The 56359-nt window shown below is 70.8% G+C and carries 59 protein-coding genes (1 of these 59 cut by a window edge); 36 read left to right on the top strand and 23 right to left on the bottom strand.

Translation table 11 applies throughout. The features are described from left to right. Positions 1–605: the end of a glycoside hydrolase family 9 protein gene (locus tag B1L11_RS22480; RefSeq protein WP_079316304.1), read on the top strand. Its footprint begins 1993 nt before the window's first position; only the last 605 of its 2598 coding nucleotides appear in the window; its start codon lies beyond the left edge, outside the window; its stop codon occupies positions 603–605. A gap of 80 nt (positions 606–685) precedes the next feature. Here B1L11_RS22480 and B1L11_RS22475 read toward each other — a convergent pair whose 3' ends face one another. Next, the gene (locus B1L11_RS22475; RefSeq protein WP_079316303.1) at positions 686–1444 is read right to left on the bottom strand and encodes an SDR family NAD(P)-dependent oxidoreductase; all 759 of its coding nucleotides are present in this window, start codon (positions 1442–1444) and stop codon (positions 686–688) included. Positions 1445–1515: 71 nt separating this feature from the next. On the opposite strand from B1L11_RS22475, the gene B1L11_RS22470 reads away from it, so the two are divergent. The 6 genes from B1L11_RS22470 (at position 1516) to B1L11_RS22450 (ending at position 8790) form a co-directional block, all read left to right on the top strand. Further along, the gene (locus tag B1L11_RS22470) at positions 1516–2091 is read left to right on the top strand and encodes a TetR/AcrR family transcriptional regulator (RefSeq protein WP_079316302.1); all 576 of its coding nucleotides are present in this window, start codon (positions 1516–1518) and stop codon (positions 2089–2091) included. 72 nt (positions 2092–2163) lie between these two features. After that, on the top strand, positions 2164–2742 hold the full coding sequence (locus B1L11_RS22465) for a B3/4 domain-containing protein (protein WP_256862791.1): 579 nt from the start codon (positions 2164–2166) through the stop codon (positions 2740–2742). Positions 2743–2938: 196 nt separating this feature from the next. After that, positions 2939–6622, top strand: a complete 3684-nt coding sequence (locus tag B1L11_RS22460; protein WP_079316301.1) for a multifunctional oxoglutarate decarboxylase/oxoglutarate dehydrogenase thiamine pyrophosphate-binding subunit/dihydrolipoyllysine-residue succinyltransferase subunit — start codon at positions 2939–2941, stop codon at positions 6620–6622. An 83-nt stretch (positions 6623–6705) separates the two neighbouring features. Continuing rightward, positions 6706–6879 (top strand): DUF6104 family protein, encoded by a 174-nt coding sequence (locus B1L11_RS47025; protein ID WP_167530605.1) that lies wholly within the window; start codon positions 6706–6708, stop codon positions 6877–6879. A 175-nt stretch (positions 6880–7054) separates the two neighbouring features. After that, complete coding sequence (locus B1L11_RS22455; RefSeq protein WP_079316300.1) at positions 7055–7873, top strand: DUF4097 family beta strand repeat-containing protein; 819 nt, start codon at positions 7055–7057, stop codon at positions 7871–7873. 176 nt (positions 7874–8049) lie between these two features. Further along, a complete protein-coding gene (locus tag B1L11_RS22450) occupies positions 8050–8790 on the top strand; it encodes a helix-turn-helix transcriptional regulator (protein WP_079316299.1) in 741 nt (246 codons plus the stop codon). A 153-nt stretch (positions 8791–8943) separates the two neighbouring features. Here B1L11_RS22450 and B1L11_RS22445 read toward each other — a convergent pair whose 3' ends face one another. Continuing rightward, entirely contained in the window at positions 8944–9906 is a 963-nt protein-coding gene (locus B1L11_RS22445; protein ID WP_079316298.1) for a zinc-binding dehydrogenase, read from the bottom strand. Positions 9907–10252: 346 nt separating this feature from the next. Here B1L11_RS22445 and B1L11_RS22440 point away from each other — a divergent pair, with 346 nt between their 5' ends. Beyond that, positions 10253–11431 carry a serine protease gene (locus B1L11_RS22440; RefSeq protein WP_079316297.1) on the top strand — a complete coding sequence of 393 codons (1179 nt, stop codon included), beginning with the start codon at positions 10253–10255 and terminating at the stop codon, positions 11429–11431. 139 nt (positions 11432–11570) lie between these two features. Here B1L11_RS22440 and B1L11_RS22435 read toward each other — a convergent pair whose 3' ends face one another. After that, positions 11571–12062 carry an SSI family serine proteinase inhibitor gene (locus B1L11_RS22435; protein WP_079316296.1) on the bottom strand — a complete coding sequence of 164 codons (492 nt, stop codon included), beginning with the start codon at positions 12060–12062 and terminating at the stop codon, positions 11571–11573. A gap of 211 nt (positions 12063–12273) precedes the next feature. Here B1L11_RS22435 and B1L11_RS22430 point away from each other — a divergent pair, with 211 nt between their 5' ends. From B1L11_RS22430 to B1L11_RS22415, 4 genes are all read left to right on the top strand, one after another. Continuing rightward, positions 12274–13401 (top strand): serine protease, encoded by a 1128-nt coding sequence (locus tag B1L11_RS22430; protein ID WP_079316295.1) that lies wholly within the window; start codon positions 12274–12276, stop codon positions 13399–13401. 287 nt (positions 13402–13688) lie between these two features. Beyond that, positions 13689–14870: a serine protease gene (locus B1L11_RS22425; RefSeq protein WP_079316294.1), complete on the top strand. Its 1182-nt coding sequence runs from the start codon at positions 13689–13691 to the stop codon at positions 14868–14870. A 65-nt stretch (positions 14871–14935) separates the two neighbouring features. Beyond that, on the top strand, positions 14936–15220 hold the full coding sequence (locus B1L11_RS22420) for a hypothetical protein (protein ID WP_079316293.1): 285 nt from the start codon (positions 14936–14938) through the stop codon (positions 15218–15220). Between the two features lie 167 nt (positions 15221–15387). Continuing rightward, complete coding sequence (locus B1L11_RS22415) at positions 15388–16500, top strand: serine protease (RefSeq protein WP_079316292.1); 1113 nt, start codon at positions 15388–15390, stop codon at positions 16498–16500. 22 nt (positions 16501–16522) lie between these two features. Here the strand turns inward: B1L11_RS22415 and B1L11_RS22410 are convergent, their stop codons facing one another. Next, positions 16523–17929, bottom strand: coding sequence for a hypothetical protein (locus B1L11_RS22410; RefSeq protein ID WP_079316291.1), 1407 nt, complete (start codon positions 17927–17929; stop codon positions 16523–16525). Positions 17930–18157: 228 nt separating this feature from the next. After that, on the bottom strand, positions 18158–19321 hold the full coding sequence (locus B1L11_RS22405) for an NADP-dependent malic enzyme (RefSeq protein ID WP_256862790.1): 1164 nt from the start codon (positions 19319–19321) through the stop codon (positions 18158–18160). Positions 19322–19615: 294 nt separating this feature from the next. Here B1L11_RS22405 and B1L11_RS22400 point away from each other — a divergent pair, with 294 nt between their 5' ends. Beyond that, positions 19616–20143 (top strand): CGNR zinc finger domain-containing protein, encoded by a 528-nt coding sequence (locus B1L11_RS22400; protein WP_079316289.1) that lies wholly within the window; start codon positions 19616–19618, stop codon positions 20141–20143. Positions 20144–20166: 23 nt separating this feature from the next. Here B1L11_RS22400 and B1L11_RS22395 read toward each other — a convergent pair whose 3' ends face one another. Beyond that, positions 20167–20481: a S24 family peptidase gene (locus tag B1L11_RS22395; protein ID WP_256862789.1), complete on the bottom strand. Its 315-nt coding sequence runs from the start codon at positions 20479–20481 to the stop codon at positions 20167–20169. A gap of 84 nt (positions 20482–20565) precedes the next feature. Here B1L11_RS22395 and sodN point away from each other — a divergent pair, with 84 nt between their 5' ends. The 3 genes from sodN (at position 20566) to B1L11_RS22380 (ending at position 22406) form a co-directional block, all read left to right on the top strand. Continuing rightward, positions 20566–20967: a superoxide dismutase, Ni gene (sodN, locus tag B1L11_RS22390; protein ID WP_079316288.1), complete on the top strand. Its 402-nt coding sequence runs from the start codon at positions 20566–20568 to the stop codon at positions 20965–20967. 213 nt (positions 20968–21180) lie between these two features. Continuing rightward, positions 21181–21606, top strand: a complete 426-nt coding sequence (locus B1L11_RS22385) for an ATP-binding protein (RefSeq protein WP_079316287.1) — start codon at positions 21181–21183, stop codon at positions 21604–21606. Continuing rightward, positions 21606–22406 (top strand): RNA polymerase sigma factor SigF, encoded by an 801-nt coding sequence (locus tag B1L11_RS22380; RefSeq protein ID WP_030511447.1) that lies wholly within the window; start codon positions 21606–21608, stop codon positions 22404–22406. The genes B1L11_RS22385 and B1L11_RS22380 overlap by 1 nt, the downstream gene beginning before the upstream one ends. A gap of 148 nt (positions 22407–22554) precedes the next feature. On the opposite strand, the gene B1L11_RS22375 is transcribed toward B1L11_RS22380, so the two are convergent. Continuing rightward, positions 22555–22956, bottom strand: coding sequence for a hypothetical protein (locus tag B1L11_RS22375; RefSeq protein ID WP_256862788.1), 402 nt, complete (start codon positions 22954–22956; stop codon positions 22555–22557). Between the two features lie 87 nt (positions 22957–23043). Between B1L11_RS22375 and B1L11_RS54115 the strand changes: the two genes are divergently transcribed. The 3 genes from B1L11_RS54115 to B1L11_RS22365 all read left to right on the top strand — a co-directional run bounded on the left by B1L11_RS54115 (position 23044) and on the right by B1L11_RS22365 (position 24576). Then, positions 23044–23673 (top strand): diacylglycerol kinase family protein, encoded by a 630-nt coding sequence (locus B1L11_RS54115; RefSeq protein ID WP_306291691.1) that lies wholly within the window; start codon positions 23044–23046, stop codon positions 23671–23673. Between the two features lie 35 nt (positions 23674–23708). Next, positions 23709–24035 (top strand): hypothetical protein, encoded by a 327-nt coding sequence (locus tag B1L11_RS54110; protein ID WP_306291690.1) that lies wholly within the window; start codon positions 23709–23711, stop codon positions 24033–24035. 286 nt (positions 24036–24321) lie between these two features. Beyond that, positions 24322–24576 (top strand): WhiB family transcriptional regulator, encoded by a 255-nt coding sequence (locus B1L11_RS22365; RefSeq protein WP_030511444.1) that lies wholly within the window; start codon positions 24322–24324, stop codon positions 24574–24576. 215 nt (positions 24577–24791) lie between these two features. Here the strand turns inward: B1L11_RS22365 and B1L11_RS22360 are convergent, their stop codons facing one another. Next, positions 24792–26255 (bottom strand): PAS domain-containing sensor histidine kinase, encoded by a 1464-nt coding sequence (locus B1L11_RS22360; RefSeq protein WP_079316317.1) that lies wholly within the window; start codon positions 26253–26255, stop codon positions 24792–24794. A 68-nt stretch (positions 26256–26323) separates the two neighbouring features. On the opposite strand from B1L11_RS22360, the gene B1L11_RS22355 reads away from it, so the two are divergent. From B1L11_RS22355 to B1L11_RS22335, 5 genes are all read left to right on the top strand, one after another. Beyond that, positions 26324–27511 (top strand): 8-amino-7-oxononanoate synthase, encoded by a 1188-nt coding sequence (locus B1L11_RS22355; RefSeq protein ID WP_079316316.1) that lies wholly within the window; start codon positions 26324–26326, stop codon positions 27509–27511. Beyond that, the gene (locus B1L11_RS22350; RefSeq protein ID WP_079316286.1) at positions 27508–28236 is read left to right on the top strand and encodes a GntR family transcriptional regulator; all 729 of its coding nucleotides are present in this window, start codon (positions 27508–27510) and stop codon (positions 28234–28236) included. The genes B1L11_RS22355 and B1L11_RS22350 overlap by 4 nt, the downstream gene beginning before the upstream one ends. A gap of 111 nt (positions 28237–28347) precedes the next feature. Further along, entirely contained in the window at positions 28348–29043 is a 696-nt protein-coding gene (gene bioD / locus B1L11_RS22345) for a dethiobiotin synthase (RefSeq protein WP_256862787.1), read from the top strand. A 47-nt stretch (positions 29044–29090) separates the two neighbouring features. Then, positions 29091–30089: a biotin synthase BioB gene (bioB, locus tag B1L11_RS22340; RefSeq protein ID WP_079316285.1), complete on the top strand. Its 999-nt coding sequence runs from the start codon at positions 29091–29093 to the stop codon at positions 30087–30089. A 158-nt stretch (positions 30090–30247) separates the two neighbouring features. Further along, positions 30248–31894, top strand: a complete 1647-nt coding sequence (locus B1L11_RS22335; protein WP_079316284.1) for an acetolactate synthase — start codon at positions 30248–30250, stop codon at positions 31892–31894. A 54-nt stretch (positions 31895–31948) separates the two neighbouring features. On the opposite strand, the gene B1L11_RS45475 is transcribed toward B1L11_RS22335, so the two are convergent. Next, positions 31949–33691 (bottom strand): serine/threonine protein kinase, encoded by a 1743-nt coding sequence (locus B1L11_RS45475; RefSeq protein ID WP_256862786.1) that lies wholly within the window; start codon positions 33689–33691, stop codon positions 31949–31951. Positions 33692–34180: 489 nt separating this feature from the next. Here B1L11_RS45475 and B1L11_RS22320 point away from each other — a divergent pair, with 489 nt between their 5' ends. Then, on the top strand, positions 34181–34558 hold the full coding sequence (locus tag B1L11_RS22320; protein WP_079316282.1) for a thioesterase family protein: 378 nt from the start codon (positions 34181–34183) through the stop codon (positions 34556–34558). A 21-nt stretch (positions 34559–34579) separates the two neighbouring features. On the opposite strand, the gene B1L11_RS22315 is transcribed toward B1L11_RS22320, so the two are convergent. The 7 genes from B1L11_RS22315 to B1L11_RS22285 form a co-directional block, all read right to left on the bottom strand. Beyond that, a complete protein-coding gene (locus tag B1L11_RS22315) occupies positions 34580–34792 on the bottom strand; it encodes a biotin/lipoyl-binding carrier protein (RefSeq protein ID WP_143737451.1) in 213 nt (70 codons plus the stop codon). A 30-nt stretch (positions 34793–34822) separates the two neighbouring features. Continuing rightward, a complete protein-coding gene (locus B1L11_RS22310) occupies positions 34823–36157 on the bottom strand; it encodes an acetyl/propionyl/methylcrotonyl-CoA carboxylase subunit alpha (RefSeq protein WP_079316281.1) in 1335 nt (444 codons plus the stop codon). A gap of 133 nt (positions 36158–36290) precedes the next feature. After that, entirely contained in the window at positions 36291–37580 is a 1290-nt protein-coding gene (locus B1L11_RS22305) for an HD-GYP domain-containing protein (protein ID WP_239108954.1), read from the bottom strand. Then, entirely contained in the window at positions 37577–38932 is a 1356-nt protein-coding gene (locus B1L11_RS22300; protein ID WP_079316313.1) for an HD-GYP domain-containing protein, read from the bottom strand. The genes B1L11_RS22305 and B1L11_RS22300 overlap by 4 nt, the downstream gene beginning before the upstream one ends. 348 nt (positions 38933–39280) lie before the next feature. Continuing rightward, positions 39281–40198: an NAD-dependent epimerase/dehydratase family protein gene (locus B1L11_RS22295; RefSeq protein WP_079316280.1), complete on the bottom strand. Its 918-nt coding sequence runs from the start codon at positions 40196–40198 to the stop codon at positions 39281–39283. An 85-nt stretch (positions 40199–40283) separates the two neighbouring features. Then, positions 40284–40550, bottom strand: coding sequence for a mycothiol system anti-sigma-R factor (gene rsrA, locus B1L11_RS22290; protein WP_079316279.1), 267 nt, complete (start codon positions 40548–40550; stop codon positions 40284–40286). Then, positions 40547–41188, bottom strand: a complete 642-nt coding sequence (locus B1L11_RS22285) for a sigma-70 family RNA polymerase sigma factor (RefSeq protein ID WP_079316278.1) — start codon at positions 41186–41188, stop codon at positions 40547–40549. The genes rsrA and B1L11_RS22285 overlap by 4 nt, the downstream gene beginning before the upstream one ends. Before the next feature lie 250 nt (positions 41189–41438). Between B1L11_RS22285 and B1L11_RS22280 the strand changes: the two genes are divergently transcribed. Then, entirely contained in the window at positions 41439–42179 is a 741-nt protein-coding gene (locus B1L11_RS22280) for a class I SAM-dependent methyltransferase (RefSeq protein ID WP_079316277.1), read from the top strand. 56 nt (positions 42180–42235) lie between these two features. Here B1L11_RS22280 and B1L11_RS22275 read toward each other — a convergent pair whose 3' ends face one another. Together B1L11_RS22275 and B1L11_RS22270 are read right to left on the bottom strand one after the other, a co-directional pair. Continuing rightward, the gene (locus tag B1L11_RS22275) at positions 42236–42568 is read right to left on the bottom strand and encodes a TraR/DksA family transcriptional regulator (protein WP_079316276.1); all 333 of its coding nucleotides are present in this window, start codon (positions 42566–42568) and stop codon (positions 42236–42238) included. 142 nt (positions 42569–42710) lie between these two features. Next, positions 42711–43472, bottom strand: coding sequence for an SOS response-associated peptidase (locus B1L11_RS22270; protein ID WP_079316275.1), 762 nt, complete (start codon positions 43470–43472; stop codon positions 42711–42713). A gap of 80 nt (positions 43473–43552) precedes the next feature. On the opposite strand from B1L11_RS22270, the gene aroA reads away from it, so the two are divergent. Together aroA and rsgA are read left to right on the top strand one after the other, a co-directional pair. After that, positions 43553–44902, top strand: coding sequence for a 3-phosphoshikimate 1-carboxyvinyltransferase (gene aroA / locus B1L11_RS22265; RefSeq protein ID WP_079316274.1), 1350 nt, complete (start codon positions 43553–43555; stop codon positions 44900–44902). A gap of 40 nt (positions 44903–44942) precedes the next feature. Continuing rightward, on the top strand, positions 44943–45971 hold the full coding sequence (rsgA, locus tag B1L11_RS22260) for a ribosome small subunit-dependent GTPase A (protein ID WP_079316273.1): 1029 nt from the start codon (positions 44943–44945) through the stop codon (positions 45969–45971). 26 nt (positions 45972–45997) lie between these two features. Here the strand turns inward: rsgA and B1L11_RS22255 are convergent, their stop codons facing one another. Further along, positions 45998–46636 carry a LysE family translocator gene (locus tag B1L11_RS22255; RefSeq protein WP_079316272.1) on the bottom strand — a complete coding sequence of 213 codons (639 nt, stop codon included), beginning with the start codon at positions 46634–46636 and terminating at the stop codon, positions 45998–46000. Between the two features lie 149 nt (positions 46637–46785). On the opposite strand from B1L11_RS22255, the gene B1L11_RS51610 reads away from it, so the two are divergent. Then, positions 46786–47334, top strand: coding sequence for a GntR family transcriptional regulator (locus B1L11_RS51610; protein WP_256862785.1), 549 nt, complete (start codon positions 46786–46788; stop codon positions 47332–47334). Next, positions 47229–48122: a PLP-dependent aminotransferase family protein gene (locus B1L11_RS22250; protein WP_256862784.1), complete on the top strand. Its 894-nt coding sequence runs from the start codon at positions 47229–47231 to the stop codon at positions 48120–48122. The genes B1L11_RS51610 and B1L11_RS22250 overlap by 106 nt, the downstream gene beginning before the upstream one ends. A gap of 4 nt (positions 48123–48126) precedes the next feature. On the opposite strand, the gene B1L11_RS22245 is transcribed toward B1L11_RS22250, so the two are convergent. After that, entirely contained in the window at positions 48127–48570 is a 444-nt protein-coding gene (locus B1L11_RS22245; protein ID WP_079316271.1) for a DUF4442 domain-containing protein, read from the bottom strand. An 81-nt stretch (positions 48571–48651) separates the two neighbouring features. Here B1L11_RS22245 and hisN point away from each other — a divergent pair, with 81 nt between their 5' ends. Then, on the top strand, positions 48652–49437 hold the full coding sequence (gene hisN, locus B1L11_RS22240) for a histidinol-phosphatase (protein WP_079316270.1): 786 nt from the start codon (positions 48652–48654) through the stop codon (positions 49435–49437). Positions 49438–49440: 3 nt separating this feature from the next. Here hisN and B1L11_RS22235 read toward each other — a convergent pair whose 3' ends face one another. Together B1L11_RS22235 and B1L11_RS22230 are read right to left on the bottom strand one after the other, a co-directional pair. Further along, positions 49441–50247 carry a fructosamine kinase family protein gene (locus B1L11_RS22235; RefSeq protein ID WP_079316269.1) on the bottom strand — a complete coding sequence of 269 codons (807 nt, stop codon included), beginning with the start codon at positions 50245–50247 and terminating at the stop codon, positions 49441–49443. Further along, positions 50234–50692: a low molecular weight protein-tyrosine-phosphatase gene (locus B1L11_RS22230; RefSeq protein ID WP_079316268.1), complete on the bottom strand. Its 459-nt coding sequence runs from the start codon at positions 50690–50692 to the stop codon at positions 50234–50236. Before B1L11_RS22230 ends, B1L11_RS22235 begins: the two co-directional genes overlap by 14 nt. Before the next feature lie 163 nt (positions 50693–50855). Here B1L11_RS22230 and pstS point away from each other — a divergent pair, with 163 nt between their 5' ends. Genes pstS through B1L11_RS22205 form a run of 5 tightly spaced genes read left to right on the top strand, consistent with a single transcriptional unit; the run spans position 50856 to position 55352 of the window. Beyond that, positions 50856–51965 (top strand): phosphate ABC transporter substrate-binding protein PstS, encoded by a 1110-nt coding sequence (gene pstS, locus B1L11_RS22225; protein WP_079316267.1) that lies wholly within the window; start codon positions 50856–50858, stop codon positions 51963–51965. Positions 51966–51969: 4 nt separating this feature from the next. Continuing rightward, on the top strand, positions 51970–52950 hold the full coding sequence (pstC, locus tag B1L11_RS22220; protein WP_079316266.1) for a phosphate ABC transporter permease subunit PstC: 981 nt from the start codon (positions 51970–51972) through the stop codon (positions 52948–52950). Next, positions 52947–53831, top strand: a complete 885-nt coding sequence (gene pstA / locus B1L11_RS22215) for a phosphate ABC transporter permease PstA (protein ID WP_079316265.1) — start codon at positions 52947–52949, stop codon at positions 53829–53831. Before pstC ends, pstA begins: the two co-directional genes overlap by 4 nt. A gap of 3 nt (positions 53832–53834) precedes the next feature. Further along, positions 53835–54611: a phosphate ABC transporter ATP-binding protein PstB gene (pstB, locus tag B1L11_RS22210; protein ID WP_079316264.1), complete on the top strand. Its 777-nt coding sequence runs from the start codon at positions 53835–53837 to the stop codon at positions 54609–54611. Between the two features lie 36 nt (positions 54612–54647). Further along, entirely contained in the window at positions 54648–55352 is a 705-nt protein-coding gene (locus tag B1L11_RS22205; RefSeq protein WP_239108952.1) for a response regulator transcription factor, read from the top strand. 9 nt (positions 55353–55361) lie between these two features. Here the strand turns inward: B1L11_RS22205 and B1L11_RS22200 are convergent, their stop codons facing one another. Next, positions 55362–56219: a phosphotransferase family protein gene (locus tag B1L11_RS22200; RefSeq protein WP_218671252.1), complete on the bottom strand. Its 858-nt coding sequence runs from the start codon at positions 56217–56219 to the stop codon at positions 55362–55364. Positions 56220–56359 lie beyond the last annotated feature (140 nt).

Below are 56359 nucleotides of genomic sequence, written 5' to 3'. Positions count from 1 at the left end.
CGGGCTACGGCGAGGTGGCGTCGAAGAACGAGCACAGCCGCTGGTACGCCCACCAGCTGGACACCTCGCTGCCGAACCCGCCGCACGGCACGCTCGCGGGCGGCGCGAACTCCGGCCTCCAGGACCCGGTGGCCCAGGCGAAGCTGAAGGGCTGCAAGCCGCAGTTCTGCTACATCGACGACATCAACTCGTACGCCACGAACGAGGAGGCCATCAACTGGAACTCCGCGTTGTCGTGGGTGTCGGCGTTCATCGCCGACCAGGGTGACGGCACTGTCAAGGCTCCGGCCGCGTGCAAGGTCACCTACACCACGCACGGCACGTGGCCGACGGGCTTCACCACCCAGATCACCCTCAAGAACACCGGCACGAAGGCGATCGACGGCTGGTCGCTGAAGTGGTCGTTCCTGGGGGGCCAGAAGGTCGCCAACAGCTGGAGCGCCGACTTCTCCCAGCAGGCGGCCACCGTGACCGCCGCGAACGAGGCGTGGAACAAGATCATCAAGCCGGGCCAGTCGGTCACCTTCGGCTTCAACGGCCAGGGCGCGCCGGGGGCCAACCCGACGCCCGACCTGTTCACGCTGAACGGCGCCGCCTGCGCCTGACCCGATCCGCACCGGATCGGAAAGACCCCGGCCGCCGTCCCAGCAGGGGCGCGGCGGTTCCATGTCGTCGGGGCGACGGTTCACAGGTCGCTGCCGCCGGTGGCGTCGAGCGTGGTGCCGGTGACCCAGCGGGCGTCGTCGGAGGCGAGGTACGCGACCACTCCGGCCACATCCTCCGGCGTGCCCACCCGGCCCAGCGCCGCCCGGCCGGCCGACGCCGCCCAGGCCGCCTCGTCGCCGCGCAGCCAGTCCGCGTTCGTGTCGGTGTCGATGATCCCCGGCGCCACGTTGTTGACGGTGATCCCCCGTGGTCCGAGGTGCTTGGCCAGCGCGAGCGTGAAGGTCTCCAGCGCGCCCTTGGTCATCGCGTACGCGATCGCCTCGGGGAACGCGATCCTGGTCACTCCCGAGGTGACCGTCACGATCCGCCCGCCGTCGGGGATGCGCGGCAGCGCCCGCTGTGTGACGAAGAACGCCGCCCGCGTGTTGACGGCGAACCCCTTGTCGTAGAGCTCCGGCGTCACCTCCTCGATCGTTCCCCGCACGGTGATCCCCGTGTTGTTGACGAGGATGTCGATCGGCGCCTGCGGCCCCAGCTCCCGGTCCAGCCCGGCGAACAGTTCGTCCACGTCGCCCGGCGCGCCCAGCTCGGCCCGTACGGCGAAGGCCCGGCCACCCCGGGCCTCGATCGCCGCCACCGTGTCCTTGGCCGCCACCTCGTCCCTGGCGTAGTTCACCGCCACCAGCGCCCCGTCGGCCGCCAGCCGTTCGGCGATCCCACGCCCGATCCCCCTGCTCGCACCCGTCACCAGCGCCGTCTTACCGCTCAATCCAGTCATGTCCGTCTCCTTTTTTTGTAGTGGCCGCTACACAATAACACGACGTGTAGCGATCGCTATAAAATCGGGGCATGGGAAGGAACAGGGCGTTCGATCGGGACGTCGCGCTGGAGCGGGCACTGGAGGAGTTCTGGCGGCACGGTTACGAGGCGACCTCGGTCGCCGGGCTGACCGCGGCGATGGGGATCAACCCGCCCAGCCTCTACGCCGCCTTCGGGGACAAGCACCGGCTGTTCGGCGAGGCCGTGCGCCGCTACCAGGAGACCCACGGCGCGTTCACCTCCCGCGCCCTGGCCGGGGAGCCGACCGCGCGGGCGGCCGTCGAGCGCCTGCTCCGCGAGGCGGCGGAGGTCTACACCGACCCAGCGCACCCACCCGGCTGCATGATCATCACGGCGGGGGTGAACACGAGCGACGCCGCCGTGATCGAGGAGCTGCGCGGGCACCGCGAGGCGGGCAAGGCGGCGATCCGCCGCCGGATCGAGCGGGACGCCGAGGCCGGCCTTCTCCCGCCGGAGACCGACGCCGCCGCGCTCGCGACGTTCTTCGCCGCCGTCATCCAGGGCATGTCCACCCAGGCCAGGGATGGCGCGACCCGGGCCGACCTCGACGCGATGGCGACGCTCGCCATGCGGGCGTGGCCGTAGGCTGTCGGGCGTGATCGACGACATCTGGGTGGAGACGCCGTCACGGCGCTGCGTCCGGACTTCGCCGTCCTGGTGATCTGCGCGTACGGCCTGCGCAACGGGCCGTCCGACGACCGTTCGCGGGCCTGGCTCGCCGAGGCGGCGGCCCACGCCGTGCCGCTCGACGACGAGAGGATCGAGGCCTGGCGGGCGGCCTACCGCGCCTTCGGCGCCAAGCCGCAGCGCACCCGGCCGTCGGTCGACGCGCTGGTCCGCCGGATGCCGCTTCCCGAGATCAACCTGGTGGTGGACGCCTACAACACCGTGTCCGTACGGCACGGCCTGCCGATCGGCGGCGAGGACCTGCGCCGCTACCGGGGCACCGCCCGGCTGGTGCGGGCCGCGGGCGACGAGCCCTCGGAGGAGGCGCTGGGCGATCCGGAGATCGGCGAGGTGGTGTGGCGCGACGACGCCGGCGTCACCTGCCGGCGGTGGAACTGGCGGCAGTGCGTCAGGACCAGGATCACCGAGGAGACGGTGGACGCGCTCTTCCTGCTGGAGCGCCTCGAACCGCTCTCTCTGGACGCGTTGCGTGCCGCGGGCGACGACCTCGCGGGTATGCTGTCCGATATAGCTCCCAATATCCGGATCGAGTCGCGGCTCATCGGCTGACCAGTCGTTGTGACCAGAGGGTAAGGGACACCTCACCACCCAGACGGGCTATCCGCGCGTGACCTGTTTTATCGATCCTGGGAGGATGGGCCGGGACCTGCGACCCGCCGGGGCGCACGTCGGTGTGCGAGGCGAGTAGCCTTGGACAGGTTCACCAAACATCAACGCCGATCTGCGGAAGAGGGCGATTTCCGCCGTGTCGTCTGAGTCGTCGCGGACAAACCCGCTGGCAAGCTTTGGACAAAATGAGTGGCTTGTCGACGAGTTGTACCAGAAGTATCTCGAAGATCCCGAGTCTGTTGACCAGGCCTGGTGGCACTTCTTCGCTGACTACAACGGGACGGCCAAGCCCGCTCCGTCCAAGTCCGCAGGCGCCGCGAACGGCGCGACCGCGACGGCCGCGCCCGAGGCTCCCGCTCCGGTGAGCCCGGCCCCGCAGACGGCGCCCCCGAAGCCCACGCCGCAGGCGAAGCCGGAGGCCAAGGCGCCCGCCAAGCAGCAGGCTCCGGCCCCGGCCGGAGCGGTCGAGGAGAAGCTGCGCGGCGCCGCCGCCCGCACGGCCGCCAACATGGAGGCCTCGCTGGTCGTTCCCACGGCCACGAGCGTCCGCGCGGTCCCCGCGAAGTTGCTGATCGACAACCGCATCGTCATCAACAACCACCTGTCCCGCGGCCGCGGCGGCAAGATCTCCTTCACCCACGTCATCGGCTACGCGATCGTCCAGGCGCTCAAGTCCATGCCTGAGATGAACTACTCGTACGGCGAGGTGGACGGCAAGCCGGTCCTCGTCAAGCCGGAGCACGTCGGGCTCGGCCTCGCGATCGACGTGCAGAAGAGCGACGGCACCCGCCAGCTGCTGGTGCCCTCGATCAAGCAGGCCGAGAGCATGGACTTCCGCCAGTTCTGGGTGGCGTACGAGGAGATCGTGCGCAAGGCCCGCGCGGGCAAGCTCGGTGTGGAGGACTTCCAGGGCACCACGATCTCCCTGACGAACCCCGGCACGATCGGCACGGTCCACTCGGTGCCGCGCCTCATGCCCGGCCAGGGCACGATCATCGGCGTCGGCGCGATGGAGTACCCGGCGGAATACCAGGGCGCCTCGGAGGAGACGCTGTCCCGCCTGGCCATCAGCAAGGTGATGACGCTCACCTCCACCTATGACCACCGGATCATCCAGGGCGCCCAGTCGGGCGACTTCCTGCGCCGCATCCACCAGCTCCTGCTCGGCGCCGACGACTTCTACGACGAGATCTTCGAGTCGCTGCGCATCCCCTACGAGCCGGTCCGCTGGGTCAAGGACATCTCGGCAACCCACGACGACGACGTGGCCAAGTCCGCGCGCGTGCTGGAGCTCATCCACGCCTACCGGGTCCGCGGCCACCTCATGGCCGACACCGACCCGCTGGAGTACCGCCAGCGCAAGCACCCGGACCTCGACATCCAGTCGCACGGCCTGACGCTGTGGGACCTGGAGCGCGAGTTCCCGACGGGCGGCTTCGGCGGCAAGCCGCTGATGAAGCTGCGCGACATCCTCGGCGTGCTGCGCGACTCGTACTGCCGCACGATCGGCATCGAGTACATGCACATCCAGAACCCCGAGGAGCGGGCCTGGATCCAGGCGCGGGTGGAGCGGCCGCACTCCAAGCCCAGCCGCGAGGAGCAGCTGAACATCCTCCGCAGGCTCAACACCGCCGAGGCGTTCGAGACCTTCCTGCAGACCAAGTACGTCGGCCAGAAGCGGTTCTCGCTCGAGGGCGGCGAGTCGCTGATCCCGCTGCTCGACTCGGTGATCAGCTCCGCGGCGGCAGAGCGCCTCGACGAGGTCGTCATCGGCATGGCCCACCGCGGCCGGCTCAACGTGCTCGCCAACATCGTGGGCAAGTCGTACGCCCAGATCTTCGGCGAGTTCGAGGGCAACATCGACCCCCGCAGCGCGCACGGCTCCGGCGACGTGAAGTACCACCTCGGTGCGAGCGGCGACTTCGTGGCGTCCGACGGCAACAAGATCAGCACGTCGGTGGTGGCGAACCCCTCGCACCTGGAGGCCGTCGACCCCGTCCTGGAGGGCGTGGTCCGGGCCAAGCAGGACCTGCTGGAGCGCGGCGAGGAAGGCTTCACCGTCCTGCCCGTGCTCGTCCACGGCGACGCGGCGTTCGCCGGCCAGGGCGTGGTCGCCGAGACCCTGCACCTGTCCCAGCTGCGCGGCTACCGCACCGGCGGCACCGTCCACATCGTGGTGAACAACCAGGTCGGCTTCACCACCTCCCCCGCCTCCTCGCGGTCGAGCGTGTACGCCACCGACGTCGCGCGCATGATCCAGGCGCCGATCTTCCACGTGAACGGCGACGACCCCGAGGCGGTCGTGCGGGTCGGCCGGCTCGCCTACGAGTACCGCCAGACGTTCCGCAAGGACGTCGTCATCGACATGGTCTGCTACCGGCGGCGCGGTCACAACGAGGGCGACAACCCGGCGTTCACGCAGCCGCTGATGTACGACCTCATCGACGCCAAGCGCTCGACCCGCAAGCTGTACACCGAGGCCCTCATCGGCCGCGGGGACATCACGGTCGAGGAGGCCGAGCAGGCGCTGCGCGACTACCAGGAGCAGCTTGAGCGGGCCTTCACCGAGACCCGCGAGGCCGCCAAGCGGCCGCCGGCGCCCGGCGCGGTCCGGGTTCCCGAGCCCGACGAGCTGATTCCGTGGTCGCACGAGGACACCAAGACGGCGATCTCGGAGGAGGTCGTCAAGCGGGTCATCGAGACCCAGCTCAACCTGCCCGAGGGCTTCACCGTCCACCCGCGTCTCGCTCCGGTGATCCAGCGCCGCGGCGCGATGGTCTCCGAGGACGCGATCGACTGGGCGACCGGCGAGCTGCTCGCGTTCGGCTCGCTGCTCATCGACGACCACCCGGTCCGCCTGGTCGGTCAGGACTCCCGCCGCGGCACCTTCGGCCAGCGTCACGCCGTGCTGGTCGACCGGGTCACCGGCGAGGAGCACACCCCGCTGAAGACGTTCAACCACGGCACCACGAAGTTCTACGTGTACGACTCGCTGCTCAGCGAGTTCGCCGCGATGGGCTTCGAGTACGGCTACAGCGTGGTCCGCCCGGACGCCCTGGTCGCCTGGGAGGCGCAGTTCGGCGACTTCGCCAACGGCGCCCAGTCGATCATCGACGAGTTCATCTCGTCGGGCGAGCAGAAGTGGGGTCAGCGCTCCTCGGTCGTGCTGCTGCTGCCGCACGGCTACGAGGGCCAGGGACCCGACCACTCCTCCGGCCGGATCGAGCGCTATCTGCAGCTGTGCGCGCAGGACAACATGACGGTGGCGCAGCCGAGCACCCCGGCGAACTACTTCCACCTGCTGCGCTGGCAGGTGCTGTCGGAGCGGCGCAAGCCCCTCGTTATCTTCACGCCCAAGTCGCTGCTGCGGCTCAAGGCGGCGGCCTCGGCCACCTCGGAGTTCACCTCCGGCGCCTTCCGCCCGGTCATCGGCGACGCGACGGTGGACCCGTCGGCGGTCCGCAAGATCGTGGTCTGCTCCGGCAGGATCTACTACGACCTGCTCGCGCGGCGCGAGAAGAGCGGCAGGAACGACGTGGCGCTGGTGCGCCTGGAGCGCATCTACCCGTTCCCGGAGAACCCGCTCAAGGCCGAGCTGGCCCGCTACGGTGCGGACGCGGAGCTGCTCTGGGCGCAGGACGAGCCCGTCAACATGGGCCCGTGGCCCTACCTCAGCCTGAAGATGGTGGAGAAGCCCGACCTGCTCGGGGGCCGCACCTTCCGCCGGGTCTCGCGTACGCCGAACTCCTCGCCGGCCGTCGGCTCCCACGCCAAGCACGACGAGGAACTGCACGCGATCCTGGACGAGATCTTCGGCTGAACGAGGATTCCGCACCACTGAGGAGGTCCCCCACGCTCGTGGGGGACCTTTCTCCATGATCAGGTCATTCACTGGAGCGAGGTATGTACTTCACCGACAGGGGGATCGAGGAGCTCGTCGAGCGCCGCGGCGAGGAGGAGGTCAGCGTGGGCTGGCTCGCGGAGCGGCTGCGCGAGTTCGTGGACCTCAACCCCGAGTTCGAGGTGCCCGTCGAGCGGCTGGCCACCTGGCTCGCCCGCCTCGACGAGGACGACTGACGAGGACGGCCGGCGAGGACGGCCGGCGAGAGCGGTTCGGAGCGAGAGTCGGACTCCGGGACAAACGCGATACATCTTGACTTCGCACAAACGAGATATATCTTGTTTGTGGATAGTTCGTTCGCGCGGGTGCCGCCCGCGCGGACGCAGGACTTCGCGTGGAAGGGCCTGAGCGATGCCCCAATGGACGATCGACTCTCCCGGACGGCTCACGTTCGAAGAGGTCGCCGCGCTCAACGTGCGCGTCGTGGCCGGTCGGCTGGCCGTGCTGGCCAGTGACGGCCCGCCGACCCTCGAAGTGACGGAGGTGGACGGCTCGCCGCTGGTGGTGACCCACGACGACGACGGCCGCCTGACGGTCGCGTACAAGGACCTGACGTGGGATGGGATCCTGGGCTGGTTACGCTCGGGATCCCGGAGGACCACACTGACGCTGACCGTGCCGAAGACGTGTCCCGTCCAGGCCGGGGTCGTCTCCGCCTCCGCCGTCGTGGCGGGCGTGGAGGGGATCACCGGCGTGAAGAGCGTGTCGGGGGAGATCGTCCTCGACGGCGTCAGCGGCGAGGTGCAGGCCGAGACGGTCTCGGGCTCGGTGGAGAGCCGGGGGCTGGCCGGCGACCTGTCCTTCTCCAGCGTCTCCGGCGACCTCACGGTGGCCGCGGGCCGGCCGCGGCGGCTGCGCGCGAACACGGTGTCCGGGCGCGTCACCGCCGACCTCGAACTGGCGCCCACCGGTCACGTCACGCTGCACAGCATGTCGGGCGCGATCGTCGTACGGCTACCGCACGACGTGGACACCGACGTGTCCGTCCGCTCGACCTCAGGCAGGATCGAGTCGACCTTCCCCGAGTTGTACGCCACCTCGGCAACGGGGGCCCGTTCGCTCAGCGGCCGGTTGGGCGGCGGCATGGCGTCCCTCTCGGCGACCACGGTGTCCGGCGCCGTCACCCTGCTCAGCGGCCACCCCGCCAGGCGAGAAGAGGAGAGAGCATGAGCGAGCGTAGCGAGCGGATCAGGGAACACAGCGTCTGGCGAGCTGCTGAATTGCGCACCTCCGGCACGACCCAGCTCCGAGCCGAAGGCGAGAGGTGGCATGAGCGAGCGTAGAGAGCGAATCAGGGAACACAGCGTCTGGCGAATGCCACTCCGAGCCGAAGGCGAGGAGGTGGCATGAGTCCCGTGTTCGGGCACGGCCGGTTGCGGCTGTACCTGCTGAAGCTCCTGGAGGAGAGCCCGCGGCACGGCTACGAGGTCATCCGGCTCCTGCAGGACCGTTTCCTCGGCGTCTACTCCCCCTCCCCCGGCACGATCTATCCCCGGCTGGCCCGGCTGGAGGACGAGGGCCTGGTCACCCACGAGGTCGTGGACGGCAAGAAGGTCTTCACGCTGACCGACAAGGGACGGGCCGAGCTGAACGACCGGATGGACGAGCTCGCCGACCTGGAGCAGGAGATCACCGCCTCGGTCCAGGACATCGCGCGCGAGGTGAAGGAGGACGTACGGCAGACCGTGCGCTCCCTGCGCGAGGAGCTCACCCAGATGGCCAGGGACATCGGCCACGACAACCGCGACCTCCGGCGTGAGCAGAAGGAGGAGTGGCGGCGGCAGCGTGACCAGGCCAGGGAGGAGTGGCGCAGGCAGAAGGAGGAGTGGCGCCGCCACAAGCGCCAGTGGCAGGAGGAGGGCGAGCGCTGGCAGCACGAGTGGCGCCGGATCTGGGAGGAGTCCTGGGGGTTCGGCGGCGGCCGGCAGGGCGGCCACGACGTCGCGCTCAGCCGGATGCTGGCCGACTTCGTCGCCGACGTCCACCGGTCCTCCGCCGCGGGCGTGCCCGACGAGCGGGCCCTGGCCGAGTGCCGGGCCGCCCTCGACGAGGCCGCCGAGCGCATCCGCCGGGCGCTGCGTTCCTGAAGCCGGGCCGCCCGAAACCGGACACTGAACCGGCCGCTGAACCGGCCACTGAAACCGGACTCCGCCGCGCTCCAGTGCCGCCTCACGGCGCTCACGCGTGACCGGCAGCGGGAGGGCGCGACGAGAGCGCCGCCCGGCCCGCGCGGGCGGCCGTCAGAGCGTGAAGACCACCTTGCCGAAGACCTCGCCGCGGTGCATGGCGGCGAAGCCCTCCTCCGCCTCGGCCAGCGGCAGCACCCGGTCGATCGCCGGCCGGACACCGGTCTGCTCCAGGAACACCGCGAGCCGCGCGAGCTGCTCGCGCGTCCCCATGGTGGATCCGATGATCGACTTCTGCAGGAAGTAGACCTGCGCGAGCTGCGTCGGGGCGACCATGCCGCTCGTCGCCCCGCAGGTGACGATCCGGCCACCCGGGCGCAGGGAGCTGAGCGAGTGCTTCCAGGTCGCCTCGCCGACCGTCTCCATGACGGCGTCCACCCGCTCGGGCAGCCGCGCGCCCGTCTCGAAGACCCGGTCGGCGCCGAGCGCGAGGGCCCGTTCCCGCTTGTCCTGGGAGCGGCTGGTCGCCCAGACCCGGAAGCCGCCGGCCCGGCCGAGCGCGATGAGCGCGGTCGCCACGCCGCCACCGGCGCCCTGGACCAGAATTGTCGAGCCCGGCTCCAGCCCGGCCTTGTCGAAGAGCATGCGATAGGCCGTCAGCCAGGCCGTGGGCAGGCAGGCGGCCTCCTCGAAGGAGATCGCCGCGGGCTTGGGCACCAGGTTGCGGCGGGGCACGGCGACCTTCTCCGCGAACGTCCCGTCGTACTTCTCCGACAGCAGCGAACGCGCCGGGTCGAGGGTCTCGTCGCCGTCGACCGGCGTGCCGATGACGGAGTGGACGATGACCTCGTTGCCGTCCTCGTCCACCCCCGCCGCGTCGCAGCCGAGCACGATCGGCAGGCGGTCCTGGCTGATCCCCACGCCCTTGAGGGTCCACAGGTCGTGGTGGTTGAGCGCGGCGGCCCGGACCGTGACGGTCGTCCATCCCTCCGGTACGGCGGGCTCGGGGTGCTCCCCGAGCGTCAGGCCCTTGATCGGGTCGTCCGGATCGGTCTGTGTGGCGGTGACGGCGAACATGCCAGAACATTACTCCGGCCGTCGCGCCGACTCCGGACGACCCCGCACGGCTCGCCGCCGGCGTCTTTGATACTCAGGGACATCAGTGGGAACGGAGCGCCGAAAATCAAACAAGACCCGTCAAGAATGGCCGTAAACCCGATGACGCCGCGAGGCGACTCCCCATCGACACAGCGCCATGACCTGGCGCTACGACATCCATAACCAACCGCTATGGATAACAGATAGGGCAAAGTGCCGATTGTTCTGGTTATATCCACGGCATTTCGCAAGATCCGGTCATTAATCTCGGAGCGTTTTCCTGAGGAATGGGACGCACCCTCACCGTCCCAGGGAAAGGAGCTCCATGATCCCCCGAGCACGGCGTCTGGCCGTTCCCCTCACCGGCGCGCTCCTCGCGGCCGGCGTGGTCGGCGCCACCCCCGCCACCTCCTCGGCAGCGACCGGCGCGACCGGCACAACCGCGGCGATCGCGGCGACAACGGCGGCACTGGCCGCCCCGGGCGACGTGACCACCAAGGCCGCGCCCCAGACGCCCGCCGAGGCGGCCGCCTTCTGGTCGCCGCAGCGGTTGCGGGCGGCCAAGGACTACACCGAGGAACTCGGCAACTCCGTCAAGGGCTTCGGCAGGGCCGGCGACGCCACCCCGGACGGCAAGGCGGGCACGGTCCCGCCGGCCAGCGCCGCCACGAGCGGGGCCGGCGGTTCCGGCAAGATCAGCAGGCAGGTCAACCTGCCCCGCACCGTCGGCCGCGTGTTCTTCACCTTGCCGGGCAGGAACCCCCTGGACCCGAAGAGCTGGAAATACTGCTCCGGCACCTCCGTACAGGGCCACTACCGCAACGTCGTCGCGACGGCCGGGCACTGCGTCTACGACCCGGTGAGCAACCAGTTCTACGACAACTGGGTGTTCATCCCGTCGTACTGGGACGGGGACCAGGCCTGGGAGGGAAAGGCGCCGTACGGCATCTACCCGGCGAAGTGGTTCCAGACGCACGACGATTTCGTGGTCAGGGAGGACTACGACTACGACTACGCGTTCGTGAACGTGTCGTCGGGCTTCACGCTCACACCAAAGAAGGACGGGGACGTCACCCACTACGTACGCACCCCAGCCGGTCGTCTGGGCGACAACGTGGGCGGCCAGGGCTTCACCTGGAACCGCAGCACCAAGGTCAAGGTGTTCGCGTTCGGCTATCCCGCCGGGCCGCACCCCGACGGCGACCGCCCCTTCACGGGGCGGACCATGAAGTGGTGCTACGGCCGGACGGCTCCGATGCCGGCCGTGCCGAAGTACAACATTCAGGAGCACCTCGGGTTCCCCTGCGGCATGACCTCAGGCGCCAGCGGCGGCCCCTGGCTGACGGGCTACAAGAGCGCGACCCGCACGGGCTACCTGAACGGCATCAGCAGCGTGGCGTGGGACAGCGACGGCAACGACCGGTACGACCGGATCTCCTCGCCGTACTTCAACGGCGAGACCTACGACGTCTACAAGGTGGCCGCCAACCGGTGGACACAGTGAAAGTGGCGGCGTGGACCTGACCGCACGGCCATTCGGTCAGGCAGGGGGCCCGGCGGACGTCCCGCCGGGCCCCCTGGTGTCACAGCTACTCGGCGCACCTTTACGTTCCCTGTACGCCGCGTGCGGTCGACTGTCCCTGTCAGAAGTCGAACAGCGCCCCAGCGGCCGACCGCTTCTCACAGTCGTTGCCGAAGGTGCGCCGGAACTGGAAGTACTTCCCGTCCCAGATGCCGCTGGCGGTGACCGTGACAGGTGCGTAGATCATCGTGCAGGGCTCGGTCGCGTTCACCCGAAGAGCGCCCGGGTCGACGCCCGTCCTGTTCAGCCACGCGCACGCCTTCTCCGGCGAAGGGTGCGAGCCGCCGACCGGAGCGCAGTTCAGGAAGACCGACCGCGCCGCCGGCTCCGCCTGCTCGCCGTTCGCGACGGTCAGGATCACCGCCCGCACCTGGGAGGCGGGCGGCCGGGACGCCCGCAGGGCGACCTCGGGCGGCGGCGGAGCCGGCAAGGTGTCCGCCCGTGCCGGGACGTTCGTCCCGCCGTCACCGGAGGCACCCGGTTGGGCCCACGCCTGGGCAGAGGGGCCGGCGGCCAGCGCCGCACCGGCCAGTAGGACAAGCAGCGGTTTCATGCGATCCCCCCGTTTCCGCTGGTGACCAGCGTTCTCACGGGCGACCCGCAGAGCAAGCGTCCACACCGGACCCCAGCGGAAACATCACGTACCACAGACCACATCGGTTCCGCTCGATTCATAACGAGCTGGACAAGAAGGTGTGCCACAACCGTATGGATCTGGAAAAATCACCCCTTACAGTCCATATCTCCGCCCTGAGAGGCTCACGGTGACCAGGAAGCTGACACTCGCCGCCGGTGGCGTCGCCGCCGCCGCGAGTGTGGTCGCCGTGCTGGGGAGTCAGGGACCGGCCGTTCCGGCGACCGTCGCGTCCCGCCCGGCCACGACGACGGCCTCCGCCGTGACCGGCGTCGACAAGAACGGGGTCAGCGCCTTCCCCCTCGCCCCCAGCCAGGCGGACGAGCAGCGGGTGGCGGAGTACTGGAGCCCGGAACGGCTCAAGCAGGCGAGCAGCTACGTGCCGAGCACGAAGCCGTCGCCTTCGACCAGGAGCACGACCTCCGCGGCGGAGGTGGGCCCGGGGGACACGAAGACGCGCACGGGGGCGCCGCGCGCCGCGACACCTCCACCTGTGGCCTCCCCGCCGATGGTGGGCAAGGTGTTCTTCAAGGTCGGCGACAAGGAGTACTGGTGCTCCGCCTCCGCGGTGCACTCCTCCCACCACAACCTCGTCGCCACCGCCGGGCACTGCGCGTACGCGCTGTCGCAGGACAAGCCGGTGGAGAACTGGGTCTTCATCCCCGGCTACCACGACGGCGTGGCCCCCTCCGGCATCTTCGTCGGCCACACGCTCTACATGCAGGAGGACTTCGCCGGCCAGGGCGACTTCGACCGCGACTACGCCTTCGTGACCGTGCACCGCGGCTTCTCCTGGCAGCCGTACGTGGAGAACGGCAGGCTCAAGTACCGCTCCGTCGACGTGGGCCGCCTGGAGGACAAGGCCGGCGCCTTCCGCTTCGCCTCCGGCAAGCCGCTCGGACGACCGACCTACGTCTTCGGCTACCCCGCGGGGGCCAACCCCGACGGCAGCCGCCCGTACACCGGTCAGACGGTGAAGTCCTGCGAGGGCACCACCGAGAAGAAGTTCGTCAGCGCGCCGACCTGGCAGCTCGAACACGGGGTGCGGCTGCCGGGCTGCCCGTTCACCGCCGGCGCGAGCGGCGGCCCGTGGGTGATCGGCTACAACGCCGCCACGCGGACCGGCTACCTCACCGGGATCACCAGCCTGACCTGGAACCTCAGCGGCGGCGGGCGTCTCGACGCCGTCTCCACGCCCTACTTCAACCAGTTGACGCAGCGGGTGTACACCCAGGCGAGCAAGCAGCGCACGGGCTGACCGCTCTCCACCCGGCGAGGCCCCAATGTGATTTACGTCACATCGCCATCCCCTCCCCGACTGCGCCCGGTGCTCGATTTGACACGGAAGGCGTCCGAGGGGACCTGCACTGATCTTCCGGTGTGCCCTCGATCTTGACAAGCGCTGTTGAGGATCACGGAAAAGTCACGTGGGCGACGGGCCTGAAAGCACGTAAAACACGGATAAAAGCGAGAGGTACTGTCTTTACTAGCCCTTTACTGACGGGTGGGACGCATGTGGCGTGCCACGACAGCACCTGGAGATTCATGAACACGCGAGTCAAGCGCCTGATCCTCCCCATCGGGGGCGTGGCCGTCGCCGCCCTCGTCGGGACCACGATGGCGGTCCCGGCTCAGGCCGTCGGTGACACGGCCCACGACACGCTGGCCGGCAGCGGCCTCGCCGCGAAGAACGTCATCGCCTACTGGCTCAACCAGAAGGCCAGCAACCTGGTCAACGCCACCCCGTACGGGTACGAGAGCCAGGTCAGCGCCAAGCACATCTCGACCGGCGGGCCGTCCGCCGACAGCAAGCCCGGCACCGTCCCGGCCACCGGCGGCGGGAAGTCCGGCGGCACCCTGAAGAACGTGAACCTGCCGCGCACCACCGGCAAGGTCTTCTTCCGCGGGGCCGACCACCGGCCGCACTGGTGCAGCGCGACCTCCGTCCAGTCGAAGTACGGCAACCTGGTCGCCACGGCCGGGCACTGCGTCTACGACACCAAGTCGAACCGGGCCACCATGGACCGCTGGGTCTTCATCCCCGGCTACTACCAGGGCAAGGCGCCGTGGGGCATCTACGTCGGCAAGACGGCCTACACCCACTACGACTTCGACGTCTACGAGGACGGCGACCGCGACTACGCCTTCGTGACCGTCTACAACGGCATCAAGGCGGGGCGCGGCGGCGACCTGCGCAACGTCGCCGAGTGGAACTGGAAGCAGGTCGACAGGAAGACCTACCTCAGCTACGACCGCTTCATCCGCAGGAGCACGGGCGGCAAGTACTACGTCGTCAAGTTCACCGACGTCGGCCGGCTCGAGAGCAACGTCGGCGGGCAGGGCCTGGCCTACAACCAGAAGGTCGGCAGCTCGGTCTACGTGTTCGGCTACCCGAGCGGGTCGCACCCGGACGGCAACCACGCCTTCACCGGCCAGACCCTCAAGTGGTCGTACGGCAAGACCTTCGCCGCCAAGGCCCCCTCGGTCAAGGGCGAGGAGCTCGTGGGCGTCAAGTCGTCCTTCACCGGTGAGGGCTCCTCGGGCTCGTCGTGGCTGCTGAGGTACAGCAGCGCCAAGCGGCTCGGCTACCTCAACGGCGTGACCAGCGGCGTCTCCGACACCGACGGCAACCAGCGGATCGACACCAGCGTCTCCCCGTACTTCGACGGCGAGACCTACGGCGTCTACAAGGCCGCCGCCAACAACTGGTCCGGCTCCATCGCCTGACGGGCACCTCGGCGCCGGTCCGCGAGTGGCATGCTGAGTGGACGGCGATCACGAGGAGATGAGCGATGACCCACCCTTCCGGCACGCAGCCCGCCCTCCGGCGCACCCCCCTGAACACGGAGGAAAGGGCGCGTAGCGAGATCACCTTCTCGCAGCTCGTCACCGAACACCTTCTCACGCGAGGGCGGTTCAGGATCACCGCCGACAGCCCGGAAATGGTGGATCTGTGGCAGACGGTCGCCCGCAGGGTGGGTGAGACGCTGCGGCGGCCGGTGGTCAGCTACGCCAACGGCCGGGACATCGTCATCACCTTCGCCCAGGAGGCCCCGGGTCTCACCACACAGGCCTGAGCACCCCCAGGAAGTGCCCCGCCGCGCCGCGGCGGGGCACTTCGGCGTCCCGGGGAGAACCACGCGACGTCCGCGTTGTTTTCCCGACTTGATCCCCATCGCTGTATGTTCCTGGCAGCCCATTCACGTGTGGGGCGCGGGAGACGTTCCACAGCAAGGAGATCCGGTTGAAGCGCATCCTCCTCCCCCCGCTGTGGGGTGCGGCGGCGACGGCCGCGTTGCTCGTCGGCGGGACGGCGGTGCCCGCTCACGCCTACGAGATCACCGTGACGACGCCCCTCGTCTCCGGCGCGAAGGTGGCCTCCGTGATCGCCTACTGGCTCAGGGACGGCGGACGCCCCCTCGCGGCGGCGACACCCGCTTCCGCGCCGGCCGGGATCGCCGCCACTCCCGTCACGGCCGAGGGCGGCGCTCCCGGCGGCGTACGGGGCGTGGTGCCCGCGTCGGCCGGAGTCAGACGGGCCGCCGGCTCGTCGAAGAACGTCAACCTGCCGAGGACGACGGGCAAGGTCTTCTTCGTCGGCTCGGACGGCCGCCCCCACTGGTGCGTGGGCACGTCCGTGCAGTCCGACCACCGCGATCTCGTGGCGACGGCCGGGCACTGCGTGTACGCGACAAGGCCCGCAACGGGAGAGTCCACCGCGACGCCCTACCGATACTGGATCTTCATTCCGGGGTACGCCGGCGGCGGCACGCCCTGGGGCGTCTATGCCGGCGACCGGGCCTTCGCCCACAGCGACTTCACCAGGTATGGCGACCTGGACCGCGACTACGCGTTCGTCAGCGTCCACACCGGCGTGCTGCCCAGGCGCGTCACGCTGCGGGACGCGGCGCAGTACGCGGCGTTCTCCGCCGGGCCGAAGTACCGCACGGCCACCGGCTACACCGGCCTCAGGCTGCTTTCCGCGGGGCGTCTCGGCGACAAGGTCGGCGGACAGGGCCTCGCCTACAACCTGCCGGTCGACCGCCCGCTCGCGATCTTCGGCTACCCGATGGGGACCGCCGAGGGCCCCGCGAACGGGCGCACCCGGCTCACCCGTGCGTACGGCAAGCCCTTCCTGGCCCAGGACCTGTCCAGGAGGGCGAACGAACTGGTCGCCGTCCGCTCGGCGTTCACCGCCGCCTCCGGGTCGCCGTGGCTGGCCGCCTACCGCGGCGTACGCGGTCTGGGATACCTGAACGGCCTGACGATCGGCCTCTCCGGCCCGGGGACCGGCCTGTCGCCCTACTTCGACGGAGAACTGTTCCAGGTCTACAACGCCGCCCGACGCGCGGGCTGACGGTCGGCGTCCCGGCGTCCGCTCAGACGCCGACCGCCTCCCTGCTCGCGCTCTGCCTGCCCACGCCTTCCCTGTCCCCCGCGCCGCCCCGGCCGCGCTCCAACAGCTCCGCCACCCGCGGCTCCGCGGCGTACGGCGCGAACCGGCGGCACATGTCCGCCACGTACGTCCGGGTGCGCGCCGACTGGATGTTCTCGGCCAGATCGAGGGCCGACGACGCCGCCTGGCACGCCTCCTCCAGTTCGCCCTCCTGGATGAGCGCCGTGGCGAGCAGCGAGAGGTTGAACATCTTGCCGCGCACATAACGCCCGTCCATCACCAGCGAGCGCCGGGCCTGCCGTACGGCCCGCGCCCCGTCGCCGAGGTCGCGCAGGCAGTGGGCCGACTTCGCGGCCAGGTAGGCCTCGTCGAAGTAGCCGATCCAGCCGGGCTCGTTCTGGGGCTTGCGCCGGTCGAAGGCGACCTCCGCCTCGTGCAGCGCGCCGCCGCACGCCGTGCGCTCCCCGAGCAGGGCCAGGGCGTGCGCCTCCAGCACCCTGGCCTCGGCCAGCAACGTGCCGACCCCCGAGCGCCGGGCCGCCGCGACGGCCGCCCTGGCCAGCTCCAGACCGTGCCGGGGATGCCCGATGTAGACGGCCTGGTGGCTCATGCCGGCCAGGATCTCGCCGCACAGGGCGTGGTCGCCCGCGCCGCGCGCCAGGCCGAGCGCCTGGATCAGGTAGCGCTGGGCCAGCCCGTGCTGCTCCAGGTCGTAGGCCATCCATCCCGCCAGCCGGGTCAGCTCGGCCGCCGCGGTCGCCAGGGAGCGCCCGGTGGCCTCGCCGTACGCGCCCTCGCGCAGCAGCGGCGTCACGGCGGTGTGCAGGTAGCGCACGACCGGGCCGCGGATGCTGCCGCCGCCGAACCGGTTGTCCAGCTCCCCGAACGACCGGGTGACCTCGCGTATCGCGGCCACGTCGGAGGGCCCGACCCGGCGCGGCCCGTTCGCGGAGAGCCGCTCCCCGTCGGGGGCCGCCAGCCAGCGGACGATGCCCGCCGAACCCGCTCCCAGGGCGAAGGTAGAGTCGAGCAGGAACCTGCGCCGCTCGACGTCGGCCCTCCACAGTGCTGTCACGCTTGCCACACCCTCCTCCCACGAATGGGGGAACTCCTGTCCCAGGTCGGCAGGGACCGTTCCGCGCGGCATGCCGATGTCCTCCCTGGACACCTGCCGCCCCAACCGCAGCGAGAAGATCTCGGCGAGCAGGCCGGGAACCGGTTCGCGCGGGCGGCGGCCGCCGATCCAGCGCAGCACGGAACCGTGGTCGTACCGCATTCCCAGCAGCCCCCGGGCCGAGCCGAGACCGTTGAGCCGGCGGGCCAGGCCCTTGCGGGACAGTCCGGCTTCGGTGAGGTGCTGCTGGAGCAGGCGGTTGGGGTCACGTCGCATCGCTCTCCAACCGGGGACAGGCAATAGCCGAGTTGGTTACGGAGAGCTTTCTTTATAGCACTAACCGTGAGGACCTAAAGGGATTCCCAAATGTTTGACGGCGCCGGCAAGGAGACCGACAAGGAAAGACGAAGGGCCGCGTACCGCGCTCGTCACGCGGTGCGCGGCCCTTCCGGGTCCGTGCCTACTACGTCAGTGCCTGCTACGTCCGTGCCTGCCGGAGGGCGGCTACTTGCGGGCGACGCCGTCCTCCCGGGCCTGCCGGGCGACGGCGGCGATCACCGCGGGGGCGACCCGGGCGTCGAACGGCGAGGGGATGACGTAGTTCTCGGCGACGTCGTCCCCGACCACGGCCGCCAGCGCGTCCGCGGCCGCCACCTTCATGTTCTCCGTGATCGTCGTGGCGCGGACGTCGAGCGCGCCGCGGAAGACCCCGGGGAAGGCCAGCACGTTGTTGATCTGGTTGGGGTAGTCGGACCGGCCGGTGGCGACCACCCGGGCGTGCCGACCCGCCACCGCGGGGTCCACCTCCGGGTTGGGGTTGGACAGCGCGAACACGATCGAGTCCGCCGCCATCGCCGCGATGGCCTGCTCGGAGACCGTCGACCCGGACAGGCCGACGAACACGTTGGCGCCGACGAGCGCCTGCTCGGTCGACCCGGACAGGCCGGCCCTGTTGGTGTCGCGGGCCAGCGCCCGCTTGACCGGGTTCAGGTCCTCGCGGCCGGCGTGGATGATGCCCTTCGAGTCGGAGACCGCGATGTCGCCGATCCCGGCGTTCAGCAGGATCCGCGAGACCGCGACCCCGGAGGCGCCGGCGCCGGCCACCACCGCGCGCAGGTCGCCGAGGGATCGCCCGGTGAGGCGGGCCGCGTTGCGCAGCGCGGCGAGGACCACGATCGCGGTGCCGTGCTGGTCGTCGTGGAAGACGGGGATGTCGAGAAGCGCGCGCAGGCGCTCCTCCACCTCGAAGCAGCGGGGGGCGCTGATGTCCTCCAGGTTGATGCCGCCGAACGACGGCGCGAGCCTGACCACGGTCTCGACGATCGCGTCCACGTCGGTGCAGTCGATGCAGATCGGCACGGCGTCGACGTCGGCGAACTGCTTGAACAGCAGGGCCTTGCCCTCCATCACGGGCATGGCCGCGGCCGGCCCGATGTCGCCGAGCCCCAGGACGGCGGTGCCGTCGGAGACCACGGCCACGACGTTGGAGACCCAGGTGTAGTCGTTGACCAGGTCCGGGTTGTCGGCGATGGCGGTGCAGACGCGGGCGACCCCCGGCGTGTACGCGAGCGACAGGTCGTCGGCGTCGCGGACCGGGACGGTGGAGCGGACCTCCAGCTTGCCGCCGCGGTGCAGTGCGAAAGCGGGATCCAGGTCGAGAGATTCCAAGGAAACAGGTGTAACGGTCACAGCGACCCCAGTGTCGAAAGGACGAGTTCCTTCGGTAGACGCCGTCAAGAGAACGAGAGCCCTGGCTTCGGTAGCCGCCGGGGGCCGTCGTCGTTGACGGTCGTCTCTTGAGGGGGGTACGGGGGTCACCCGTTCCCTGATTGTGCCACACGAAGTGACAACCGCCCCTGCCTGATCGGGTCACATATCGTTGCACGATCAGGTGTTCCCCCAGGCCATCGGGCGTGTAATACTCGGCATTGCCAGTGATCTCTTACGTACTTGGGCGCCCCAGTGGACTTGACGTCTTACGCCGAGCTGGCCGTTCAGCTGGTCAACATGGGCGACGAACTCAAAAACCCCTTCTCCCTGCGCGCCCTGCTTGAGGAGACGGGCCGTACGGAGGCGGCCGCCCGCCTCACCCGCCGTGACATCGACGCGCTGTGCGAGCTGCGCGACGAGCTCGCGGAGGTCTTCGCGTCCGCCGCCGCGGGCGACGACGTGGACGTGGTCGAGCGGCTCAACGGGCTGCTGGTCCGCCACCCGGTGCATCCGCAGATCTCGGGGCACGACGGCCAGCCCTGGCACCTGCACCTGACCGAGGGCGGCCGGGTCGCCGACGCCCTCGCGGTCGGGTCGGTCATGGGCCTGGCCAGCGTCGTGACCCGGCTCGGCGTGGACCGGCTCGGCACCTGCCAGGCGACGCCGTGCCGCAACGCCTACCTCGACACCTCCTCCAACCGGTCGCGCCGCTACTGCTCCGAGCGGTGCGCAAGCCGGGCGAACGTGGCCGCCTACCGGGCGCGCAAGCGGGGCGCCTGACCGGGCAGCCCGGAAGGGTGCGGTCAGGAGGCCGGCGCGGGGAAACGCAGCGCAGGCCGGGGCCAGTAACGCAGCACGACCCTGCCGACGACGTCCTCCTCCGGCACGGCGCCGAAGTCCCAGCTGTCGCGGCGCCCGGGGGCCGACTGGTTGTCGCTCTCCAGCCACCAGCCGTCGCCGGTGAGCCTGAAGGCCCGCTTGACGATCAGCCCGTGCGGCCGCCTCGCGACCACCACGTCGCCCGGGCGGACGGGGGCGCCGAGCCGTACCAGCAGCCAGTCTCCCGGCCGCAACGCGGGCAGCATCGAGTCGCCGGAGACACACACGGCGGTGAGCACATCCCCCTCCGCACAGTGATTTCGAGACGAGTAAGGTCGGTTCTGGAACAGTGCTGTCACCAGCATTCCTAAGGAAGGATTCCGATGCTCGCACGACTGCTGCGACCCCGGCACGAGGCGTCCGCCCACTGCGACCTGCCGTGCGGGGTCTACGACCCGGCGCAGGCCCGCATCGAGGCCGAGTCGGTGAAGGCGATCATTAAGAAGTACGCCGACAACGACGACCCGGTCTTCAGGACCCGGGCGCTGCTCATCAAGGAACAGCGGGCCGAGCTGGTCAAGCATCACCTGTGGGTGCTGTGGACCGACTACTTCAAGCCCCCGCACCTGGAGCAGTACCCCCAGCTTCACCAGCTCTTCTGGGACGCCACGAAGCTCGCCGGCGCCGCCGGTGCCAAGGGCACCGTCGACCCCGCCCTGGCCGACGACCTCCTCGCGAAGATCGACGAGATCGCCAAGATCTTCTGGGAGACCAAGGCCGCCTGAGCCCCGGGATCTCGGGCCCCGCACGGTCTCCACGGCCGCGCGGGGCCAGATCATCCCAAGGCCCATACAAACTCCATATTCGGTTGTACGGAATTTACGTGCAGTTACCTCCAAGGAACGCCACAATCAGCGCGTCCAGCCGGGGCAGCACCGCGCGAGTGGCGGTAGGTTGCAGTCAGCGGCACTCAGCCGGCTGAAGGGGCGAGGAGGAACGTGACCGAGGAAACCGAGACGCCTGCGGTGGATCTGACCGGGATTCGCGATGCTGTGAGTGTCCGGCTGCCCGCCGTGAGCGCCTACCTGTCCGTGCTGCGCACGGCAACCGCCGGGCTCGCCGCACGGCTCGACTTCACCCTCGACCAGATCGAGGACCTGCGCATCGCCGTCGACGAGGCGTGCGCCATGTTGCTGCGGCACGCCGTGCCCGGGACGGACCTCCTCGCGGAGTTCGAACTCACGGGCCAGGAGATGACGGTTCGCGTCGAGGTCAACACCCTCGGAGTCAGCTCGCCCAACCGGGAGGACTTCGCCTGGATGGTGCTGACCGCGCTGGCCGACGACGTGGACGCCATCTCCGACCACGCCGACCATCTGGCGATCGTGCTGCGTAAGCGCCGGAGCACGGCGAGGCCGTCGTGATGACGGAAAGGACGAGTGCGATGACCTCCGGCGACTCGGCGGTGCCGGACCGCGTACGCGCGCGCACACTCTTCGCCGAGCTGTCGGAGCTCCCGCCGGACGACCCGAGGCGCCAGCGCATCCGCGACGAGCTGGTCGAGCTCCACCTGCCGCTGGTGGAGTACCTGGCCCGCCGCTTCCGCAACCGGGGCGAGTGGCTCGACGACCTCACGCAGGTCGCCACGATCGGCCTGATCAAGTCGATCGACCGTTTCGACCTCGCACGCGGCGTGGAGTTCTCCACGTACGCCACCCCGACCATCGTCGGCGAGATCAAGCGGCACTTCCGCGACAAGGGCTGGGCGGTCCGCGTGCCGCGCCGGCTCCAGGAGCTGAAGCTCTCGCTCACCAAGGCGATAAGCGAGCTGTCGCAGCGGGAGAGCCGGGCGCCCACGGTCGCCGAGCTCGCCGTCCACCTGGGCATGAGCGAGGAGGAGGTCCTGGAGGGCCTGGAGTCGGCGAACGCCTACTCCACCGTGTCGCTCGACGCGCCGGACTCCGGCGACGACGACGCTCCCGCCGTGTCCGACTCGCTCGGCATCGTGGACGAGTCGCTGGAGGGCGTGGAATACCGCGAGTCGCTCAAGCCGCTGCTGGAGCGCCTGCCGCCGCGTGAGAAGCGGATCCTGCTGCTGCGTTTCTTCGGCAACATGACGCAGTCGCAGATCGCGACCGAGCTGGGGATCTCGCAGATGCACGTGTCCCGGCTGCTCGCCCGGACCCTGGCCCAGCTCCGCGAGGGCCTCACCGCCGAAGACTGATCGTCCAGCCCGGGCCGCCCGGGACGATCAGGCAAGGACGACCGCGACGCCGCGCTCCCCCCCGGCGGCGCCCGGTCAGCAGCCGGTGCCTGCCCTGCGTCCGCTCGGTGTCCGCCCTGGTGCCGGTCTGCTCAGCGTGCCGGTCTGCTCAGCGCGCGCCGTCCTCGCCCATGAGGGCGTGGGTGGAGGCCGGCGCGAGCAGCGCGACCAGGGCGACCGCAGCCGCGGCGATGAGCGGGACGCCGAACGCGTACTGCGCCGACTGGATGAGGCTGATCGCCACCGGAAGCGCGAATATCTGCGTCACCACGGCCGGGCCGCGGCTCCATCGCAGCACCTGCCACACGCCCCAGCCCACCCAGAGCAGCAGGGCGCCGCCGAGCACGCCGAATCCGGCCACCGCGATGCTGGTGACCAAGTCAGTGGGTTTGCCGATCACGGTCTCGACGCCGACGTAACCGCCCAAGGCGAGGGCGAGCAGGCCCTCCGCGGCCAGGACGGCGGCGGCCACGGTCAGGGTGCCGGGGCGGCCGACGGAACTGCTGATCACACCGCCCAACCCTACCCGCAGACATGTGCGCCTCATCGGGAGGGCGTCACCCGGCACGAGCGGTAAACCGTTCGTTAACCTTCAGGCATGCGGGCACTCCTCCTCGTCAATCCCAAGGCGACCTCGACGCACCGGCGTACCCGGGACGTGCTGATCCGGGCGCTCGGCGCCGCCGTCGACCTGTCGGTCGAGGAGACGGCCTACCGCGGCCACGCGACCGCGCTCGCGGCGACCGCGCACGCCAAGGGCTTCGACGCCGTGGCGGTCCTCGGCGGCGACGGCACGATCAACGAGACCGTCAACGGACTCCTGGACGCCCGGCCCGACGGCGGCGCGAGCGAGCGGCCCGCGCTCATCGTGATCCCCGGGGGCAGCGCCAACGTCTTCGCCCGCGCCCTCGGGCTGCCCAACAACCCGGTCGAGGCGACCGGCGCCGTGCTGGAGGCGCTACGCGAAGGGCGCCGCCGGACCATCGGTTTGGGACAGGCAATTTGGCATGACGAGGTTTCAGGCCCGGACCCGGGGGCAGATGCGCCACCTGACCAGCAAAGGTCCAGATATTTCACATTTTGCGCTGGGCTGGGATACGACGCCGAGGTCGTCCGAGCCGTGGAGGGCCTGCGGAGCGCGGGGCATCGCGCGCTGCCCGCTCTCTACGTGAACACGACGGTCCGCCACTTCTTCGTGACGGACGCCGGCGGCCGGCGATCCGGCTGACGCGTCCCGGCCGGCCGACAGAGGATGGGATCTTCATGGCGATCGTGTCGAACACGTCGCCGTGGACGTACGCCGGCACACGTCCGATCAACCCGACGCCGTGGGCCGGTTTCGAGACGGGGCTCGACATGCTCGGGCTCCGGAACATGAGCCTGCCGACCGTGCTCGCGCTCGCGCGGCAGATCATCGGCGAACACCGGGGATTGCCGCGCGGTAAACACCTCGTTCAGATCCATGACGAGGCCGAGTTCACCCTCCACGCCTCCCGCCCGGTCGCCTTCCAGCTCGACGGCGACTACCTGGGAGAACACGAGTGGGTGATCTTCCGCGCTATCCCGGACGCGTTACAAGTCCTCGTCTAGCCTGTTACATGTAGTCATAGTGTGACGCATCCGACAGCCACGACGGGCAAAACCTTGTCCCAAACCTCTTGTGTGGTGTTGGTACGGCTGAAAAGCTGAACTACGACGTCGGAACGTAGGACCTTTACGGAGACCACCGCCTCCGTGAGGAGCCCCGGCGATCACGCGGACGAGCCCGGCCCCCACCCTGGATCCGGGTGATCGTTCGCAGCAGCTAGTGAAAGAGTTCACAAAGTTGACGGCCAGAGGAGCCACGGAGGCTCCACTTTACGAAGGAGTGGAACGCATGGACTGGCGCCACCGCGCTGCCTGCCGTGACGTGGACCCCGAACTGTTCTTCCCGATCGGGAACACTGGTCCGGCGCTCATGCAGATCGAAGAGGCCAAGCAGGTATGCCGGCGATGCACGGTCGCCGAGTCCTGTCTCAAGTGGGCCCTCGAGTCGGGTCAGGACGCCGGAGTCTGGGGCGGGCTCAGCGAGGATGAGCGTCGCGCCCTCAAGCGCCGTACGGCTCGCGCCCGCGCCCGCGCCGCCGTCTGACTCCCCCGCCGCACGCGAACGCCTTCGGTGAATGCCTGCCATGGCATTCACCGAATCGCGGGGCATCGAAGCCCGGCCGGGACGGCCGCGTCGCCTCCCGCCCATAGGGCCGTCTGTCCACCAACGCATCGCGTCCACTATGGCATCCCCCACACGGGTCTCGCACAGCGGGACCCCCTGTGGGACCTCGCGCGATCCGGAGGCCCCGCGGGAGATCAGGCCGACTGCACCGGGATGCTGAGACTGACCTCGGTGCCCCCGCCCTCTCTCCCGGCCACACCCAGGCGGCCCGACAGCTCGCCCACGACCAGCGTACGGACGATCTGGAGCCCGAGGCTTCCGGTGGCGTCCAGGTCGAAGTCCTCGGGCAGGCCCTTGCCGTCGTCGGCCACCGTGAACTCCAGCCGGTCGGCGTCCCTGGAGACGACGACCTGGACGTTCCCGGAGGAGTGGGCGAACCCGTGCTCGACCGCGTTCTGCAGCAACTCGGTGAGCACCATCGCGATGGGGGTCGCGACCGCGGCGGGCAGCACGCCGAAGCTGCCGATCCGCTTGATCGCCACCTGCGCGAGCGCCACCTCGGCCGTCATCGCGATGACCCGGTCGGCGATGTCGTCGAACTCGACCATCTCCTCCGGCATCTGGGCGAGGATCTCGTGGACGATCGCGATCGAGCCGACCCGCCGTACGGCCTCGTTCAGCGCCTCCTGGCCCTCCGGGTTGTTCAGCCGGCGCGCCTGGAGCCGCAGCAGCGCGGCCACGGTCTGCAGGTTGTTCTTGACCCGGTGATGGATCTCGCGGATCGTCGCGTCCTTGGTGAGCAGCTCCCGCTCGCGCCGCCGCAGCTCGGTCACGTCGCGGATCAGCACCAGCGCCCCGATGCGGCCGCCACCGACGATCAGCGGGATCGCCCGTAGCTGCACGACCGTGCCGCCGTTCTCCACCTCGGTCTCCCGGGGGGCCCGCCCGCTGGCGACGAGCATCAGGTCCTCGTTGATCGGCTCGTCGGAGTAGCACAGGTCGGCGGTCGTCTTCCCCAGGTCCGCGCCCACGAGGTCGGCGTGCAAACCGAGCCTGCGGTAGGCCGACAGCGCGTTGGGCGAGGCGTAGGTGACCCGGCCTGCCTTGTCCAGTCGGAGCAGGCCGTCGCCCACCCGGGGCGACCTGACCAGGATCGGCTCCTCCTCCGCGAAGGGGAACCTGCCCTCGGCCACCATCTGCGCCAGATCGGACGCGCTCTGCAGGTAGGTCAGCTCCAGACGGGACGGGGTGCGCGCCGACGACAGGTTGGTCGAGCGCTGGATGACCCCGATGATCGGGCCGTCCTTGCCGCGCCGCACCGGGATCGTCTCCTCGCGCACCGGCACACCGCTGGACCAGTCGGGGTCGCCCTCCCGGCAGATCCGGTGCTCGGTCCAGGCCACGTCGATCAGCGGCCGCTCCCCGATGGCGATGGACATGCCCACGACGTCGTCGTGGTAGACGGTGGGACCGGTCGTGGGCCGCATCTGGGCCACCGCCACCCACCTCGTGCCGCCCTGGTCGGGAACCCACAGGATGAGGTCGGCGAACGACAGGTCGGCGAGCAGTTGCCAGTCCGAGACCAGCGAGTGGATCCAGTCGACGCCGGCGGAATCGAGTGCGGTGTGGCGCGACACCAGGTCGCTGAGAGTCGGCACGAGTGCATGATGCGCCGCCGTCCGGGTCGAAAGCGAATCGACCATCGCCACCTGGCAAGATGCACCTCATGACAGGGCCGTTGGACAGACTGCGCGCGGCCGCCGCCGAGCGGGAGGCGGCGGGGCTGCGCCGCACCCTGCGCCCGCGTACGCCCGACCACGACGGCCTGCTCGACCTGGCCTCCAACGACTATCTGGGGCTCTCCCGGGACGCGCGGCTCGTCGAGGCGGCCGTACGGGCCACCCGGGAGTGGGGCGCGGGCTCGACGGGCTCACGTCTGGTCACCGGCTCCACCCGGCTCCACGCCGAGTTGGAGGACCGGCTCGCCGCGTTCACCGGGGCGGCCCGGGCCCTGGTGTTCTCCTCGGGCTACCTCGCCAACCTCGCCGCGGTCGCCGCCCTCGGGCGGGGCGGCCTGGTCGTCTCGGACGCCGGCAACCACGCCTCGATCGTGGACGCCTGCCGGCTGTCGCGGTCGCGGATCGTGGTCACCCCGCACGGGGACGCGGAGGCGGTGGACAAGGCCCTGGCCGAGCGTGCCGAGGAGCACGCCCTCGTCGTCACCGACGCCGTCTTCTCCGTCGACGGCGACCTCGCGCCGCTGCGCGCCCTGCACGAGGCGGCCGTACGGCACGGCGCGCTGCTGGTGGTGGACGAGGCCCACGCGCTCGGCGTGGTGGGCGACCACGGCAGGGGCGCGGTGCACGCGGCGGGCCTCGCCGGGTGTGCCGACATTGTGAGAACCGTCACGTTGTCGAAGTCCCTGGGCTCCCAGGGCGGCACCGTCCTCGGCGCCCCCGAGGTGGTCGGCACGCTCGTGGACACCGGACGGTCGTTCATCTTCGACACCGGCCTCGCACCGGCCTGCGCCGGTGCCGCCATGGCCGCCCTCGATATCCTGGAAAGCACCGCTGACCTGCCCGGACGCGCCCGGCGGCGGGCCCGGGAGCTGGCCGCGCTGGCCCGCGAGCTCGGCCTGGAGACGACCGAGCCGGCGGCCGCCGTGGTGCCGGTCGTGCTCGGCTCGCCCAGGCTCGCCCTGTCAGCGGGAACCCTGTGTGCGGAACTCGGGGTCCGCGTGGGATGCTTCCGCCCACCATCGGTGCCTCGGGGCCGGTCCTGTCTGCGGTTGACCGCGAGGGCCGATCTGAGGTCCGATGATCTCGCGGTGGTCCGGGGTGCGCTCACCGCTGTGGCCGAGTTGACGATGTTGCCTGAGTTGGGCGATGTGGCCGAGTTGAGGGTGGACAGGTGACGGAGCACAGCGAGGACTCTCCCCGGGTTCCGAAGTACTACGACGTGAAGCGCAGCCTTCTGGAGCTCACCAAGAGCCTGCCCGCGGGCAGCGCGCTCCCGCCCGAGCGCACCCTGGCGGTGCGCTTCGAGACCTCACGGACGACGGTCCGGCAGGCGCTGTCGGAGCTCGTGGTCGAGGGGAGGCTGCTGCGCATCCAGGGCAAGGGCACGTTCGTCGCCCAGCCCAAGGTCGCCCAGGTCCTCCAGCTCACCTCCTACACGGGTGACCTGCGCACGGTCGGTCTGGAGCCGGACACCAAGATCCTCGACATCAGCTACATCACCGCCGACGAGGCGCTCGGACGGCGGCTGGCCATCAACCCCGGCGGCCGGGTCCTGCGGATCCACCGCCTGCGCCTGGCCAACGGCGAGCCGATGTCCATTGACACCACGCACCTGTCCGCCCGCCGGTTCCCCCGCCTGCGGCGCGAGCTGGAGGTGCACTCCTCGCTGTACGAGACCCTGCACAACGCCTACAACGTGCGGCTGACCGACGCCGAGGAGGTCATCGAGACCGTGCTCGCCACGCCGTACGACGCGCAGGTGCTGGGAGTGGACGTCGGCCTGCCCATGCTGCTGCTGACCCGGCACGCCTTCGACGCCGACGGCAACCCCGTCGAGTACGCCCAGTCGCTCTACCGCGGCGACCGCTACAAGTTCGTCACCCGCCTCCGCCGCCCCTGAAATACCGAGCGAGCCGAGGGGCGCGCCTCCGGCACGACATGGCGGATATAAGCGCCCGCAGCGAAGCGGAAAACACAGAGCGAAGCGGGAAACACAGTGAGCATTCTCGTTGTGACCGGGACGGACACCGGGGTCGGCAAGACGGTGGTGACGGCCGCGCTCGCCGTGCTGGCCAGGGAGCGGGGCGCGACGGTCGCGGTGGTGAAGCCGGCGCAGACCGGAGTGGCGGCCGGGGAGCCCGGGGACCTCGACGAGGTGATCCGCCTGTCGGGGGTGACGACGACCTTCGAGATGGGCGCGCTATCCCGACCCGCTCTCCCCCGCCGCGGCGGCCCGGATCTCGGCCTGCCGCCGCTGTCGCTCGCGTCGGCGGCGGCCCGGATCGAGGAGCTGGCCGAGTCGCACCGGCTGGTGCTCGTCGAGGGCGCCGGGGGCCTGCTGGTCCGCTACGACGAGGAGGGCGGCACGCTCGCGGACCTGGCGCGGCGGCTGCACGCCCCCGTCCTCGTGGTGGCGCGCGCGGCGCTGGGCACGCTCAACCACACGGCGCTGACGCTCGAGGCCATGGCGGGCCGGGGCCTCGACCTGGCGGGCGTGGTGATCGGGTCCTGGCCGGCCGATCCGGGGCTCGCCGAGCGGTCGAACGTCGCCGACCTGGAGATGCTCGCCCGCCCGGCCGCTGTCGGGCGCGCTGCCGGAGGGCGCGGGCGCGCTCGGCCGGGAGGCGTTCGCCCGCGCCGCCCGCGCCGGACTGACTCCCGCGCTCGGCGGCATGTTCGACCCGGCCGGATTCCGCTCGACCCTTAAGCTGCCCCTGTGACAGGAGTGCCGCCGAGGACCGACGGGAGTGCCGCGTGAAGACCGACATCCTGGAGATCGCCCGCGTGCGGGTTCTGGACGAGGGCAGGGGCCTCGACGCGGCTCACGCGCTGGAGTGCCTGACGCTGCCGGACGAGCGCCTGCCCGACCTGCTCGCCCTGGCGCACGAGGTGCGGATGAAGTGGTGCGGTCCCGAGGTCGAGGTGGAGGGCATCGTCTCGCTCAAGACCGGCGGCTGCCCGGAGGACTGCCACTTCTGCTCGCAGTCCGGCCAGTTCTCCTCCCCGGTGCGCGCAGCCTGGCTCGACATCCCCTCGCTCGTCCGGGCGGCCGTCGAGACGGCCGCGACCGGGGCGACGGAGTTCTGCATCGTCGCGGCCGTACGCGGACCCGATCGGCGGCTGATGGACCAGGTCCGCGAGGGTGTCAAGGCGATCCGCGACGCGGTCGACATCAACGTGGCCTGCTCGCTCGGCATGCTCACCCAGGCGCAGGTGGACGAACTGGCCGAGATGGGGGTCCACCGCTACAACCACAACCTGGAGACCGCCCGGTCGCACTTCCCCCGCGTGGTCACCACCCACACCTGGGAGGAGCGCTGGGACACCTGCCTCATGGTCCGGGAGGCGGGCATGGAGCTGTGCTGCGGCGGCATCGTCGGCATGGGAGAGACGCTGGAGCAGCGGGCCGAGTTCGCCGCCCAGCTCGGCGAGCTGGAGCCGGACGAGGTGCCGCTCAACTTCCTCAACCCCCGCCCGGGCACGCCGTTCGCGGACCAGCCCCTCGTCTCGGGCACCGAGGCGCTGAAGACGATCGGCACGTTCCGCCTCGCCCTGCCGCGCACGATCCTGCGGTACGCCGGGGGCCGCGAGCTGACCCTGGGCGACCTCGGCACGAGGGACGGCATGCTCGGCGGTATCAACGCGATCATCGTCGGCAACTACCTGACCACGCTGGGCCGCGCCCCCGAGCGCGACCTGGAGCTGCTCGCCGACCTCAAGATGCCCGTCAAGGCGCTCTCCCAGACCCTCTGAGGGCTCGGGAAGGGCGATCGGCTGGAATCCCAGCCTGCGGGGGCGGAGTAGCCGCGACGACACCGGGCATCAGCGGGGGTGACCGACGTTCTCCTGTGGCTGGAGGGCATCGGCCGCCCATCTGTTCCGGTAAGTGACCGACTGGTAGGTTTCACCCTATGGAGTCCCCCAAACACGCAGGCGACATCGCCGTCGCCGTCTCCCAGGCCTACGGCGTGGACACGATGTTCACGCTGTCCGGTGGGCACGTCTTCCCCTTGTACGACGGGGCCGTCCATCAGAACATGCGCATCCTGGACGTGCGCCACGAGCAGAGCGCGGTGTTCGCGGCCGAGGCGACGGCCCGGCTGACCCGCAAGCCCGGCCTCGCCGTGCTCACGGCCGGCCCCGGCGTCACCAACGGCGTCTCGGGGGTCGCCACCGCCCATTTCAACGGCTCCCCGGTCGTCGTACTCGGCGGACGCGCCCCGCGCTCACGCTGGGGCTCCGGGGCCCTGCAGGAGATGGACCATCCGCCGCTGTTCGAGCCCATCACCAAGCTCGCCTTCACGGGATCGGGCGCGGACTCCATCGGGCAGGACGTCGAGATGGCCTTCCGGACCGCCCTGGCCCCGCATCGCGGCCCGGTGTTCCTGGACGTCCACATGGACGACCTGTTCTCCCCGTCGCCCGAGTACGTCTCGGAGACGCTGACCCCGTCGCCGCTTGAGCCCGACCCCGAGGCGCTCGCCGGCATCGCGGGACTGCTCGCCGAGGCCGAGCGCCCGGTGCTGGTGCTCGGCTCGGACGTCTGGATGGAGCGCGCCGAGGAGGCCGCGCGGGACTTCGCCGAGGAGTGGCGACTGCCCGTCGTCCCCAACGGCCAGGGCCGGGGGATCCTGCCGGCCGGGCACGAACTGCTGGTCACCCGCGCCCGGGGCGTCGCCTTCGGCCAGGCCGACCTCGTCATCGTGGTCGGCACGCCGCTCGACTTCCGGCTCGCGTACGGCTGGTTCGGCGGCAAGGAGGGCGCACCGCTCGCCAGGGTCGTCCACATCGCCGACGCGCCCTCCCAGCTCGCCACGCACACCGGCCTGTCCGGCTCGGCCGCCGGCGACCTGTCGGTCGTCTTCTGGGGACTGTCCGCGGCCTGCGGGACCGCCGGGGTGAACCCCAAGGCGTTCGAGCCGTGGGTGAGCAGGCTGAGCGAGGCCGCGGCGGCGGCGACCGCCGGGGACGCGGCCCTGCTGGAGTCGGACGCCGACCCGATCCACCCGATGCGCATCTACGGCGAGCTGAACAGGGTGCTCGCCGACGACGCGGTCGTCATCGGCGACGGCGGCGACTTCGTCTCCTACGCCGGCAAGTACGTCGAGCCGCGCCGGCCGGGCAACTGGCTCGACCCCGGCCCGTACGGCTGCCTCGGCACCGGGCTCGGCTACTCCATCGCCGCACGTCTGGCGAGGCCGTCGTCGCAGGTCGTGCTGCTGCTCGGCGACGGCGCGGCGGGCTTTTCGCTGATGGACGTCGACACGCTGGTCCGCCACCGCCTGCCGGTCGTCATGATCTGCGGCAACAACGGCATGTGGGGCCTGGAGAAGCACCCCATGCAGATGCTGTACGGCTACGACGTGGCGGCCGAACTCCAGCCGCAGTGCCGCTACGACCAGGTCGTCACGGCGCTCGGCGGCGGCGGGGAGCTCGTCACGTCGCCGGCGGAGATCGGCCCGGCGCTGCGCCGCGCCTTCGACTCCGGCGTGCCCTACCTGGTGAACATCGCCACCGACCCGGCGATCGCCTACCCGCGCAACACGACCGGAGTGTGACCGCCGGCGGAGCCCCGCGTACGTCCGTCGCGCGGGGCTCCTGGCCGGCAGGCGTCAGGACGCCGCGGGAGAGCGGCTCGCGGCCGGGCTGGGCGACGGGCTCGGCGAGGGAGTCTGGCACTCCTTCTTCACGGTGAACGTGACCGTCGTGCCCTCCTTCACGAGCGTGTTCGCCGCCGGCTTCTGGCTGACGACCGACCCCTTGCAGTCTCCCTCGCCCTCGTACAGCGGTTTCGGAGTGAGCCCCAGCATGTTGAGCCGCGCCAGCGCGGAGCTCTCGGGCAGGTTCTTGAGCTGGGGCACCTTGATCATGCCCTCGGTCGAGCTCGGCGAGGGCGTCGGCGAGGCGGTGCGGCTCGGCGACGGGCTGGGGGTCGGACTCGGCGTGGGGCTCGGCTTCTTCCTGGTCGGGCTCGGCCGCGACACCGGCACCTCCTGGGAGGGCCTCGTGGAGGGCCGTTTGGTGGGCCGCTCAGGCGACGGACTGGGCGACGGATTGATGATGTTCAGGGACGAAGCGGGCGGCTCGGGGGTCGTGGACCCGGCCGAGGCCATGTTGATGCCGAGGACGGCCAGGCCGCCGACGACGGCGAACCCCGCCACTCCGGCCGCGACCGGCATCCCCCGGCCTCTCCTGGACCGCTGGGCCGCGCGCCGCGCCGTACGGGAGCCCTGCTGCGGAGAGACGACGGTCGCCGGCGGCACGGCCGGGGCGTCGTTCCAGGACTCTCGGGTGACGCGGTAGGTGGCGCCGGTGGCCGGGACGGCCTCCGGCCCACCCGGGTAGGGGCCTGCCTGGGTGAGCGGGCCCGTGGGCGGAGGCGGGGTCCCCATGCCCGTGGCGGGCGGGGCCGCGGTGACGCCCTGCGGGCCGTATCCCCCTCCGGTCAGGCCCTGCGGGCCGTACCCTGCTCCCGCCAGGCCCTCCGGGCCGTACGCGGGCGAGGCGTCCGGGACCACGGTGCTGGGCATTCCGACACCAGGGGCCAGCACCGACTGCCGGGCGGCCTGGCTCATCGCGGCGGCGGACGGCCAGCGGCGCGCCGGGTCCTTCGACATGGCGCGTTCGACGATGGCCCGGACGGCGGGCGGCACGTCCGGCGGCAGCGGTGGCGGCTCCTCGCGGATGTGCTTGAGCGCGATCGTCACCGGCGAGTCGCCGTCGAAGGGACGCTGCCCGGCCAGGCACTCGTACGCCACCACGCCCAGCGCGTAGATGTCGACGGCGGGTGTGACCGGAGCGCCCTCGGCCTGCTCCGGCGCGCAGTAGGCCGCGGTGCCGAGCACCATTCCGGCGTCGGTGAGGCGGCTGCCCTGGTCGGCGCGGGCGATCCCGAAGTCGGTCAGCACGAGCGTGCCGTCGGAACGCACCAGCAGGTTGCCCGGTTTGACGTCCCGGTGCACGATCCCCCGCTCGTGCACGGCCTGGAGGGCGGAGGCGGCCTGGGCGATGAGCTCCATCGCGGGCTCGGCGCCGATGCGGCCGAGGCGGGTCAGCAGGCGGTCGAGGGGCTCGCCGTCGACGAACCGCATGACCAAGTATGCGGTGGAGCCGTCACCGGGGACCTCGGTGACTCCGTAGTCGTAGACGTCGACGACGCCGGGGTGGTTGACGGTCGCCATCGCCCGGGCCTCCCCCTGGAAGCGCACGGCGAATCCGGGGTCGTCGAGACGACCGGGGAGAAGCACCTTGACGGCGACGGTGCGCGCGAGGACGGTGTCCTCGCCGCGCCATACCTCGCCCATGCCCCCGGCGCCGAGCCGGGCGTCCAACCGGTAACGCCCAGCCAGGGTCATGCCTTGGGCCACCATTTGCGCCCCGTACCCCCTAAGTCAATCGACCCCCGAAGGTGTCCAACAAAGCAGGTTCGTGTCGCGGGTAGATAACGACAAGTTCACGGAACCCTGTATGCGTAAGGGATCCAGGCTCGGGGGTCGGAAGTCGAGCCTACCTGTTATCCGCCCGTACTACCGTGCACCGAGCACCGTGCCGTCCAGTTCCTGGGCGTGATCTGGACGACCATGCGGCGGCGGCAGTGCGGGCAGTAACGCGGTGGCTCCATCGCCCTGGCGGCCAGGCAGGCCGCGTGATCACCGTTTCCGGCCGGACGGCCGCAGTGATCGCAGTAGAGGTCCACAGTGCACCACCCTAACCGCTGCCCCGCCTCCGCCGCCCGGAAAGCATCATGGAGTCCCCGCTGCCGATTAAGACGCTTCACGGCCCCTTTTAGTTGCCTGGCAATCTCCACGGGCATCCGGGAATGGCGACCCAATAGGCTGGCTCGCATGAGTGTTGCTCCAGGTCTGCGCGCCGAGGTCCTCATCATGGTGGAGCGCGAGGACACGGCGATCCGGGTCGGCAGCGGCGACGTGCCGGTGCTGGGCACGCCGCGGCTGCTGTCCTTCGCCGAGGGAGCCACGGTCAAGGCCGTCCAGCATCACCTGGAGCCGGGGCAGACCACGGTGGGGACCAGGGTGCTGATCGAGCACCGTCTGCCCAGCCCGGTCGGGATGCACGTCGAGATCGGCGTCGAACTCACGGAGGTGGACGGCAGGCGGCTCGTCTTCTCCGTCAGGGCCGTCGACAAGACCGGCGCCCTGGTCGCCACGGGCACGATCGAGCGGGTCGTGGTCGACCGGGAACGGTTCCTCTCCCGTCTGTGAACCTCCGGCCCGCTCTACTCGTTACTCGATGACGGCGATGACGTCCCCCTCCTGGACGACGTCGCCCTCCTTCACCTGGAGCTTCGAGACGGTCCCGGCGTCCTCGGCGAGAACGGGGATCTCCATCTTCATCGACTCCAGGATCACAAGGGTGTCGCCCTCCTCGACGACCTCGCCCTCGCTCACAACGATCTTCCAGACGTTCGCCACCATCTCGGCGCGCACCTCGGCCACGCGGGAACTCCCCTCAAATAATCCAGCAGATCAAGCTTTTCTCATCCGGGAGACCAGCCCGGTGTCGTAGTCCCCGCTCACGAACTCGGGGTGGTCGAGCAACTCGGCGCAGAACGGCAGGTTGTGCTTCGGGCCCTCGATCCGGAACGCGGCGACGGCCTCCCGGCCCCGCTCCAGCGCCTCCTCGCGGGTGGCGCCGGCGACGCAGAGCTTGGCCATCAGCGGATCGTAGAACGGCGTGACGGTGTTGCCCGCCGCGTATCCCGAATCGATGCGCACCCCCTCGCCCGCCGGTTCCTCCCATACACCGATCTTGCCAGGGCCGGGCAGGAACCTGCGGGGGTCCTCGGCGTAGACGCGGAACTCGATGGCGTGGCCGCTCACCCGCGGCTCGACGGAGTAGGTCTCACCGGCCGCGACCCGGATCTGGTGCTCCACCAGGTCGAGGCCGGTGACCAGTTCGGTGACGGGGTGCTCCACCTGGAGGCGGGTGTTCATCTCCAGGAAGACGAAGTCCTGGGCGTCCGCGTCCACCAGGCACTCCACCGTGCCCGCGCCGCGATACGACACGGCCTCCCCCGCCCGTACGGCCGCCGCCAGCATCCGCTCGCGCAGCTCCGGGGTCACTCCGGGGGACGGGCTCTCCTCCACGACCTTCTGGTGGCGCCGCTGGACCGAGCAGTCCCGCTCGCCCAGGGCGACCACGGTGCCGTCGGCGAGGCCGAGGATCTGCACCTCGACGTGCCTGGCCCGCTCGATGTAGCGCTCCAGCAGGATGGCGGGCTCGCCGCCGAAGCGGGCGGCCGCCCGGCAGGCCTGCTCGAAGGCCTTGGCCAGCGACTCGTCGTCGCGCGCCACGCCCATGCCGATCCCGCCGCCCCCGGCGGCCGCCTTCACCATCACCGGGTACCCGATCTCCGCGGCGGCCCGCTCGGCCTGCGCGAGGTCGGACACCGGCTCCCTGGTCCCGGCGGCGACCGGCACACCCGCGGCCTCCATCAGGTTGCGGGCGTTGATCTTGTCGCCCATCTGCTCGATGGCCTTGGGATCCGGGCCGATCCAGACGAGGCCGGCGTCGATCACCGCACGGGCGAACGCGGCGTTCTCCGCGAGGAACCCGTATCCGGGGTGGACCGCCCGCGCTCCCGTCGTACGGGCGGCCTGGAGGACCTTGTCGATGTCGAGATAGCTCTGGGCCGGATTCGCGGGGCCGAGGAGCACGGCGTCGTCGGCCTCACGCACGAACGGCAGATCGGCGTCCGCCTCGGAGTGGACCGCGACCGCGCGCAGCCCCATGCCCCGCACCGTACGGATGATCCGGCGGGCGATTTCACCACGATTGGCGACGAGAACTGAGTCGAACACGCAGCCAACTCTAGGATGATCCCCCGCTCCGTCCCCCCGACCGTTCCGACTGAACGCGGGGGCCGAATCTGTAGGGTCGCTACAACAACAATGGGCCCGGCGTGGCGTTGGAGGCGTTCCGATGCTACGTCTGCTACAAGCGCGTTACGAGCACAAGTCGGTCGACGACGCGCGCCATCGCCTCCACCACTCCGGGGTCGTAGGCCGACCCGCCGTCGAGGCGCAGCCGCTCCAGGGCCGCCGCCGCCCGGTCCCTGTCGGTCGATCCGCCCACGAGGTCGTCGTACGCGTTGGCGGCCTTGATGATGCGGCTGGCCATCGGCGGCGACTCGCCGAGCGTGTCGCACTGCCGCCGGACGATCTCCGCGACGCCGTGGAGCACGCCGGTCTTCCTGATCACCTCGGCGCCCAGCTCGGCGATCCGCCGCGCCTGCTCGGGGTCGGCCAGCACGGTCGCACCGCCGGGGATCGGATCGCGCAGCGAGAGCTGGCCGATGTCGTGCATGAGCGCGGCGTACTCCAGCTCCAGCAGTTGCGGCTCCGCCATGCCCAGCTCACGGCCGATGGCGACCGACAGCTGGCTGACACGGCGCGAATGGCCCGGCTCGACGTACCCGCCGACCTCGGTGACCCGGCTCAGCGCCCGCACGGTCTGCAGGTAGGTCGCCCGGATGCCGGCGTACTTGCGGAACGCCACCTGCGTGACGAGCAACGGCGCGGCGAACGCGGGCAGCGCGGTCATGTCCATGCTGTGCGAGGCGAGCGCGAGCAGGATGCCCGACGCAGCGACGGCGGCGCCGAGCGGCGCGGCCATCCTGATCTCGTCCCGTACGGCGACGACGAACGCGGTCCTGACCTGGTCGGCCCGGAGCATGGCCGCGATCACCACGTCGGCCGCGAGCATGACCGTGACGAGCACCGCCATCACGCCGAGCGCCGGCCACCAGTTGCCGTGCCGGTCGGCCGTGTCCCCCGCGAGCTTCCCGAGCGGGCCGGTGAGCGGCCGGTAGGCGAAGGCGAGCAGCGACCCGGCGAGCAGCCGCCGGGCCATCGCGTCGAGACGCGGCGGGCGGCCGACCGCCAGGTGCGGCAGCCCGCCCGCGATCATGCCGACCGACATCACCGCCACGACCTGCAGGGCCGAATGATGCGCCGGCCGTCCGCCCACGTCGAGCAGCAGGGCGTACCCGAGGGAGGCGGCGGTGGAGATCGGGGCGACCTCGCGGTTGCCGGGCATCGTGAGCCGGGCGAGCTCCCCGGCGGCGATGAGCGCGCCGAACCCGATGGCGACCCGCGGATCGGTCAGGCCCTCCGCCGCGGTGTGGGCGATCCCCGCCACGGTCAGCATCCCGGCGGCGCAGATGAGCAGGAGCTGGCCCGAGTCGAGCCCCACCGGCCTGGCCGTCAGCCGACGCTCCCTCACCGCTCCGACACCACCTGGATGGGCGTCGTCGGGTCGTCGTGGTCCTTCACCGTGGTCTCCACGGCGGCGTCGTCGGGCGGGACGGGCACCGGCTGAGCCAGGTCCCAGCCGTGCCGGTCGAGCGCCTTGACGAACGCGCACACCATGTCGGGGTCGAACTGGGTTCCCGCGTTCTTGCGCAGCTCGCCGACCGCGAACTCGATCGACTTGGCCTTGCGGTAGGAGCGGTCGGAGGTCATGGAGTCGAACGCGTCGGCCACCGCGATGATCCGGGCGAACTCGGGGATCTCCGACCCGGCCAGGCCCATCGGGTAGCCCTTTCCGTCATGTCGTTCGTGGTGGTGCATGATCCCGGCGAACGCCTCGTCGAGGAAGTCGATGCCCCGCACGATCTCCAGCCCGCGCATCGGGTGGAGCTGGATCGCGGCGTACTCCTCCTCGGTCAGGCGGCCGTCCTTCTGCAGCACCTTGGTCGGCACGCCGAGTTTGCCCACGTCGTGGAGCATGCCCGCGTACCGGATCGCGCGCAGCCGCTCGGTGCCCATCCCGATCTCCTCGCCGATCATGGAGGAGGCCGCGGAGACCCGCGTGCAGTGGCCGCGCGTGTAGTAGTCCTTCGTCTCCACCGCCTGGCACAGCGCCGCGATGGTCGCGTCGTACGCCCGTTGCTCGGCGTGGTAGTGCCCCAGCGCCCACCGGGCCACGAACAGCGGCAGCAGCACGAGCACGGCCGAGATGGACTGCACCGTCGACCACAGGGCCGCGATCAGCAGGCCGAAGGTGGCGAAGCCGACGTAGGAGCTCAGGAACTGCACCATCGCGCGAAGCGAGACCTGGTCTTTGTGCACCGCGGACGCCAGGCGCAGGATGACCGCGGTCAGCGCGAAGTTGACGGCCACGAAGACCCCCGTCGCCGCGGCGTACGGCACCAGGATGCCCGGGAAGTCGGCCGGCTCGGGCAGGTGGGCCCGCCCTCCCGCGCTCTCGTAGGCCCATCCGGCGGCATACCCGCACAGGGCGTACTGCGCGCCGTTGAACAGCCGTTTCACCATCGGCAGGCCGGGGCGCACGCTCACGACCGCGGCCAGCCCGACCAGGGCCGCGCCCTCCGGGCCGACGAGCACCACGGCGGCCAGCGCCGCGGAGAAGCTCACCGACACCGCGACGTGCGGCACGTTGAGCAGCGTCGGCACCGACTCGCAGAGCAGGAAGAGCAGCGCCAGGACCAGAAGCGCCGACCAGTCCTCCGCCGCGAGCCCGTGATGCGCGAGGAGACCGCGCGTGATCACGAGACCGGCGGTTCCGACGAGCGCGACGAAGTAGACCCTGGCGGGCCACGGAAGTTCCCGCATGGCGGCCACCTTGAATGCGGATCGGACCCGTGGGCCGGCCCTGCCGGACCGGCCCACGGGCAGTGACTACGTCCAGGAGATCCCTGGGGTGCCGGCCGCGAGACCGGCCAGAGCCACCACCGGAGTGAGCAGCGCCAGCGCCACTATCAGCCTGACGACGGTCTTCCCAAGCATTGCGCCGCCTCCACGTCGATGTCGCACTCAGGCTACAGAAGGGCCGATGGCCGGTCCGGGATGTCGCGACCATCGCAGCCAAACCGTAACCAAGCCATCACACCGCGTGCAATTGCACCGGTATGTCGGTGCCTTTTCACGGGGCGAGCCGGGCCGTCAGCCGACGGGCACCCGTCAGGCGAGCGCCTGGCGGGCCCATTCGACGGTGGCCTTGAGGCCGGTGGACAGGTCGTGCCGGGGACGCCAGCCGAGGACCTCGTACGCCGGAGTGGGGTCGACGGCCATCGCGGGGAGGTCGCCCATCCGAGAGGGCTCGAAGCGCGGCTCGTCGGGTGCTCCGGCCGCCGCGGCGACCAGGCTGTGCAGCTCGCGGTCGGTGGTCTGGACGCCGGTGCCGAGGTTGATTCGGCGGCCGTCGCCGTGCGGCCCGCAGGCGCGGGCGAAGCCGTCCACCACGTCCTCCACGAAGACGTAGTCGCGCGTCTGGGAGCCGTCGCCGTACACGACCGTGGGCTTTCCCGCCAGCAGGGCGTCGGTGAAGATGGCGACCACCCCGGCCTCGCCCTCGGGCGACTGACGTGGCCCGTAGACGTTCGACAGCACGAGCGTGGTGTATTCGAGCCCGTGCAGCGCCCGGTAGGTGGCCAGGTACAGCTCGCCGCCGAGCTTGGAGGCGGCGTACGGCGAGCGGGGATCGGTGGGGGCGTCGCCCGGGACCGGGATCACGGCCGGCCTGCCGTAGACGGCGACGGAGGACGCGTAGACGACCTTGCGGGCCCCGGCGCGGCGGGCGGCCTCAAGGACGTTCACCGTGCCCTCGACGTTGATCCTGGCGTCGGTCACCGGGTCGGCCACGCTCCTGCGCACGCTGATCTGCGCGGCGAGGTGACAGACGACCTCCGGCCGCCAGCGCTCGGCGAGCTCCGCGAGCGCGGGGTCGCGCACGTCCATGACGTGCAGGGGGGCGTCGGGGTTGCGCGCGTGGCCGGACGACAGGTCGTCCACCACCGCGACCTCGTGACCGTCCGCCAACAGCCGATCGACGAGGGTGGACCCGATGAACCCCGCCCCGCCCGTGACCAGTGCCCGCATGTCCCCGCCCTTCCCGGCCTGTAACGGAAGATCCTAACGAGCATTGCCCCGGCTCGGACGGATCACGCCTTCCGTGGACCGGGGGCTACTCCGCCATCTCGGCGCGTACCTGCTCGATCCGGGTGAGCACCTTGCTGCGCAGGTCCTGCGGGACGGGGTCGCACCCGCAGTGTTTGGCCACGAGCCGCTTGACGGCCTCCTCGAGGCCGTACTCCTCCAGGCACGGGCCGCACTCGTCGAGGTGCTTCCTGATCTCGGCGATGCGGTCGCTGTCCAGCTCGCCGTCCAGGTAGGTGTACACCCGGTCGAGCACCTCGCTACACGGGGTGTCGTGGTGTTTCCCGCAGCTCATCGCTCCTCCTCGCCAAGCGTTCCGCCGAGACCCGCGCCACGGGAGTCCGACCGCACGAGACCTCGCTCGCGCGCGTAGTCCTCGAGCTGGTTGCGCAGCTGCCGGCGGCCGCGGTGGAGGCGCGACATCACGGTCCCGATGGGCGTGCCCATGATGTCGGCGATCTCCTTGTACGGGAAGCCCTCCACGTCCGCCAGATAGACGGCGATGCGGAACTCCTCGGGGAGCGCGGCGAGAGCGTCCTTCACGTCGCTGTCAGGAAGGTGCTCGAGCGCCTCGATCTCGGCCGACTTCAGACCGCTGGACGTGTGCGACTCCGCCCGCGCGAGCTGCCAGTCCTCGATCTCCTCGGTGCCCGCCTGCTTGGGCTCCCGTTGCTTCTTCCGGTAGCTGTTGATGAACGTGTTGGTGAGGATGCGGTAGAGCCAGGCCTTGAGGTTCGTCCCCTCCTGGAACTGGTGGAAGGAGGCGAAAGCCTTGGCGAAGGTCTCCTGCAGGAGATCCTCCGCATCCGCTGCGTTTCGGGTCATCCGGAGCGCGGCCGAGTACAGTTGGTCGAGAAACGGCATGACGTCGCGCTCGAACCGCTCGCTGCGCTGCTCCAGAGTCTCCTCGGCTGTCTTGGAGACCGGACCCACCCCCTTAAGGACTTCGTACCCAGCCGAGGATACCGGCCCGGCAACGTCCAGCCCGTCGAGGCCTTCTGGCAGCACCAACGTCTTCATGCCCAACTGCAACAGGGCGGGCGTAGAGTCTGTTCCCGGTGCAGATTGAGGTGACGAACGACCCGGTGCGGGGAAAAAAGTAAGCACCGGCTTGGTAGCCCGGAAACCGTGTTTCGCTGCCGCACGCCCATGCGCGGGGCAGCCAAGAGTCCAGGAGTCGCTCGTGCTGCCTATACCGGCCAACGAACTCAACGGCTCGGGCACACTCGGGCCGTACTGGACCTTCTATCACGCGGTCGTCGCCGAACAGTTGCGCCAGTGGCTGCCCGGCCGCCCCTCCCTCCTGCTGGACCTGTCCGGCGGACGGGGGCGGTGGCCGGCCCAGGCGGCGCGCGCCGGTCACCGGGTGATCGAGGTCATGGACTTCCGCAGGCCGGCGGAACCGTGGTTGCGCGACGCCTCCGACCGCATACAGAAGGTGCGCGCCGACAACCTCGGCTTCCTGCCCGACGGCTGCGTGGACGGCGTGATCGCCGAGGAGCGCGTGCTGTCGGTCGAGATCATGGCGGAGTCGGTCATCGAGGACGTGGCCCGGGTGCTGCGGCCAGGCGGGCGCGCGCTGCTGTGCGTCGACTCGCTGGTCCTCGGGATGGCGATCCTGGCCGAGCAGAACTACTGGGCGCACCTGTGCCAGACGGGCGAGGTCATGCTCATCCCCTGGCCCGACGGCAGCATCACCCGCTGCTTCACCAGCCAGCAGATCCGCGAGCTGATCACCGGCGCCGGCCTGGAGGTGGAGTGGGTGCGCCCGCGCACGGTGCTGTCCCCCTCCACCGTCGACCACGTGCTGAGCTCGGAGAGCAAGTCGCTGTCCTGGCTGGTCCGGACCGAGCTGGAAACCCAGGCCGACGGCGACGACACCGTCGGCATCCACCTGGTGGCCAGCGCGCGCAAGCCGTTGTGAGCGCTCTCCAGAACGCCGCACGGACGGGCGCTCGGGCAGGCACTTGAAACGGGTCCTCAGCGGCGGCGCTCGGCCCGCGACTGGCACTGCACGCAGCGGGCCGCCTCGGGGCGGGCCTCCAGCCTGCCCTCCGGCACGAGCGTGCCGCAGTCGACGCAGCGGCCGTAACCGCCGTCGTCCAGCCGTCGCAGCGCGGCCAGCACGGCCGTACGCTGCCGGGACGCGGCGTCGAGCATGGCCCGGGTCCGGTCGGCCTCGGTGAGGTCGGCTCCCGCGTCGGCGAGGGACCTGTCGTGCCCGGCGGCCGGATCCCCACGCAGCACGCTGATCGACCGGTCGAGTTCGGCGAGCATGCTTTCCAGGCGCATACGCGCGGTCGCGACGTCCACGGATCCGCACCTCCGGGAGTGGGGGAGTCACCCGTCCAGGAGCCCCCGGTCCTCCTGGTCGGTCAGCGGCCGGTCACTTTCCGTGCGACCGCTTTCTCGAACGGATGCCCACTTCACGCGCCGCCTACACCCTCACCGCGGGTCAGAACAGACGCGGCACGTCGTCGCCCTCCAGGGGCTCGATCAGCTCCGGGCCGTTGTGGCGGACGCTGTTGACGGCGTCCGACACCGCGTACGCCTCCAGCCGGTCCGGGCCGGCCGGGACGAGCAGGCCGGTGGGGTCGGTCACGCGCGGGTCGAGCCACTCCGTCCAGCGGTCGCGCTCGACCATCATCGGCATCCGGTCGTGGATGCGGCCCAGCTTGTCCGTCGCCGTGGTGGTGATCACCGTGCAGGTGCACAGCCACTTCAGCGGGTCGTCGTCGGGGCGGGTGGGGTCCTTCCAGAACTCGTACAGGCCGGCCATCGCGAGCACGCCGCCGTCGGCGGGGTGGATGAAGAAGGGCTGTTTCTTCTTGCCCTCCAGCGGCATCCACTCGTAGTAGCCGTCCGCCGGGATCAGGCAGCGCCGGGACTTCAGCGCCCTGCGATAGGACGGCTTCTCCGCCACGGTCTCCACTCTGGCGTTGATCATCCGCGAGCCCACCGACGGGTCCTTGGCCCAGCTCGGCACGAGCCCCCACCGGACCACCCGGAGCTGTCTGACAGGCTCGTCGCCCGCGCTCTCGCCGCCGTCGTCCTTCGGCACCCGGCTCATGACCGCGTAGACGTTCTTGGTGGGCGCGACGTTGTAGTCGGGCCGGAGCTCGCCGCCGGGCACCTGGTCGGGCACCCCGTCCAGCTCGACCTGGAACTCCTCCAGCAACTCCTGCTTCTTGCGCGCAGACGCGTACCTCCCGCACATGACACCAAGACTGCCACTCGCGCGGGCCGCACGCGCTCTCGCGACGGTGCGGACGAGCGTGCGCGCACTAAGCTTGCGGCATGGCCACTCCGCAGTCCGCGTCCGGCGGCGCCGTGCCGCACGCCATCGACCAGAACGGCGTCGAGAAGAACGCCGCCGCGCCGCTCTGGCCCGCCCCGGTCGCCGCCGAGCCGGTTCGTGCGACGGTCCGCCTGCCCGGCTCGAAGTCGGTGACCAACCGCGCGCTGCTGCTCGCCGCGCTGGCCGACGCCCCCGGCACCGTACGGCTCGCGCTGCGCAGCCGCGACGCCGACCTGATGGCGGCGGCGCTGCGCTCGCTCGGCGCCGAGATGACGCCGTCCAACGAGAGCGCCGACAGCGTGGACTGGTCGGTGACCCCTCATCCCGTACGCGGCGGGGTGTCGATCGACGTCGGCCTGGCCGGGACCGTCATGCGGTTCGTGCCGCCGGTCGCCGCGCTGGCCGACGGACCGGTCTTCTTCGACGGCGACGCGCACGCGCGCAAGCGGCCGATGGGCCCGATCCTGGGCGCGCTGCGCGCGCTCGGCGCGTCGGTGGACAACGACACGCTGCCGTTCACGATCCGGGGGCCGATCCCGGGCGGCGAGGTCACCCTCGACGCGTCGGTCTCCTCGCAGATGGTCTCCGGCCTGCTGCTGGCCGCCGCGCGCTTCGAGAAGGGCGTGACGGTGCGGCACAGCGGCCCGCCCGTCCCGTCGATGCCGCACATCGAGATGACCGTGCAGATGCTGCGCCAGGCGGGGGTCGAGGTGGACGACTCCGAGCGCGACGTGTGGCGGGTGCAGCCCGGCCCGATCCGGGCCAGGGACGTCACGGTCGAGCCCGACCTGTCCAACGCCGCCCCCTTCCTCGCGGCGGCCCTGGTCACCGGGGGCTCCGTCGTCGTGCCGGACTGGCCGGAGGAGACGACGCAGGGCGGCGACGAGCTTCGCGGGCTGCTCGCCGAGATGGGCGCGCGGGTCGAGCGGGTGCCGGAGGGCCTGCGGGTGACCGGCGAAGGCAGGGTGCGGGGCATCGACGCCGACCTGCACGACGTCAGCGAGCTCACCCCCACGATCGCCGCGCTGGCCGCGCTGGCCGACGGGCCGTCCCGGATCCGGGGCGTCGCGCACATCCGGGGGCACGAGACCGACCGGATCACCGCCCTCGCCACGGAGATCAACCGGCTGGGCGGCGACGCCAGGGAGACCGACGACGGCCTGGAGATCCACCCCCGGCCGCTGACCGGCGGCGTCTTCCACTCGTACGCCGACCACCGCATGGCCACGGCGGGCGCGATCGTCGGCCTGGCCGTGCCGGGCGTCGAGGTCGAGGACATCGCGACGACCGCCAAGACGCTGCCCGAGTTCCCGCGCATGTGGGCCGCGATGCTGGGCGGCGAGGGATGAGCGGCGGGCTGGTTCCCGCCGGGCGATCGGGGCGCGGGCGCTGAGAAGGCGGCAGTACGACGAGGACGACGTCAGGGTCAGGCCGGGCAAGGGCTCACGGCCTCGGACCCGGATCCGGCCTGCCCACAGCGAGGCCGTCGAGGGCTTCGTGGTGGCCGTCGACCGCGGGCGCTACACCTGCCTCGTGGGCGAGGGCGTCCCCCGCTCCACGACGCCGAAGAAGCGGCGGGGCGAGCGGACGCTCGTCGTCGCGATGAAGGCCCGTGAGCTCGGCCGCAAGGGCATCGTCGTGGGCGACCGTGTGGCGCTGGTGGGCGACGTGACCGGGCAGCCCGACACGCTGGCGCGCATCGTCCGCGTGGAGGAGCGCACCTCGATGCTGCGTCGCAGCGCCGACGACGTGGACGACATCGAGCGTCCCATCGTCGCCAACGCCGACCAACTGGTCATCGTCACCGCGCTCGCCGATCCCCCGCCGCGCCCCCGGATGATCGACCGGATGCTCGTCGCGGCCTACGACGCCGACATCGAGCCGCTGCTGTGCCTCACCAAGGCCGACCTGGCTCCCGCCGACGACCTCGTGGCGCTGTACGAGCCCCTCGGCGTGCCGTACGTCGTCGTGCGCAAGGGCGGCCCGCTCGACGACCTGGGCGAGGCGCTCGCGGACCGCATCAGCGTGCTGGTCGGCCATTCCGGGGTCGGCAAGTCGACCCTGGTCAACGCGCTGGTGCCGCACGCCCGCAGGGCCGTGTCCCACGTGAACGCCGTCACCGGCCGGGGCAGGCACACCTCCACCTCCGCGGTCGCCCTGGAACTGCCGGAAGGCGGCTGGATCATCGACACCCCCGGCGTACGCAGCTTCGGGCTCGCCCACATCTCGGTGGAGACCGTGCTCGCCGCCTTCCCCGACCTGGTGGACGCCACGGCCGACTGCCCCAAGGGCTGCACCCACCTCGGCGACGACTGCGCCCTCGACCGCTATGTCGCGGAGGGTCACGCCGATCCCGCGCGCCTGGAGTCCCTGCGCCGCCTGCTCGCCAGCCGTGAGGGCTCCGCCGACGACGACTAGAACGACGCGAACTAGAACGACGACGACTAGAACGACGCGCTCCGGGTGAGGGCGAGCATTACGGCGAGCGCTCCGAGCATGCTCCCCATGACGATCCGCTGGGCTCGCAGCCACGCCGGCCGGTGCGTCAGGAAGCCCGCGACACTTCCGGCGGCGAGCACGATCGACAGATTCACGGTCGAGGCCACCGCGATCTGGAAAAGGCCGAGAACGACGCCCTGAGCAAGCACGTTCCCCGCCCCGATATCGACGAACTGCGGAATGACGGAGACATACAGAATGGCGATCTTCGGATTGAGCAGGTTCGTCATCATTCCCATGGCGAAAAGCCGGGACGGCGGGTCGTCCGGCACGTCCCGCACGGCGAACACCGAAACCCCGCCGGGCCTGATCGTCTTCCAGGCGAGCCATATCAGGTAACCCGCCCCGGCCAGCCGTATCGCGGTGAGAACCTGCGGAACCGCGGCGAACAGCGCCGCCAGGCCGAGATTCGCCGCCGTCAGATAGACGAGGAATCCCGCGACGACTCCACTCAATGAGATCATCCCGGCCCGGCGTCCCTGGCTGACGCTCCGCGACACGAGATACATCATGTTCGGGCCCGGAGAAAGCACCATTCCGAGCGCCACGGACACGACACCCAGCACCGCCTTCGGTTCGACCATGACGCCGCCCTTTCTTCGCTGGTCATCGGTGCCGGTCCGGACGGCTTCCTCAGGCTATTTCACCACTCACAAAGAATGCAATATTCAATATTGCTCTCGGAGCAATATTGTGTTTGGATGCGTTCACCCTGACGCGAGAGGAGGCGGCGGTGGAGAGCTATCGGGAACTGGCCGACGAGGTGGCCGCGGACATCGCGGCCGGGCGGCTCAGGCCGGGAGACCGGTTGCCTCCGCAGCGCGACTTCGCCCGGCGGCGCGGCATCGCCGGCTCCACCGCCGCGCGCGTCTACGCGGAGCTGACCCGCCGCGGCCTGACGGTCGGCGAGGTCGGCCGCGGCACATTCGTACGCGCCTCCGCCCGGCGTCCCGGAACCGCCCTGGCCGAGCCCAGCGGCACCCGGGTCGACCTCGAACTCAACTATCCCGTCATCCCCGATCAGGCCCGCCTGCTCGGGGACGGCCTCAGGCGGCTGCTGCGCCCCGACGTGCTGGAGGTGTCCATGCGGCCGGTGGGCGCGGCGGGCACTCCCCTCGCCCGCGAGGCCGTCGCGGACCTGCTCGCCCGCGCGGCTGGCGACCCGACCCGGCACGGGTGCTCTTCGCCGGCAACGGACGCCAGGCGATCGCGGCCGTCATCGCCGCGCTCGTCCCGCCGGGCGCGCGGCTGGGCGTCGAGGAGCTCACCTACCCCGTCGTGAAGACGATCGCCACCCGGCTCGGGGTCACCCTCGTGCCCCTGCCTGTCGACGAGGCCGGCCTGGTGCCCGAGGCGGTGGAGAGCGCCGCCCGTAAGGCTCCGCTGAGAGCGGTCTACCTCCAGCCGACGCTGCACAACCCGTTGTCGCTCACCATGCCGGTCGAGCGCCGCGCCGAGCTCGCGGCCGTGCTCGCGCGGCTGGACCTGCCCGCGATCGAGGACGGCATCTGGTCGTTCCTCCGGGACGAGCCGCCCCCGCTCGCGGCCGTGGCGCCCGAGCGCACGATCCTCGTCGACAGCCTCTCCAAGCGGCTCGCCCCCGGGCTGACCGTCGGATTCGCCGTCGTGCCCGAGGCCGTCGTCCCCAACGTGACCGCTGCGCTGCACGCGGGAGGCTCCGCGCCGCCGCGGTTCGCGCTGGAGGCGGCGGCCCGGCTGGCCGGCGACGGCGTCGTGGACTCGCTGAGCCGGGGCAAGCGGCGGGACGCGGAGGCCCGGCAGGAGATCGCGACGCGCCACCTGGGCGAGTTCGCCGTCCGCGCCGACCCGCGGTCCTACTACTGCTGGTGGGAGCTCCCGCCGCCGTGGCGGGCCGACACGTTCGTGGCCGCCGCCGCGCGGCACGGCATCGCCGTCACTCCGGCGGCGGCCTTCGCCGTCGGCGACAACCGCACACCGAACGCCGTCCGCCTCGGCCTGGCCTCACCACCGGCCGAGACGCTGGCACGCGCCCTGTCCACCCTCGCCGGTCTCGCCCGTTCCTCGCCGGACGACCTGCTGGCCGAGTGAGCGGTCAGGCCTTGCGGTTGGGGCGCAGGGTCCAGGAGACGGTCATCTCCGAGACGACGACGTCCTCGGCGTTGCGGATCTCGACGGCGACCTCGAACTCGGGCCGCTCCCCCGCGTCCAGCCGGGCGACGACCGCCTCCCGCTCGGCCCTGAGGGTGGCGGCGGCCGTGACCTCTCCCATGGCGAGCTTGCGGTAGCCGATCTTCGCCTCGGTCGCCAGCGGCACGGCCCGGGACAGCTGGTCGCCGAAGGCCGACAGCATGGCCGCGCCCGAGGCGGTCTCGGCCAGCGTGAACAGGGCGCCCGCGTGCGGGCCGCCCACGTGGTTGTGCAGGTCTCCCCGGTCGGCCAGGCGGGCGACCGCCTCACCGCTGCCGATCGAGTCGAACGTGATGCCGAGCAGCCGCGCGAACGGGACGCTGTCGAGCATGAAGGCGCCGATGTCCATGGCCGGGATGTTACCGGCTGGTACGGTTTGGAGCGATCCTTCCTCTGCTGTGAGCAGGTCGCGGCACGATACGTTGGGCACGTGACGGAGTACCGCGACGACCTGCACCTCGCGCATCTGCTGGCGGACGCCGCCGACGACATCACGATGCGCCGTTTCAAGGCCGTGGACCTCAAGGTCGACACCAAGCCCGACCTCACCCCGGTCAGCGACGCCGACCGGGCCGTGGAGGAGGCGATCCGCGGCACGCTGCGCCGTGCCCGGCCCCGCGACGCCGTCGTGGGCGAGGAGTTCGGCATGACCGGGTACGGCATGCGCTCCTGGATCGTCGACCCGATCGACGGCACCAAGAACTACGTACGCGGAGTGCCCGTGTGGGCCACGCTGATCGCGCTGATGGAGCACGGCAAGGTCGTCGTGGGCGTGGTCTCGGCCCCGGCGCTCGGCCGCCGCTGGTGGGCCGCCAAGGAGAGCGGCGCGTGGACCGGGCGGAGCCTGAGCAAGGCCACGCGCTGCGAGGTGTCCTCGGTCGGCCGCCTCGACGACGCCTCCTTCTCCTTCTCCGACCTGGAGGAATGGGAGAAGGCCGGGCGGCTCGACCCGTTCCTCGACCTCACGAGGGAGTGCTGGCGCACCCGCGGCTACGGCGACTTCTGGTCGCACATGATGGTGGCCGAGGGCGCGGTGGACATCTCCGCCGAGCCCGAGCTGTCGCCCTGGGACATGGCCGCGCTCACGATCATCGTGGAGGAGGCCGGCGGCTCCTGCACCTCGCTCGACGGCACCCCGCCCCTCGACGGCGGCAACCTCGTCTGCACCAACGGCCTGCTCCACGACGAGGTCCTCAAGCGCCTGTCCTCCCGCTGAGCCCTACAACGCCAGCACGTCGCCCGCGGCGGTGAGGAGGCTGCCGCGGTACGCCTCGCCGAACAGGCAGACATGGACGGCGAGCGGGTGGAGCTGGTGCAGCGGCACGCGCTCACGCCAGCCGTCCGCGAGGGGCGCCGCCTCGCGGTAGGCGGCGAGGATCGTGTTGAGGTGCGGCGCCCCGAACAGCGCCAGCATCGCGAGGTCGGTCTCCCTGTGGCCGCCGTGGGCGGCCGGATCGACCAGCACGACCCCGCCCGCCGACCACAGCAGGTTCCCGCTCCACAGGTCGCCGTGGATCCGGCTCGGCGGCTCGGCCGGCCCGGCGACCTCCGCCACCCGGTCGCACGCCTCCTCGACCAGCTCCACATCGGCGGCCGACAGCGCGCCGCGGTCGCGCGCGAGCCGTACGAACGGGAGCACCCGGCGGGACACGTAGAACGACGGCCAGTCCGGCGCGGGCTCGTTGCCCATCGGAAGCTCGGCGATGTAGCCGGGCCAGAGGGCGCCGAAGTCCGCGGCCCCGGCGGCGTGCAGGGCGGCCAGCTCACGCCCGAACCGCTCGGCGGCCCCGGCCGTCGCGGGAGCGGTGTCGACCCACTCGAGCACCAGCGTGCCGCCGTCCGCGGCGATCACCTCGGGGACGGCGACCGCTCCCGGCTCGGCCAGCCAGCGCAGCCCCGCCGCCTCGCTGTCGAGGACGGCGGACGCGTCCGCGCTCTTCTTGACGAACACCCTGCGGCCGTCGTCGAGCACGCCCTCGTGCAGCGTCCAGGCGTGACCGCCGCCGAGGTTCCTAGTGATCCTCAAGGTACTTCGCCACCCCCTCACAAGCGGCCTCGACCATGCGCAGCACCTCGACGAACCCCTCGCGTCCCCCGTAGTAGGGATCGGGCACCTCGGCGCCCTCGGGGGCTGCGGGGTCGAACGACCGCAGCAGCCGGACGTCCGCGTCCGGCGGGGCGATCCGCCGTACGGCGCGTAGGTTGTCCTGGTCCATCACGAGGACGAGGTCACGCTCGGCGAACCACGCCCGGTCGAACTGGCGGGCCCGGTGGGACGAGCCGTCGTAGCCGTGCTCGGCCAGCGTGGCCAGGGCCCGCTCGTCCATCGGCTCACCCGCGTGCCAGCCGCCGGTGCCGGCGCTGTCCACCTCCACGTCGAGCCCGCGTTCGGCCAGCGTACGGCGGAGCACGACCTCGGCCATCGGCGAGCGGCAGATGTTCCCCATGCAGACCAGACATACACGCTTCATGAACTCAATCCTCTCCCATAACGCCCGTGACCTGCTCGTTATCTCTTCCGGGGTCGCACAAGAGCGACTGGGGGCGTTCATTACCCGTTCACCTTTACCAAGGTTTTAGGTCACCTTGGCTCCCTACCGTCCCTGATGTTGAGAGACAAGGGGAGGAACAACCGTGAAGTATGCAGGCCGGCTCGCAGCCGCCACTATCGTCGGCGTGCTCTCGCTCGCCGCATGCGGGACCGATGACAACACTGGCACCGCGGGGGGCACCTCCAGCGCCGCCGCTCCCGCGCAGGGCGACGACACCCTGAAGGGCACCATCAACGCCGCCGGCTCCTCGGCCCAGGCGAACGCCATCGCGGAGTGGAAGAAGAACTTCCAGTCGTCGAACCCCGGCGTCAGCATCAACTACAACCCGAGCGGCTCCGGCGCCGGTGTCCAGGCGTTCATCCAGGGCACGGTGGCCTTCGCCGGCTCCGACTCGGCGCTGAAGGACGACAAGGGCGAGCCCGCCCAGGCCGACGCCCGGTGCAAGACCGGCAAGGCGATCAACCTGCCGATGGTGACCGGCCCGGTGGCCGTCGTCTACAACCTGCCGGGTGTGGACGGCCTCCAGCTCTCGCCGAAGACCATCGGCGGCATCTTCAACAGCAAGATCACCAAGTGGGACGACCCGGCCATCAAGGCGGACAACCCCGACGCGAAGCTGCCCTCGACCGCGATCCAGGCGTTCCACCGCTCGGACGAGTCGGGCACCAGCGACAACTTCACCAAGTTCCTCAAGGCCACGGCCGACTGGCCGTACGAGCCGGCCAAGGCCTGGCCGGCCGAGGCGCAGGGCCAGGGCGCGAAGGGCTCGGACGGCATCGCGTCCAGCATCAAGAGCACCGAGGGCGCGATCAGCTACGTCGAGCTCTCCTTCGCCGAGAACTCGCAGCTGCAGAAGGCCAAGGTCGCCAACGGCTCCGGCGAGTTCGTGGAGCTCACCCCGGAGAGCGCCGCCAAGACCGTCGAGGCCGCGGAGATCGCGGGCACCGGCAACGACCTCAAGCTCTCGATCGACTACGCCACCAAGGCCGCGGGCGCCTACCCGATCGTGCTCGTGACGTACGAGATCACCTGTGAGAAGGGCCTGTCGGCGGACGACGCGAAGCTGGTCAAGTCGTTCCTGACCTACACCTCCAGCGACGAGGGCCAGCAGGCGCTGACCGGCCTCGGCTACGCGCCGCTGCCGTCGAGCCTGCTCACCAAGGTCCGCACTGCGGTCGAGGCGATCTCCTAACCAGATGGCGACGTCAACCAGAACCAGGGAGAGCGGGCCGGCCATGCGCCGGTCCGCCTTCCGGCGCAGCCGCGGCGACGGCCCGTTCCGCTTCGCCTCGACCGGGGCCGGTATCGTCCTTCTGGCGATCATGGCCGCGATCGGGGTGTTCCTGGTCGTCAAGGCCGTCCCCGCCCTCCAGGCGAACACGTCCCACTTCCTGACCGAGCTGACCTGGCAGCCGAACGCCACCGAGCCCGTCTTCGGCATCGGGGCGCTCGCCTTCGGCACCGTGCTGAGCTCGCTGCTCGCGCTGGTCATCGCCACCCCGGTGGCGGTCGGGGTCGCGTTGTTCATCTCGCACTACGCGCCCCGGCGCCTCGCGTCCGTCCTGGGCTACGTGGTGGACCTCCTCGCGGCGGTCCCCAGCGTGGTGTACGGCCTGTGGGGCGTCACCTTCCTCGTGCCGTTCATGCTCGGCCCGTCGAAGTTCCTCAACGACTACCTCGGCTGGATCCCGCTGTTCGGCGGCGACACCGTGGTCGGCAAGAGCATGCTCACCGCGTCGCTCGTGCTCGCGATCATGATCCTCCCCATCATCGCCGCGATCTCCCGCGAGGTCTTCCTGCAGGCCCCCAAGATGCAGGAAGAGGCCGCGCTGGCGCTCGGTGCGACGCGCTGGGAGATGATCAGGATGTCGGTCCTGCCGTTCGGCCGGCCCGGCGTCATCAGCGCCGCCATGCTCGGCCTCGGCCGCGCCATGGGCGAGACCATCGCGGTCGCGCTCATCTTCCCGGCGACGTTCAAGATCTCGTTCCAGATCCTCGGCCCGTACGGCAACAGCATCGCCGCCAACATCGCCAACGGCTTCGGCGAGGCGACCGAGGTGGGCCGCGGCGCGCTGATCGCCTCGGGTCTCGTCCTGTTCCTCATCACCCTGCTGGTGAACATGGCCGCCCGCTTCGTCATCGCCCGCCGCAAGGAGTACGCGAGGGCCGCAGCGTGACCGTACAGACCGGAATCCAGCCCATCTCCGCCGCCCGGCGGGCGAAGGACCGCCTCGTCCAGGTGCTCGTCTACCTGGCGTTCGCGCTCGCGGTCATCCCGCTGCTGTCGGTGCTGTGGCTCGTCGTCAAGAACGGCATCGGCCGCTTCGACATGGAGTTCCTCACCCACTCCATGCGCAACATCGGAGCCCGCGACGCCGGCGGCGGCGCCTACCACGCCATCATCGGGACACTCGAACAGGTCCTGCTCGCCTCGCTCATCGCGGTCCCGATCGGCCTGCTCACCGCCGTCTACCTCGTCGAGTACGGCGAAGGCGGGCGGCTTTCGCGCATAATCAGCTTCTTCGTGGACGTCATGACCGGCGTCCCTTCCGTGGTTTCCGGGCTCTTCGTCCTGGCCTTCTGGATCCTCGTGCTCGGCATGCCGTTCTCCGGCTTCGCCGGCGCGCTCGCCCTGTCGATCCTGATGATGCCGGTCGTGGTCAGGTCCGCCGAGGAGATGCTCCGCCTGGTCCCCCGGGAGCTGCGCGAGGCGTCGTACGCGCTGGGCGTGCCCAAGTGGCGCACCATCGTGAAGGTCGTGCTGCCCACGGCCTTCACCGGGATCGTGACCGGCGTCATGCTGGCCGTCGCCCGCGTCGCCGGTGAGACCGCGCCGCTGCTGCTGACCGTCTTCATCACCGACTCCATCAACAACGACCCGTTCAACGGGCCTCAGATGGGGCTTCCGCTGTACGTCTTCGATCAGGCCGGCCGTCCCACGGACACCGCGATCAACCGCGCCTGGACCGGCGCGCTCACGCTGATCCTGATCGTCATGCTGCTCAACCTGGTCGCACGCCTCATCACCTGGTGGCGTTCGCCCGCGAGGAGGAGGTAAGGAATGGCCAAGCAGATCGAGGTCGCGGGCCTCGACGCCTACTACGGCTCGCACAAGGCCATCGAGGGCATCTCGATGACGATCGAGCCGCGGTCGGTGACGGCCTTCATCGGCCCCTCGGGCTGCGGGAAGTCCACCTTCCTGCGGACCCTCAACCGGATGCACGAGGTCATCCCCGGCGCCCGGGTCGAGGGCAAGGTCCGCTTGGAGGACCAGGACCTGTACGGCGCGGACGTCGACCCGGTGTCGGTCCGCCGGACCATCGGCATGGTGTTCCAGCGGCCGAACCCCTTCCCCACGATGTCCATCTTCGACAACGTGGCCGCGGGCCTGCGGCTCAACGGCCGTCACTCACGGTCCGAACTGGACGGCATCGTCGAGGAGTCGCTCAAGGGCGCCAACCTCTGGAACGAGGTCAAGGACCGGCTCAACAAGCCGGGCGCGGGCCTGTCCGGCGGTCAGCAGCAGCGCTTGTGCATCGCCCGCGCGATCGCCGTACGCCCGCAGGTGCTGCTCATGGACGAGCCGTGCTCGGCGCTCGACCCCATCTCGACGCTGGCGATCGAGGACCTGATCTCGCAGCTCAAGCAGGACTACACGATCGTGATCGTGACCCACAACATGCAGCAGGCCGCCCGGGTCAGCGACAAGACCGCGTTCTTCAACCTCGCCGCGCAGGGCCAGCCCGGCAAGCTCGTCGAGATGGACGAGACCTCGAAGATCTTCACCAATCCGGCCGAGAAGGCGACCGAGGACTACATCACGGGCCGCTTCGGCTGACGACCGCTTCCGGCTGACAGCATTGGAGGGACCTGGGTGACGGCACCCGCAGTGGAGGGGGACACTCGGACGGCGCCCATGCTCCTGGTGGCCGATCCGGACGCGGGTCTGGTGCGGCAGCTCTCGGCGGCCATGCAGGCCGAGGGCGTCGACGTGACCGGCGTACCGGACGGCGCCCAGGCGCTGCTGCAGGCCGGGGCGCTCCGGCCCGACGCCGTGCTGATCTGCGCCTCCCTTCCCATCGTCGGCCCCGTCGACTTCGTCCGCGCCGTACGGCTCATGCGAACCGTGCCCGTCCTGCTCGGCATCGACTTCGGGAGCGACGCCGAGCAGGCGCTCAAGGCTCTGGAGGCGGGCGCGACGGCCTGCGTGGCCAGGCCGTATCGAGTGCCCGAGCTGCTCCCCCTCGTGCAGGCGGCCTTCCGCCGGCAGGACGGCCGCCGGACCGTGCTGACGATCGGCGACGTGGAGCTCGACGTGACGGCGTACCAGGTGAAGGTCGGCGGGCGCGTCGTGCACCTGCCGCTGCGCGAGTTCGAGCTGCTGCACTACCTGATGCGCAACGCGGACAGAACGGTCACCCGCGAGCAGATCATGCGCAACGTCTGGCACTCGACCGACGGGATGTCGACCAACACCATCGCCGTCCACGTCAAGCGCCTGCGCGCACGGCTGGGCGACGTGGAGGACAGGATGATCCAGACCGTCCGAGGAGTGGGGTACCGCCTGGTCAGCGGCTGACCGCTGTGGTCAGGAGAAGGTGTGGCCAAGGTGCGCCAGACCGGCGTCCGTGTACGCCCGGGCGCCTGTCTGCAGGCCGTACGCGACGTCCTCCAGCAGCGCGCACCGCGCGTAGAAGACCGCCCGCTCGTGGCCGGCGTCATCGTGGTAGCCCTGGTAGTGCGCCAGCGTCCGCTCGTAGACCTCGGGTCCGAGGTCCCGGTAGACGAGCGCCAGGTCGTACGCGGGATCGGCGATGGCCGCGTCCGTCCAGTCGATGACCCCCGTGACGGCGCTCGCCTCGACGTCCACCAGTAGGTGCTCGCTGCCCAGGTCGTTGTGGCAGAACGTCAGCACGCCGGGCTCGGCGGGCGCCGCGGTGCCGAGAAAGTCCTCGACCAGCCGCCGGGCGGCCGGCGGCACGTGGTCCACGATGTCCCGGTAGTTCCCTTCGGCCTCCTCCAGGAGCTCGGTCATCGGATAGGCGTCCCGCAGCACGAACGCCTCCATCCGCTCCACCGGCGCCGCGTGGACCCGGCTGAGAAAACCGCCCAGGGGAGCCGCCAAGCGCGCGGGCTCGCTGACGGGGTGCAGGTTCAGCGGACGGCCGGGCAGCTTCCGGTACGCGAGGACACCCGCCTCCTCATCCACGAGGATGGGCTGCGGCACCGGCAGCGGCGACAACTCGCTCACCGCGGCGAGCAACCCCGCTTCTCTCCTCACCGTTTCGGCGCGGGCAGCCGAATCGCCGATCTTGCTCTGCCGTACGACGAGCTCACCGTTGACCTCGTACGCCGCGTTGTCCTGTCCCTCGCCCAGCCGCTCGACGGTTCTGACCGCGTAGCCGGGCAGGTGGCGGGCCAGCAAACGGATGATTCGCTCGGTCACCTCCGTAACCCTAGCCATTCGTCCGGGTGCGGTGGGGTCTTGGTGCGGTCGGGGGTGGTGCGGTGGGGCCCTGGTCGGCGGGTTGGGACGTCGACTGGGGTGGGGAAGCCGTTTGGGTTGAGACGGTGTTTGGGGTGGGG

Source organism: Microbispora sp. GKU 823, assembly GCF_002027145.1.
Lineage (GTDB): Bacteria > Actinomycetota > Actinomycetes > Streptosporangiales > Streptosporangiaceae > Microbispora > Microbispora siamensis.
Note: the sequence above shows the minus strand (reverse complement) of the source record. Positions and strands in the feature narration are given on the sequence as shown.

Bases quoted from the DNA above. Each gene is read 5' to 3' on its own strand.
- B1L11_RS22470 (WP_079316302.1), top strand. From the start codon at position 1,516: ATGGGAAGGAACAGGGCGTTCGATCGGGACGTCGCGCTGGAGCGGGCA.
- B1L11_RS22455 (WP_079316300.1), top strand. From the start codon at position 7,055: ATGCCCCAATGGACGATCGACTCTCCCGGACGGCTCACGTTCGAAGAG.
- B1L11_RS22270 (WP_079316275.1), bottom strand. From the start codon at position 43,472: ATGTGCGGGAGGTACGCGTCTGCGCGCAAGAAGCAGGAGTTGCTGGAG.
- B1L11_RS22335 (WP_079316284.1), top strand. From the start codon at position 30,248: ATGGAGTCCCCCAAACACGCAGGCGACATCGCCGTCGCCGTCTCCCAG.
- B1L11_RS22410 (WP_079316291.1), bottom strand. From the start codon at position 17,929: ATGCGACGTGACCCCAACCGCCTGCTCCAGCAGCACCTCACCGAAGCC.
- B1L11_RS22230 (WP_079316268.1), bottom strand. From the start codon at position 50,692: ATGAAGCGTGTATGTCTGGTCTGCATGGGGAACATCTGCCGCTCGCCG.
- B1L11_RS54115 (WP_306291691.1), top strand. From the start codon at position 23,044: ATGCGGGCACTCCTCCTCGTCAATCCCAAGGCGACCTCGACGCACCGG.
- B1L11_RS22320 (WP_079316282.1), top strand. From the start codon at position 34,181: ATGAGTGTTGCTCCAGGTCTGCGCGCCGAGGTCCTCATCATGGTGGAG.
- B1L11_RS22380 (WP_030511447.1), top strand. From the start codon at position 21,606: ATGACGGAAAGGACGAGTGCGATGACCTCCGGCGACTCGGCGGTGCCG.
- sodN (WP_079316288.1), top strand. From the start codon at position 20,566: ATGCTCGCACGACTGCTGCGACCCCGGCACGAGGCGTCCGCCCACTGC.
- B1L11_RS22450 (WP_079316299.1), top strand. From the start codon at position 8,050: ATGAGTCCCGTGTTCGGGCACGGCCGGTTGCGGCTGTACCTGCTGAAG.
- pstB (WP_079316264.1), top strand. From the start codon at position 53,835: ATGGCCAAGCAGATCGAGGTCGCGGGCCTCGACGCCTACTACGGCTCG.
- B1L11_RS47025 (WP_167530605.1), top strand. From the start codon at position 6,706: ATGTACTTCACCGACAGGGGGATCGAGGAGCTCGTCGAGCGCCGCGGC.
- B1L11_RS22255 (WP_079316272.1), bottom strand. From the start codon at position 46,636: ATGGTCGAACCGAAGGCGGTGCTGGGTGTCGTGTCCGTGGCGCTCGGA.
- B1L11_RS22425 (WP_079316294.1), top strand. From the start codon at position 13,689: ATGAACACGCGAGTCAAGCGCCTGATCCTCCCCATCGGGGGCGTGGCC.
- B1L11_RS45475 (WP_256862786.1), bottom strand. From the start codon at position 33,691: ATGACCCTGGCTGGGCGTTACCGGTTGGACGCCCGGCTCGGCGCCGGG.
- B1L11_RS22420 (WP_079316293.1), top strand. From the start codon at position 14,936: ATGACCCACCCTTCCGGCACGCAGCCCGCCCTCCGGCGCACCCCCCTG.
- B1L11_RS22445 (WP_079316298.1), bottom strand. From the start codon at position 9,906: ATGTTCGCCGTCACCGCCACACAGACCGATCCGGACGACCCGATCAAG.
- aroA (WP_079316274.1), top strand. From the start codon at position 43,553: ATGGCCACTCCGCAGTCCGCGTCCGGCGGCGCCGTGCCGCACGCCATC.
- B1L11_RS54110 (WP_306291690.1), top strand. From the start codon at position 23,709: ATGGCGATCGTGTCGAACACGTCGCCGTGGACGTACGCCGGCACACGT.
- B1L11_RS22365 (WP_030511444.1), top strand. From the start codon at position 24,322: ATGGACTGGCGCCACCGCGCTGCCTGCCGTGACGTGGACCCCGAACTG.
- pstC (WP_079316266.1), top strand. From the start codon at position 51,970: ATGGCGACGTCAACCAGAACCAGGGAGAGCGGGCCGGCCATGCGCCGG.
- B1L11_RS22440 (WP_079316297.1), top strand. From the start codon at position 10,253: ATGATCCCCCGAGCACGGCGTCTGGCCGTTCCCCTCACCGGCGCGCTC.
- B1L11_RS22475 (WP_079316303.1), bottom strand. From the start codon at position 1,444: ATGACTGGATTGAGCGGTAAGACGGCGCTGGTGACGGGTGCGAGCAGG.
- B1L11_RS22245 (WP_079316271.1), bottom strand. From the start codon at position 48,570: ATGGACATCGGCGCCTTCATGCTCGACAGCGTCCCGTTCGCGCGGCTG.
- rsrA (WP_079316279.1), bottom strand. From the start codon at position 40,550: ATGAGCTGCGGGAAACACCACGACACCCCGTGTAGCGAGGTGCTCGAC.
- B1L11_RS22300 (WP_079316313.1), bottom strand. From the start codon at position 38,932: ATGCGGGAACTTCCGTGGCCCGCCAGGGTCTACTTCGTCGCGCTCGTC.
- B1L11_RS22435 (WP_079316296.1), bottom strand. From the start codon at position 12,062: ATGAAACCGCTGCTTGTCCTACTGGCCGGTGCGGCGCTGGCCGCCGGC.
- B1L11_RS22295 (WP_079316280.1), bottom strand. From the start codon at position 40,198: ATGCGGGCACTGGTCACGGGCGGGGCGGGGTTCATCGGGTCCACCCTC.
- B1L11_RS22355 (WP_079316316.1), top strand. From the start codon at position 26,324: ATGACAGGGCCGTTGGACAGACTGCGCGCGGCCGCCGCCGAGCGGGAG.